The sequence below is a fragment of the Pseudomonas sp. IT-P294 genome (genome assembly GCF_949767865.1).
Taxonomy (GTDB): domain Bacteria; phylum Pseudomonadota; class Gammaproteobacteria; order Pseudomonadales; family Pseudomonadaceae; genus Aquipseudomonas.
In genome coordinates this window covers 513342-570207 of the sequence record NZ_CATKQW010000033.1, presented here as the reverse complement: position 1 = coordinate 570207, position 56866 = coordinate 513342, and the positions used below count along the sequence as shown (strand labels likewise).

General features: G+C 59.2%; 51 protein-coding genes and 5 tRNA genes (2 of these 56 only partly in view). 23 read left to right on the top strand and 33 right to left on the bottom strand.

Annotated elements, in window-relative coordinates; genetic code table 11:
• On the bottom strand, positions 1–194 hold the beginning of the coding sequence (gene truA, locus ACM6I0_RS21620) for a tRNA pseudouridine(38-40) synthase TruA (RefSeq protein WP_208672265.1). The gene continues 631 nt to the left of window position 1, outside the view; 194 of the gene's 825 nt are visible here — the first part of the coding sequence; the start codon lies at positions 192–194; its stop codon lies off the left edge, out of view.
• 188 nt (positions 195–382) lie between these two features.
• Between truA and ACM6I0_RS21615 the strand changes: the two genes are divergently transcribed.
• Positions 383–1042, top strand: coding sequence for a M24 family metallopeptidase (locus ACM6I0_RS21615; protein ID WP_414923337.1), 660 nt, complete (start codon positions 383–385; stop codon positions 1040–1042).
• Between the two features lie 72 nt (positions 1043–1114).
• Here ACM6I0_RS21615 and ACM6I0_RS21610 read toward each other — a convergent pair whose 3' ends face one another.
• The 7 genes from ACM6I0_RS21610 to leuC all read right to left on the bottom strand — a co-directional run bounded on the left by ACM6I0_RS21610 (position 1115) and on the right by leuC (position 10566).
• Positions 1115–3769, bottom strand: coding sequence for a FimV/HubP family polar landmark protein (locus ACM6I0_RS21610; protein ID WP_414923202.1), 2655 nt, complete (start codon positions 3767–3769; stop codon positions 1115–1117).
• Positions 3770–3976: 207 nt separating this feature from the next.
• The gene (locus tag ACM6I0_RS21605) at positions 3977–4987 is read right to left on the bottom strand and encodes an aspartate-semialdehyde dehydrogenase (protein ID WP_414923201.1); all 1011 of its coding nucleotides are present in this window, start codon (positions 4985–4987) and stop codon (positions 3977–3979) included.
• Between the two features lie 261 nt (positions 4988–5248).
• A complete protein-coding gene (gene asd / locus ACM6I0_RS21600; RefSeq protein ID WP_045057948.1) occupies positions 5249–6361 on the bottom strand; it encodes an aspartate-semialdehyde dehydrogenase in 1113 nt (370 codons plus the stop codon).
• A 69-nt stretch (positions 6362–6430) separates the two neighbouring features.
• Positions 6431–7513, bottom strand: coding sequence for a 3-isopropylmalate dehydrogenase (gene leuB, locus ACM6I0_RS21595; protein WP_285435639.1), 1083 nt, complete (start codon positions 7511–7513; stop codon positions 6431–6433).
• Positions 7514–7579: 66 nt separating this feature from the next.
• Positions 7580–8347, bottom strand: a complete 768-nt coding sequence (locus ACM6I0_RS21590; RefSeq protein WP_414923200.1) for a class I SAM-dependent methyltransferase — start codon at positions 8345–8347, stop codon at positions 7580–7582.
• Positions 8348–8491: 144 nt separating this feature from the next.
• On the bottom strand, positions 8492–9136 hold the full coding sequence (gene leuD / locus ACM6I0_RS21585) for a 3-isopropylmalate dehydratase small subunit (RefSeq protein WP_222585551.1): 645 nt from the start codon (positions 9134–9136) through the stop codon (positions 8492–8494).
• 11 nt (positions 9137–9147) lie between these two features.
• Positions 9148–10566, bottom strand: coding sequence for a 3-isopropylmalate dehydratase large subunit (leuC, locus tag ACM6I0_RS21580; protein WP_285435643.1), 1419 nt, complete (start codon positions 10564–10566; stop codon positions 9148–9150).
• Positions 10567–10714: 148 nt separating this feature from the next.
• Between leuC and ACM6I0_RS21575 the strand changes: the two genes are divergently transcribed.
• A complete protein-coding gene (locus ACM6I0_RS21575; protein ID WP_285435644.1) occupies positions 10715–11605 on the top strand; it encodes a LysR family transcriptional regulator in 891 nt (296 codons plus the stop codon).
• 69 nt (positions 11606–11674) lie between these two features.
• A complete protein-coding gene (locus tag ACM6I0_RS21570) occupies positions 11675–14953 on the top strand; it encodes a PAS domain S-box protein (protein ID WP_414923199.1) in 3279 nt (1092 codons plus the stop codon).
• A 45-nt stretch (positions 14954–14998) separates the two neighbouring features.
• On the opposite strand, the gene ACM6I0_RS21565 is transcribed toward ACM6I0_RS21570, so the two are convergent.
• The 10 genes from ACM6I0_RS21565 to gltX all read right to left on the bottom strand — a co-directional run bounded on the left by ACM6I0_RS21565 (position 14999) and on the right by gltX (position 20976).
• Positions 14999–15445 (bottom strand): Hsp20 family protein, encoded by a 447-nt coding sequence (locus ACM6I0_RS21565; RefSeq protein ID WP_285435647.1) that lies wholly within the window; start codon positions 15443–15445, stop codon positions 14999–15001.
• Positions 15446–15576: 131 nt separating this feature from the next.
• The gene (locus ACM6I0_RS21560; RefSeq protein WP_285435649.1) at positions 15577–16536 is read right to left on the bottom strand and encodes a tRNA dihydrouridine synthase; all 960 of its coding nucleotides are present in this window, start codon (positions 16534–16536) and stop codon (positions 15577–15579) included.
• A gap of 166 nt (positions 16537–16702) precedes the next feature.
• Positions 16703–17152: an acyl-CoA thioesterase gene (locus ACM6I0_RS21555; protein WP_285435651.1), complete on the bottom strand. Its 450-nt coding sequence runs from the start codon at positions 17150–17152 to the stop codon at positions 16703–16705.
• Positions 17153–17200: 48 nt separating this feature from the next.
• Positions 17201–18034 carry an alpha/beta fold hydrolase gene (locus ACM6I0_RS21550; RefSeq protein WP_285435652.1) on the bottom strand — a complete coding sequence of 278 codons (834 nt, stop codon included), beginning with the start codon at positions 18032–18034 and terminating at the stop codon, positions 17201–17203.
• Between the two features lie 30 nt (positions 18035–18064).
• Complete coding sequence (locus tag ACM6I0_RS21545) at positions 18065–18604, bottom strand: TetR/AcrR family transcriptional regulator (RefSeq protein WP_090182264.1); 540 nt, start codon at positions 18602–18604, stop codon at positions 18065–18067.
• A gap of 184 nt (positions 18605–18788) precedes the next feature.
• Positions 18789–18864, bottom strand: a tRNA-Glu gene (locus ACM6I0_RS21540).
• Positions 18865–18944: 80 nt separating this feature from the next.
• Positions 18945–19020: transfer RNA gene (locus ACM6I0_RS21535), tRNA-Ala, on the bottom strand.
• A 53-nt stretch (positions 19021–19073) separates the two neighbouring features.
• A tRNA-Glu gene (locus tag ACM6I0_RS21530) sits at positions 19074–19149 on the bottom strand.
• Between the two features lie 79 nt (positions 19150–19228).
• Positions 19229–19304 (bottom strand) — tRNA-Ala (locus ACM6I0_RS21525).
• Positions 19305–19494: 190 nt separating this feature from the next.
• Positions 19495–20976, bottom strand: coding sequence for a glutamate--tRNA ligase (gltX, locus tag ACM6I0_RS21520; RefSeq protein WP_285435653.1), 1482 nt, complete (start codon positions 20974–20976; stop codon positions 19495–19497).
• A 220-nt stretch (positions 20977–21196) separates the two neighbouring features.
• On the opposite strand from gltX, the gene ACM6I0_RS21515 reads away from it, so the two are divergent.
• Positions 21197–22246: an HlyD family secretion protein gene (locus ACM6I0_RS21515; protein WP_414923198.1), complete on the top strand. Its 1050-nt coding sequence runs from the start codon at positions 21197–21199 to the stop codon at positions 22244–22246.
• Between the two features lie 49 nt (positions 22247–22295).
• Positions 22296–23786 carry an MDR family MFS transporter gene (locus tag ACM6I0_RS21510; protein WP_285435805.1) on the top strand — a complete coding sequence of 497 codons (1491 nt, stop codon included), beginning with the start codon at positions 22296–22298 and terminating at the stop codon, positions 23784–23786.
• Between the two features lie 117 nt (positions 23787–23903).
• Here ACM6I0_RS21510 and uvrB read toward each other — a convergent pair whose 3' ends face one another.
• Positions 23904–25919 (bottom strand): excinuclease ABC subunit UvrB, encoded by a 2016-nt coding sequence (uvrB, locus tag ACM6I0_RS21505; protein ID WP_285435655.1) that lies wholly within the window; start codon positions 25917–25919, stop codon positions 23904–23906.
• Positions 25920–26256: 337 nt separating this feature from the next.
• On the opposite strand from uvrB, the gene ACM6I0_RS21500 reads away from it, so the two are divergent.
• Together ACM6I0_RS21500 and ACM6I0_RS21495 are read left to right on the top strand one after the other, a co-directional pair.
• Positions 26257–27453 carry an amino acid aminotransferase gene (locus ACM6I0_RS21500; protein WP_414923197.1) on the top strand — a complete coding sequence of 399 codons (1197 nt, stop codon included), beginning with the start codon at positions 26257–26259 and terminating at the stop codon, positions 27451–27453.
• A 237-nt stretch (positions 27454–27690) separates the two neighbouring features.
• The gene (locus ACM6I0_RS21495) at positions 27691–27891 is read left to right on the top strand and encodes a hypothetical protein (protein ID WP_090182254.1); all 201 of its coding nucleotides are present in this window, start codon (positions 27691–27693) and stop codon (positions 27889–27891) included.
• On the opposite strand, the gene ACM6I0_RS21490 is transcribed toward ACM6I0_RS21495, so the two are convergent.
• Positions 27888–28118 carry a hypothetical protein gene (locus ACM6I0_RS21490; protein ID WP_285435658.1) on the bottom strand — a complete coding sequence of 77 codons (231 nt, stop codon included), beginning with the start codon at positions 28116–28118 and terminating at the stop codon, positions 27888–27890. The two genes, ACM6I0_RS21495 and ACM6I0_RS21490, sit on opposite strands and share 4 nt — an antisense overlap.
• 227 nt (positions 28119–28345) lie before the next feature.
• Between ACM6I0_RS21490 and ACM6I0_RS21485 the strand changes: the two genes are divergently transcribed.
• Positions 28346–28421, top strand: a tRNA-Asn gene (locus tag ACM6I0_RS21485).
• A 438-nt stretch (positions 28422–28859) separates the two neighbouring features.
• Here the strand turns inward: ACM6I0_RS21485 and ACM6I0_RS21480 are convergent.
• A complete protein-coding gene (locus tag ACM6I0_RS21480) occupies positions 28860–30377 on the bottom strand; it encodes a nucleobase:cation symporter-2 family protein (RefSeq protein ID WP_414923196.1) in 1518 nt (505 codons plus the stop codon).
• A 257-nt stretch (positions 30378–30634) separates the two neighbouring features.
• Here ACM6I0_RS21480 and ACM6I0_RS21475 point away from each other — a divergent pair, with 257 nt between their 5' ends.
• Together ACM6I0_RS21475 and ACM6I0_RS21470 are read left to right on the top strand one after the other, a co-directional pair.
• Positions 30635–30916, top strand: a complete 282-nt coding sequence (locus tag ACM6I0_RS21475; RefSeq protein ID WP_414923195.1) for a BrnT family toxin — start codon at positions 30635–30637, stop codon at positions 30914–30916.
• Between the two features lie 3 nt (positions 30917–30919).
• Positions 30920–31252 carry a BrnA antitoxin family protein gene (locus ACM6I0_RS21470; RefSeq protein WP_285435662.1) on the top strand — a complete coding sequence of 111 codons (333 nt, stop codon included), beginning with the start codon at positions 30920–30922 and terminating at the stop codon, positions 31250–31252.
• 67 nt (positions 31253–31319) lie between these two features.
• Here ACM6I0_RS21470 and ACM6I0_RS21465 read toward each other — a convergent pair whose 3' ends face one another.
• From ACM6I0_RS21465 to ACM6I0_RS21455, 3 genes are all read right to left on the bottom strand, one after another.
• Positions 31320–32147, bottom strand: a complete 828-nt coding sequence (locus ACM6I0_RS21465) for an arylamine N-acetyltransferase family protein (protein WP_414923194.1) — start codon at positions 32145–32147, stop codon at positions 31320–31322.
• A gap of 112 nt (positions 32148–32259) precedes the next feature.
• On the bottom strand, positions 32260–33054 hold the full coding sequence (gene xth, locus ACM6I0_RS21460; protein ID WP_414923193.1) for an exodeoxyribonuclease III: 795 nt from the start codon (positions 33052–33054) through the stop codon (positions 32260–32262).
• An 83-nt stretch (positions 33055–33137) separates the two neighbouring features.
• Positions 33138–35723: an EAL domain-containing protein gene (locus ACM6I0_RS21455; RefSeq protein ID WP_414923192.1), complete on the bottom strand. Its 2586-nt coding sequence runs from the start codon at positions 35721–35723 to the stop codon at positions 33138–33140.
• A gap of 196 nt (positions 35724–35919) precedes the next feature.
• Here ACM6I0_RS21455 and ACM6I0_RS21450 point away from each other — a divergent pair, with 196 nt between their 5' ends.
• Entirely contained in the window at positions 35920–36231 is a 312-nt protein-coding gene (locus ACM6I0_RS21450; RefSeq protein WP_414923191.1) for a hypothetical protein, read from the top strand.
• A 34-nt stretch (positions 36232–36265) separates the two neighbouring features.
• On the opposite strand, the gene ACM6I0_RS21445 is transcribed toward ACM6I0_RS21450, so the two are convergent.
• Positions 36266–37672, bottom strand: coding sequence for a DUF1254 domain-containing protein (locus ACM6I0_RS21445; protein WP_285435671.1), 1407 nt, complete (start codon positions 37670–37672; stop codon positions 36266–36268).
• A 140-nt stretch (positions 37673–37812) separates the two neighbouring features.
• Complete coding sequence (locus ACM6I0_RS21440) at positions 37813–39384, bottom strand: GGDEF domain-containing protein (protein WP_285435673.1); 1572 nt, start codon at positions 39382–39384, stop codon at positions 37813–37815.
• A gap of 294 nt (positions 39385–39678) precedes the next feature.
• Here ACM6I0_RS21440 and ACM6I0_RS21435 point away from each other — a divergent pair, with 294 nt between their 5' ends.
• Complete coding sequence (locus tag ACM6I0_RS21435) at positions 39679–40146, top strand: hypothetical protein (RefSeq protein WP_285435675.1); 468 nt, start codon at positions 39679–39681, stop codon at positions 40144–40146.
• A gap of 31 nt (positions 40147–40177) precedes the next feature.
• On the opposite strand, the gene ACM6I0_RS21430 is transcribed toward ACM6I0_RS21435, so the two are convergent.
• A complete protein-coding gene (locus tag ACM6I0_RS21430; protein ID WP_414923190.1) occupies positions 40178–41920 on the bottom strand; it encodes a L,D-transpeptidase family protein in 1743 nt (580 codons plus the stop codon).
• Between the two features lie 82 nt (positions 41921–42002).
• Between ACM6I0_RS21430 and ACM6I0_RS21425 the strand changes: the two genes are divergently transcribed.
• The 8 genes from ACM6I0_RS21425 to ACM6I0_RS21390 all read left to right on the top strand — a co-directional run bounded on the left by ACM6I0_RS21425 (position 42003) and on the right by ACM6I0_RS21390 (position 49706).
• On the top strand, positions 42003–42707 hold the full coding sequence (locus ACM6I0_RS21425; protein ID WP_414923189.1) for a murein L,D-transpeptidase catalytic domain family protein: 705 nt from the start codon (positions 42003–42005) through the stop codon (positions 42705–42707).
• Positions 42708–42814: 107 nt separating this feature from the next.
• Positions 42815–44530 (top strand): copper resistance system multicopper oxidase, encoded by a 1716-nt coding sequence (locus tag ACM6I0_RS21420; RefSeq protein WP_414923188.1) that lies wholly within the window; start codon positions 42815–42817, stop codon positions 44528–44530.
• Positions 44531–44540: 10 nt separating this feature from the next.
• The gene (locus ACM6I0_RS21415; RefSeq protein WP_414923187.1) at positions 44541–45428 is read left to right on the top strand and encodes a copper resistance protein B; all 888 of its coding nucleotides are present in this window, start codon (positions 44541–44543) and stop codon (positions 45426–45428) included.
• A gap of 54 nt (positions 45429–45482) precedes the next feature.
• Complete coding sequence (copC, locus tag ACM6I0_RS21410) at positions 45483–45854, top strand: copper homeostasis periplasmic binding protein CopC (RefSeq protein WP_414923186.1); 372 nt, start codon at positions 45483–45485, stop codon at positions 45852–45854.
• 3 nt (positions 45855–45857) lie between these two features.
• A complete protein-coding gene (gene copD / locus ACM6I0_RS21405; protein ID WP_414923185.1) occupies positions 45858–46787 on the top strand; it encodes a copper homeostasis membrane protein CopD in 930 nt (309 codons plus the stop codon).
• Between the two features lie 98 nt (positions 46788–46885).
• Positions 46886–47701, top strand: a complete 816-nt coding sequence (locus ACM6I0_RS21400) for an alpha/beta fold hydrolase (protein ID WP_414923184.1) — start codon at positions 46886–46888, stop codon at positions 47699–47701.
• Positions 47691–48872, top strand: a complete 1182-nt coding sequence (locus ACM6I0_RS21395; protein WP_414923183.1) for an ATP-binding protein — start codon at positions 47691–47693, stop codon at positions 48870–48872. Before ACM6I0_RS21400 ends, ACM6I0_RS21395 begins: the two co-directional genes overlap by 11 nt.
• A 48-nt stretch (positions 48873–48920) precedes the next feature.
• Positions 48921–49706, top strand: a complete 786-nt coding sequence (locus ACM6I0_RS21390) for a transporter substrate-binding domain-containing protein (protein ID WP_414923182.1) — start codon at positions 48921–48923, stop codon at positions 49704–49706.
• 109 nt (positions 49707–49815) lie between these two features.
• On the opposite strand, the gene ACM6I0_RS21385 is transcribed toward ACM6I0_RS21390, so the two are convergent.
• From ACM6I0_RS21385 to ACM6I0_RS21375, 3 genes are all read right to left on the bottom strand, one after another.
• Positions 49816–50016: a hypothetical protein gene (locus ACM6I0_RS21385; protein ID WP_285435688.1), complete on the bottom strand. Its 201-nt coding sequence runs from the start codon at positions 50014–50016 to the stop codon at positions 49816–49818.
• A 129-nt stretch (positions 50017–50145) separates the two neighbouring features.
• A complete protein-coding gene (locus tag ACM6I0_RS21380) occupies positions 50146–51336 on the bottom strand; it encodes an MFS transporter (RefSeq protein WP_414923181.1) in 1191 nt (396 codons plus the stop codon).
• A 104-nt stretch (positions 51337–51440) separates the two neighbouring features.
• Positions 51441–52469, bottom strand: coding sequence for an alpha/beta hydrolase (locus ACM6I0_RS21375; RefSeq protein WP_414923180.1), 1029 nt, complete (start codon positions 52467–52469; stop codon positions 51441–51443).
• Positions 52470–52661: 192 nt separating this feature from the next.
• On the opposite strand from ACM6I0_RS21375, the gene ACM6I0_RS21370 reads away from it, so the two are divergent.
• The gene (locus ACM6I0_RS21370; protein WP_414923179.1) at positions 52662–53582 is read left to right on the top strand and encodes a LysR family transcriptional regulator; all 921 of its coding nucleotides are present in this window, start codon (positions 52662–52664) and stop codon (positions 53580–53582) included.
• A gap of 37 nt (positions 53583–53619) precedes the next feature.
• Here the strand turns inward: ACM6I0_RS21370 and ACM6I0_RS21365 are convergent, their stop codons facing one another.
• Together ACM6I0_RS21365 and ACM6I0_RS21360 are read right to left on the bottom strand one after the other, a co-directional pair.
• A complete protein-coding gene (locus ACM6I0_RS21365; protein ID WP_285435694.1) occupies positions 53620–54363 on the bottom strand; it encodes an SDR family NAD(P)-dependent oxidoreductase in 744 nt (247 codons plus the stop codon).
• An 11-nt stretch (positions 54364–54374) separates the two neighbouring features.
• On the bottom strand, positions 54375–54782 hold the full coding sequence (locus ACM6I0_RS21360; RefSeq protein WP_414923178.1) for a DoxX family protein: 408 nt from the start codon (positions 54780–54782) through the stop codon (positions 54375–54377).
• A 95-nt stretch (positions 54783–54877) separates the two neighbouring features.
• Here ACM6I0_RS21360 and ACM6I0_RS21355 point away from each other — a divergent pair, with 95 nt between their 5' ends.
• Together ACM6I0_RS21355 and dusA are read left to right on the top strand one after the other, a co-directional pair.
• Positions 54878–55255, top strand: a complete 378-nt coding sequence (locus ACM6I0_RS21355) for a winged helix-turn-helix transcriptional regulator (protein WP_285435698.1) — start codon at positions 54878–54880, stop codon at positions 55253–55255.
• A 146-nt stretch (positions 55256–55401) separates the two neighbouring features.
• Entirely contained in the window at positions 55402–56412 is a 1011-nt protein-coding gene (gene dusA, locus ACM6I0_RS21350; protein ID WP_222585501.1) for a tRNA dihydrouridine(20/20a) synthase DusA, read from the top strand.
• A gap of 51 nt (positions 56413–56463) precedes the next feature.
• Here dusA and ACM6I0_RS21345 read toward each other — a convergent pair whose 3' ends face one another.
• Positions 56464–56866: the 3' portion of an undecaprenyl-diphosphate phosphatase gene (locus ACM6I0_RS21345; RefSeq protein WP_285435699.1), read on the bottom strand. It continues 431 nt past the right edge of the window; only the last 403 of its 834 coding nucleotides appear in the window; its start codon lies beyond the right edge, outside the window; the stop codon is at positions 56464–56466.

The window sequence follows — 56866 nt, the reverse complement described above, 5'->3', positions numbered from 1 at the left end:
CCACAGGCATGCACGCCGGCATCCGTACGCCCGGCGCAGAGCAGCGACACCGGCGAATCGGCGACTTTGGACAAGGCTTTTTCGAGGGTTTCCTGCACCGTGAGCACGCCGGAGGCCTGACGCTGCCAGCCGCGATACCGCGAGCCTTTGTATTCAACGCCCAATGCGATCCGGAAAAAGCCCTCGGCCGCCATTTCGGCGACCGGGTTATCTAAATTTGCCAAGGAGTAACAGCCTGCTGATATGCGCAAAGGCGGGCATTATAAGGCCGTCGCACCGGGACGCCAGAGGCGTGTGGATTTTGTGTCATTGCATCGCCCGGACAGACTTCGCTATATAGATGGCTACACAACGAAAAAACAGACACCACCGAGACCTGATGATGACCGCCACCCTCAAAGAAGCCGTCGGACTGGCCTACAGCCTGGACGGCATGCTCCACGCCAAACGCAAAACCTGGGAAGCCATCGACGAAATGGCCCGACGCGTGAAACCAGGCATGCGCGAATCCGAAGCCCTGGCGATGAGCCTCGAGGTGCTGAACGAGCTGGGGATGGACCGTATCTGGCACCCCTCCAAGATCCGCTTCGGCGAGAACACCCTGAAAACCTTCAAGCAACCCTCCGATGGCGATCCGGTACTGGCTGACAACGATATTTTCTTCATCGACCTCGGCGTGGTCTGGGATCGCCATGAAGGCGACTCCGGCGCGACGTTTGTCGTCGGCGATGATCCTGAAATGACAGCCTGCGCGGCGGCAGCAAAGACACTGTTTGATCAGGTCCACGATTACTGGCGAACCCATCAGGTCGCCGGCCATGAGCTGTACCGCTATGCCGACGAACAGGCGACGGCCATGGGCTGGAGGTTGAACCTGGAGATTAAGGGGCACCGGGTCAGCGACTTCCCCCATGCGATTTATCGGGCCGGTGACCTGGGGAGTTTCGAGGCATGCCCGAATGTCGGGTTATGGATTCTGGAGATCCAGATCGCCCACCCTACCCGGCCGTTTGGCGCGTTTTATGAGGATCTGCTGTCCTGATCCGAAGAGCATCGCACAAACAAAAACGGCAGCCTCAAGGGGCTGCCGTTTCGTTTACTGCCTACCGATCATTCATGCCAGACGCGAAAGCATTTCCTTGGCTTCGCTCTTCTGACCGGCATCACCCTCGGTTACCACTTCATTGAGGATGTCCCGGGCGCCGTCGTTGTCGCCCATGTCGATGTAGGCCTGGGCCAGATCGAGCTTGGTGGCCACTTCATCGGTGCCGGAGAGGAAGTCGAAGTCCGGCTCGTCAGCCATCGAAGCCGCCGCGTCTTCTGCGGTGAACGTCGGCTCGCTGATGCTCTGGGACAAACGATCCAACTCGGCGTTGACGTCATCCAGTTCGGCCGCGAAGGCATCTGGCTCAGCCGGGGTGGCATCCATTTCATCGGACAGCGACAGATCGAAATCGGCCGGCAACTCCAGATCGTCCTGTGGAACCTCAGGTTTAGCGGGAGCAACAGGCTCGACTGGCAGGTCCTTCACGCCCTCGTCCAGATCCAGCAGGAAGTCGTCATCGGCGAGGATCGCCGGCGAAGGGTCGCCGCCCAGATCCATGTCAAGATCGAAGTCCGACAGGTCATCGAGGTTTTCCTTGATGTCGGTCTGCTGCTGCAATACCGATTCAAAGCTCAGGTCGTCGTCCAGCGGGAATTCGTCAAGATCAACGGCAGGTTCCGGCTCTGGCGCAACCACCGCAGGAGAAGCGGCTTCCAGATCATCCAGGCTCAAATCGAAGGCGCTGTCGAAGTCATCAGCAGCCGCTGCCGGTGCTTGCGGCTCGTCCAGCAGCAGGTCCTTGACGTATTGCGCGTCGAGTTCGGCGGCAAGGGCCGCAGCAGCCAGCCCACCGGCAACCGCAATGGCCATGGCCGGGAAGCGGGTTTTAAGCTTTTCGACCTGAGCGAAGTTGTCACCGTTGGCCACCAATTGGCGCTCCTGGGCAACAAACGCATCACGATCGCCCTGCTGACCGTAGACTTCCATCAGCTTGAGTCGCAGGTCGCTACGCTGCGGCTCCTGCTTGATGCCGTCTTCGAGCATGGCGGCAGCCTGATTCAAACGACCAGCGGTAATGTGCGACTGTGCCTTGCCCAGCACATCGTCATCGCGCTCAGCCGCAGGCGAAATCAGTGGCGCGGCAATGGGCTGGGTGACCACAACCGGCTCAATAACTGGCGCTGGAGCGGGAGCTGGTACGGGCGCAGGCGCAAATGCAGGTGCAAATGCCGGCGCGGTCGCGAGCTTCACGTTCGGCGGTGGCACTTCCAGACCTTCGAAGCTGCTTTCCGGCAGCTCCTGCTCGGTAGAGAATTCCTTCTCGTCCTCCAGGGCACGGGCCATGCGCAGGTGCTTCTCGGCTTCTTGCTGTGCTTTGCGTCGACGCGCCAGCAACAACAGCAAGAGCAGCAGAACCACCGCACCGCCACCGACCAGACCCAACAGAATCGGATTGGTCAGCAGTTCGTTGAATTTTTGATCATCAGCGGTCGCGGGTGTCGGCTCGACAGGCTTCTCGGCGGGTGCTGGAGCGACTTCAGCGACTGGCGTCTCAGGCTTTGGTGTTGCCGCCACGTCTGCCGGCGTTGCCGCAGGGCTTGGCGCCAGCTCGGCGGAGATCGCCGGCGTATTAGCGGGAGCAGCAGCGGGTGCAGCGGGTGCACCGGCTGCGCCTTCGGCTTGCAGTTTGGCCAGTTGATTGTTTTTCAGCTCGATCAGACGTTGCAGCTTATCCAGCTGGCTTTGCAGATCGGTCATGCGGCTCTTCAGTTCGGCGTTGTCACGACGAGTCGTGTCGAGGCTTTCCTGGGTGACCGCCAATTTATTGCTCAAGGCCTTGGCATCGCCCCCTTTGCCACGACCTTTAGCGGTGTCGGCCGATACCAGGCTCAGCTTGTCCTTGGCCGTCTGCGCTGAACCGGCATCAGCCCGCCCGCGCTTGGTCGCATCGAGCTGCTGTTGTCCGGTCCCGGGCTTGGCCACATAACGCCGCCCCTGACGCCATGCAGTGTTCTGCGCAGCGACTTCGGCGATGGCTTTAGGCTGTGGCAGGCTGGTGGTTTGGGTCTGATCCGGCATGCGCAGCACCTGGCCGGTTTTCAACCGGTTGATGTTGCCGTCGATAAAGGCATCCGGGTTCAACGCCTGGATGGCCAGCATGGTTTGCTGGACCGAGCCGCCATTACGCGCCTTCGCGGCAATTTCCCACAAGGTATCGCGCGGCGTGGTGGTGTATTGGGCAGACTTGGCGGCACCGGTGACGGGTGCTGTCACAGCTGGAGTCGGTGCAGGCTGCGCAGCCGCTTCAGCGGTCTGCGGCGAGAATTTGGATGGATCGAGCAGCACGCTGTAATCACGCATCAGTCGACCGCTTGGCCACATGACCTGAACCAGGAATTTCACCATCGGTTCGGACAGTGGTTTGCTGGAGGTCACGCGCAGGACACTTTTACCGCTGGCGTTGAGCACCGGGGTAAAGGTCAGATCGTTGAGGAATGCCTGGCGGTCGACGCCAGCCTTGGCGAAATCTTCGGGCGAGGCCAGGCTCGGCACCACTTCGGCAGCGGTGAGGTCCTTGACGTCGAGCAGCTCGATTTCCGCCACCAAAGGTTGGTTCAGCGTCGACTTCAGGGTCAATTCCCCGAGCCCGAGTGCCTGCGCCATACCGGAGGACAGCGCCGAGGCGGCCGCTATTGCTAACACCAGTTTGCGAACTTGAACCATAGCCTCATCCTTTGTTTGAACATTCCTCGGCCAGCGAGAAGGTATTGATGGTCGCTGCCGTAAGGCATTGCGCGCAGCGCCGAAGTGTCGTCGCACGCGATCATTTCATTCATGCCCGGAAAGCCCCGGAGGGTGACTCGCCATCAGCAATCCGCCCAAGCATAACGCTCGACCGGACTCATTCGAAAAATTGTTGCCAAGTATCTTTTACAGCAGGTCTTTTATCAACAATTCAGCCACCTGCACAGCATTGAGCGCGGCGCCTTTGCGTACGTTATCTGACGTCAGCCACAGATTTAGTTCCGACAGGTCGTCGACACCATGACGAACCCGACCGACGTACACCACGTCCTGCCCTACCGCGTCGCCGACTGGCGTCGGGTAATCGCCGGCCTCCACCAGCTCGATGCCAGGCGCATCTTCCAGCGCCGCGTTGACTTTCGCCAGGTCCACAGCGCTCGCGGATTGCAAGGTCACGCTAAAGCTATCGCCAAAAAACACCGGGGCTTGAATGCAAGTGACGGAAATCTTTAATGAAGGCAGCGCCATGACCTGACGCAGCTCACGCACCAGGCGTTTTTCCAGCAGGGTGTGCCCCTGCTCGTCAGGTTTGCCGACCTGAGCCAACAGGTTGAACGCCATCTGCCGATCGAAGAACGTCGGCTCCAGCGGACGCACGTTAAGCAGCTCGGCGGTCTGCCGGGCCAGCTCGGTCACGGCTTCGCGGCCTTGCGCGGAGACCGCCAGGCACGCGGTGACGTGAATGCGTTGCAGGTCTAGCAAACCGAGCAACGGTGCGAGCACCACCGCCAGGGTGGTGGCCGACGGGCTTGGGCTGCTGACCTGGAACGGTTTTTTCAGACTGGCCAGGATGTCGGCATTGGCTTCCGGCACCACTTGCGGCGCCTGATCGGCGGTCAAGGCGCCGGACAGGTCGATCAGCGAGCAACCGGCTGCGACGGCACGCGAGGCAAAACTCAGGGTCACCGCCGGTCCTGCGGCGAAAAACACTAGCTGGACTTTGCTGAAATCGAACTCGTCAACTTCCCGCACCCGCACGTTCTTGCCGCGGAACGGCACCGAATGACCGGCGGATTCGCTGCTGGCCAGCAGGTGCAGATCTCCCACCGGAAAATCGCGCTCTTCGAGTATCTGCACGAGCGTTTCGCCGACAGTACCGGTGGCGCCGATCACGGCAATATCAAAGGACTGGCTCATGGTTCTACCTCTGGCGAAACGGGGGGAGCGGCACTTTACCGGGTGGTTGGCGCGCAGGCAATTCACCCCCACCCCGATCGTTCCCACGCTCTGCGTGGGAATGCCGCCAAGGACGCTCCGCGTTCTGCTTGCGCAAGTGACGCGGAGCGTCACGGGATGCATTCCCACGCGGAGCGTGGGAACGATCGATAAGCGCAGGCTATCGGGATAAAAAAACCCGCGCCTTCTTCAAGGCGCGGGTTCTTTCATTGCTTCAATCAATCAACGCTCAAGCAGGATCCGCAGCATGCGACGCAGCGGTTCGGCCGCGCCCCACAGCAGTTGGTCGCCGACGGTGAACGCGCCGACGAACTGCGAACCCATGTTCAGTTTGCGCAGGCGGCCAACCGGGACGTTCAGGGTGCCAGTGACTTTCGTCGGGCTCAGTTCCTGAATGCTCGCCTCACGGTTGTTCGGCACCAGCTTGACCCAAGGGTTGTGCTGGCTGATCAGCCCTTCGATGTCGGCGATCGGCACGTCTTTGTTCAGCTTGATGGTCAGCGCCTGGCTGTGGCAACGCATGGCGCCGATGCGCACGCAGATACCGTCGACCGGGATCGGGCTCTTGAAACGACCAAGGATCTTGTTGGTCTCGGCCTGGGCCTTCCACTCTTCACGGCTCTGGCCGTTCGGCAGTTCCTTGTCGATCCACGGGATCAGGCTGCCGGCCAGCGGTACGCCGAAGTTCTCAGTCGGGTACGCGTCGCTGCGCATGGCTTCGGCCACACGGCGGTCGATGTCGAGGATCGCGCTGGCAGGATCTGCCAGTTGATCGGCAACAGCGGCGTGGGTCGCGCCCATTTGCTTGATCAGTTCACGCATGTTCTGCGCGCCGGCACCGGAGGCTGCCTGATAAGTCATGGCGCTCATCCACTCGACCAGACCGGCTTCGAACAGACCGCCCAAGCCCATCAGCATCAGGCTGACGGTGCAGTTGCCGCCGATGTAGTTCTTGGTGCCCGCGTCGAGTTGCTGGTCGATGACCTTGCGGTTCACCGGGTCCAGCACGATCACCGCATCATCCTGCATGCGCAGGCTGGAAGCGGCGTCGATCCAGTAACCCTGCCAGCCGGCTTCGCGCAGCTTGGGGAAGACTTCGCTGGTGTAGTCGCCACCCTGGCAGGTCAAAATCACGTCAAGGGTTTTCAGCTCTTCAATGCTGTAAGCGTCCTTGAGCGGAGCAATGTCCTTGCCCACGGACGGGCCTTGGCCACCGACATTCGAAGTGGTGAAAAACACCGGCTCGATGAGATCGAAATCCTGCTCTTCCAGCATCCGCTGCATGAGCACGGAACCGACCATACCGCGCCAACCGATCAGACCTACACGTTTCATCGCAACTACACCTTCTTTAAAAAGTGGGCCGCTGCTTTCGAAGTTGAAAGTGGCAGCGGGCCCGAGAGATTACAGATTCCGCAGCGCGGCGACTACTGCGTCACCCATTTCCTGCGTACCGACTTTAGTGCAACCGGCCGACCAGATGTCGCCGGTGCGCAAGCCCTGGTCCAATACCAGACTAACGGCCTTCTCGATCGCATCCGCCGCATCCTGCAGATTGAAGCTGTAACGCAACATCATGGAGACCGACAAAATGGTCGCCAACGGGTTGGCAATGCCTTTGCCTGCGATGTCCGGCGCCGAACCGTGGCACGGCTCGTACATGCCTTTGTTGTTGGTATCCAGGGATGCCGACGGCAGCATGCCAATGGAACCGGTGAGCATCGACGCCTGGTCGGACAGAATGTCGCCGAACATGTTGTCAGTGACGATCACGTCGAACTGCTTCGGTGCGCGCACCAGCTGCATCGCGGCGTTGTCGACGTACATGTGGCTCAGTTCGACCTCTGGGTAATCCTTGGCCACTTCTTCAACGATTTCACGCCACAGCTGGCTGGACGCCAATACGTTGGCCTTGTCCACCGAGCACAGCTTCTTGCCACGCACCATCGCCATGTCGAAACCGACACGGGCAATGCGGCGGATTTCGCTTTCGCTGTACGGCAGCGTGTCGTAGGACTGGCGCTCGCCGTTTTCCAGGGTGCGGGTGCCGCGTGGCGCGCCGAAGTAGATACCGCCGGTCAGCTCACGGACGATCAGGATGTCCAGGCCGGCAACGATTTCCGGCTTCAGGCTCGATGCTTCAGCCAGTTGCGGATAGAGGATCGCCGGACGCAGGTTGCCAAACAGGCCCAATTGCGCACGAATTTTCAGCAGGCCGCGCTCAGGGCGGATGTCACGTTCGATGGCGTCCCATTTCGGGCCGCCAACCGCGCCCAGCAGAACCGCATCGGCCGCGCGGGCACGGTCCAGGGTTTCATCGGCCAGTGGCACGCCGTGCTTGTCGATGGCCGCGCCGCCGATCACGTCATGGCTGAGTTCGAAGCCCAGGCTGTACTTGTCGTTGGCAAGTGTAAGTACCTTGACCGCTTCGGCCATGATTTCCGGACCAATACCATCACCCGGGAGAATCAGAATCTGCTTGCTCATGCTTTCCTCATGTCATCAGTCGGCGCGCCCATGGGCACGCCGTGGAAAAAGTCTATTGTCAGGCGCTTATCGTTCAGCCATCAGCACCAATACATCGGTACTGAATGAACCATCGGCCTCAATCTCAAAATATTCGCGTACTTCGCTGCCCATCGACTGCTGCAATTCGCGGATTGCCGCGCGCATCACCTCTGGCGTGCGCATGCGCTCGACCCACGAGGTGTATTCCAGACGCAGCCGCTGGCGCGTGGTGCTGCGGGTATGCAACCCCGCTTCGCTGACCTGGCGCAACCACTCGCCGGCGGAATAATCGCGCACATGGCTAGTGTCGCGCAGGACTTCGACGCTTTGCAGGTAAGTGTCGAACAATGGGCTGCCCGGAGACAACACGTCGATGAACGCCGCCACGCCGCCCGGCTTCAGTACCCGACGGACTTCACGCAAGGCCAGGCCGAGATCGCTCCAATGGTGCGCCGAATAACGGCTGAACACGAAATCGAACTCGCCATCGGCGAACGGCAGGCGCTCGGCAGCACCGTTGACGGTGGTTACGTTGCTCAAACCACGATCTTGAGCGGCAGCACTCACCACGTCGAGCATTTGCCGGGACAGGTCGTAAGCCACGACTTCCTTGACCAGCGACGCCACGTGAAAACTCACGTGACCGGCACCGCACCCCAAATCCAGCACCCGCGCATCGCCCTGCCCGGCCACTTCGGCCTGTAGCAGCGCGAATTCGGTGCCTTGAGCATGAACGGCGCTGCTCAAATAGGCCGAAGCCTGTTCACCGAATTGCTTTTGGACTACCTGGCTGTGCTGGGCGGTGCTGGTCATCTGGACTTCCTTTTGGGGTGAGTCTTGGAGTGTTTATTCTGGCCTCATCGCGAGCAGGCTCGCTCCCACAGGGTTTTGTGATCGCCGCAAATCCAATGTGGGAGCCAGCCTGCTCGCGATGGCGTCATCACGCCTTACACAAACTTACGCGTCGCGAAACAACCACGGCTGGCTCGCACGATGCTTGGCTTCAAACGTCGCAATCGCCTCGTGATCCTGCAAAGTCAGGCCGATATCGTCCAGACCGTTCAACAGGCAATGCTTGCGGAACGCATCAATCTCAAAGCGCAGCACCTTGCCGTCCGGACGGGTCACGGTCTGGGCTTGCAGATCGACCTGCAACTGATAACCCGGGGTCGCTTCCACTTGCTGGAACAGCTCGTCGACTTCAGCGTCACTCAAGATGATCGGCAGCAAGCCGTTCTTGAAGCTGTTGTTGAAGAAGATGTCGGCGTAGCTCGGCGCGATGATGCTGCGAAAACCGTATTCTTCCAGGGCCCACGGCGCGTGCTCGCGGCTGGAACCGCAACCGAAGTTCTCACGGGCCAGCAACACGCTGGCGCCTTGGTAACGTTCGGCGTTGAGGACGAAGTCCTTGTTCAGTGGACGCTTGGAGTTGTCCTGATACGGCTGCCCGACATCCAGATAGCGCCACTCATCGAACAGGTTCGGGCCGAAGCCCGTGCGCTTGATCGACTTCAAGAACTGCTTCGGGATGATCTGGTCGGTGTCGACGTTGGCACGATCCAAAGGCGCGACAAGACCAGTGTGCTGGGTAAAAGCTTTCATGCTGCGCTCCTTTAGATCAATTCACGGACGTCGACGAAACGACCGTTTACCGCGGCGGCGGCGGCCATGGCCGGGCTCACGAGGTGGGTACGACCACCGGCGCCCTGACGGCCTTCGAAGTTGCGGTTGGAGGTCGATGCGCAATGCTCGCCCGATTCCAAACGGTCCGGGTTCATCGCCAGGCACATCGAGCAGCCCGGTTCACGCCATTCGAAACCGGCGTCGAGGAAAATCTTGTCCAGGCCTTCCGATTCGGCCTGAGCTTTCACCAGGCCCGAGCCCGGCACCACGATGGCTTGCTTGATGGTCGACGCCACTTTACGACCCTTGGCGATCACCGCCGCAGCGCGCAAATCTTCGATCCGCGAGTTGGTGCAGGAACCGATGAACACACGGTCCAGTTGAATGTCGGTGATCGCCTGGTTGGCGGTCAAACCCATGTATTTCAGGGCGCGTTCAATGGAGCCACGTTTGACCAGGTCCATTTCCTTGGCCGGGTCCGGCACGTTCTGGTCCACAGCCAACACCATTTCAGGCGAGGTGCCCCAGCTGACTTGTGGCTTGATCTGGGTCGCATCGAGCTCGACGATGGTGTCGAACTTGGCGTCTTTATCCGTCACCAGGTCTTTCCAGGCTTCGACAGCCAAATCCCATTCCGCGCCTTTCGGGGCAAATGGACGGCCCTTCACATAGGCCACGGTTTTTTCGTCAGCGGCCACCAGGCCTACGCGAGCGCCAGCCTCGATGGACATGTTGCAGATGGTCATGCGGCCTTCGACCGACAGATCGCGAATCGCGCTACCGGCGAATTCGATGGCATGGCCGTTACCGCCGGCGGTGCCGATTTTGCCGATGACAGCGAGGACGATGTCTTTGGCGGTCACGCCGAACGGCAGTTTTCCTTCGACCGACACCAACATATTCTTCATTTTTTTGGCGACCAGGCACTGAGTGGCGAGCACATGCTCGACCTCGGACGTGCCGATACCGTGAGCCAAGGCGCCGAATGCACCGTGAGTCGAGGTGTGGGAGTCGCCGCAGACCACGGTCATGCCCGGCAAGGTGGCGCCCTGCTCAGGACCGATGACGTGGACGATGCCTTGACGCACATCATTCATCTTGAATTCGACGATGCCGTATTCATCGCAGTTGTCGTCGAGGGTCTGAACCTGCAAACGCGAGACCTCGTCGGCAATGGCTTCGATGCCGCCCTTGCGCTCCGGGGTGGTCGGTACGTTGTGGTCCGGGGTCGCGATGTTGGCATCGATGCGCCAAGGCTTGCGCCCGGCCAGACGCAGGCCTTCAAAGGCTTGCGGCGAGGTCACTTCGTGGATGATGTGACGATCGATGTAGATCAGCGCAGAGCCATCGTCGCGCTGCTTGACCAAATGCGAATCCCAGAGCTTGTCGTAGAGCGTTTTGCCGGCCATCAGACGGTTTCCTCATCAGCTTGTTTCTATGCCCCGGGCCTTGAACATTTCAATAACCCCTTGGCTTGTGAGGTCGATCCTAGGGGGTTACATTAAATAACTCAAATTCATATTTTTTATGCTTTGGATAACCAACTGGAATACTTCAATGGACCTCGCCAACCTCAATGCCTTTATCGCGATTGCCGAGACCGGGAGCTTCTCAGGCGCCGGCGAGCGCCTGCACCTGACGCAACCAGCGATCAGCAAGCGGATTGCCGGGCTGGAGCAGCAATTGAAGGTGCGGCTGTTCGATCGGCTGGGCCGTGAAGTCAGCCTGACCGAGGCCGGACGCGCCCTGCTACCGCGGGCTTACCAGATCCTCAATGTGCTGGATGACACTCGCCGCGCGCTGACCAACCTGACGGGCGAAGTCACCGGCCGCCTGACACTGGCCACCAGTCACCACATCGGCCTGCACCGTTTGCCGCCCTTATTAAGGGAGTTCACCCGCCGCTACCCGCAGGTGGCGCTGGACATTCAGTTCCTCGATTCGGAAGTGGCCTACGAAGAAATCCTCCATGGGCGCGCGGAACTGGCGGTCATCACCCTGGCGCCCGAGCCGCATTCCCTGGTCAAAGCCACGCCGGTATGGGACGACCCGCTGGATTTCGTGGTCGCCCCGGAGCACTCGCTGATCAGCAACGGCGCCGTCAGCCTTGCAGATATCGCCCTGCACCCGGCCGTATTTCCCGGTGGAAACACCTTTACTCATCACATTGTCCAGCGCCTGTTCGAGGCCCAGGGATTGACACCGAACATCGCCATGAGCACGAATTACCTCGAAACCATCAAAATGATGGTCTCGATCGGCTTGGCGTGGAGCGTTTTGCCGCGCACCATGCTCGACGATCAGGTTGCGCGAATACCTTTACCGGGCATACAACTGACTCGCCAGCTAGGCTATATCCTGCACACCGAACGGACGCTGTCGAATGCGGCACGGGCTTTCATGGCCCTGCTGGATGCACAAATCGATCTGCCAGGGACTCAAGGCTAACGTGTGTAACTGCCATGCAGCCGCGAATTCCTGTGCCTAACGCCCAATTCAGCCCAAGGCTTGCTGCCAATGCCCAAATCTGTTGACCGTATTCCGCCAATGCCGCGTATCCAGGCGCTAGACCCAAAACGATCCGAGCAGAGCTGGGAAAGTGCGCCGCAATTGCTGGCCGCCCTCAATGGTGCGCGTCTGGGCGCCTGGTATTGGGACATCGAGCGCGGGCAGATCAGTTGGTCGCGGGGCACTCAGGCGTTATTCGGCTTCGATCCGCGCCAACCGTTGCCGGCCGATCTGGAATACCTCGACTTGTTGCCGCCGGAGGATCGTGCGAAAACCGTCCGCGCCTTCCATGCGGTGATCGCCGGCGCCCCGCTGGAACAGGCGATGCATCACCGCATCCGCTGGCCCGATGGCAGCCTGCACTGGCTGGAAATTAATGGCAGTTTGCTGCCGGATAAACACGGACGACCGCGAATGATCGGCGTGATCCGCGAAATCACCCACCAACGCCAACGCGAACAGGCACTGAGCAGCTCGGAAAAACGCTTCGCCACGCTGTTCCACCTGTGCCCGAACATGGTGTTGTTGACCCGCCAGGAAGACGGCCTGATTACCGAAGCCAACCAGTATTTCGAAAGCCTGTTCGGCTGGCCGGTGCAAGATGCCATTGGCCGCACCACCGTCGAACTGGGTCTGTGGGTACACCCGGAGCAACGGGCCGCGCTGGTCACGGCGACCAAGGCCAAGGGCGAACTGACCAGCATGGAGGTGCAGTTTCGCGCCAGCAACGGCCAGATCCACGACGGCATCCTCAGCGCACAAAAGGTCGAACTCGAAGGCCAGCCGTACCTGCTGAGCACCTTTCTCGACACCACCGAACGCAAAGCCGCCGAGCACGCCCTGAAGGACAGCCAGGAACGCCTCGACCTGGCCCTGGATTCGGCGCAACTCGGCACGTGGGACTGGCACATTCCCAGCGGCATGCTCTACGGCTCGGCTCGAGCCGCCCAACTGCACGGGCTGGACCCCATACCTTTTCATGAATCCTTCGAGGCGTTTTTCGAAGGCGTGCCCGGCGAAGAACGCGACAGCATGCGCGACGCCTACCGCAGCCTGCGTGAAGGGCCGGCGGGCAATTATCAACTGACCTACCGTGTGCAACTGGACGATGGCAGCTCGCGCTACCTCGAAAGCCGCGCCCGGCTTTACCGCGACGAAAACGGCGCTCCGCTGCGCATGGCCGGCACCTTGCTGGACATCACCGACCAGGTGGAACGCGAACAACGGCTGGTGGCCTCCGAAGAGAAATTCGCCACGCTGTTCCAGGTCAGCCCGGACCCGATTTGCGTGACGCGCCAGGACACCGGCCAGTTCATCGAGATCAACTCCAGCTTCACTCAGACCTTCGGCTGGAGCGCCGTGGAAGTGATCGGGCGCAGCGCCGACGAAATCGGCCTGTGGGACGCTTCGGCAAAAAGCCTGCAACGAATCGAACAGGTCATCCGCGAACAGAGCCTGAACAACGTAGCCATCGTCGCCCAGCACAAGGACGGGCAATCCCTGACCTGCGTGATTTCCAGCCGACAGATCAGCGTCGGCGAACAGCCGTGCATCGTCACGACGCTGCGCGACATCACCCAGCAGCAGCGCTCCGAAGCGGCACTGAAGGCCAGCGAGGAGAAGTTTGCCAAGGCGTTCCATTCAAGCCCCGACGCCATCACCATCACCGAGCGTGACACCGGGCGCTACCTGGAGGTCAACGACGGCTTCTGTCGCCTGACGGGATATCGCGCCGATGAGGTGCTGGGCCGCACGGTGTATCAGGTCGGCATCTGGGCGCAAGAGAAGCAACGCTCGGCACTGCTTGCCGAGTTGCAGATCAAGGGCCGCGTGCACCACCAGGAAATGATCGGCCGCAACAAGCGCGGCGAACTGCTGACCGTCGAAGTCTCGGTGGAGCCCATCACCCTCAACGAAACCGCGTGCTTGCTGCTGACCGCCCGGGACGTCAGCCTGCTGAAAAATGCCGAAGCGCAAATCCGTCACCTGGCGTACCACGACCCGCTGACCAACCTGCCGAACCGCGCGTTGTTGATGGACCGCCTGAGCCAACAAATCGCCCTGCTCAAGCGGCATAACCTGCGTGGCGCGCTGCTGTTCCTTGACCTCGATCACTTCAAGCACATCAACGACTCACTCGGTCACCCGGTGGGCGATACCGTGCTGAAGATCATCACCGCGCGCCTTGAGGCCAGTGTGCGTATGGAGGACACCGTGGCTCGCCTGGGCGGCGATGAGTTTGTGGTGCTGCTCAGCGGCCTGGAAGGCTCGCGCAACGAGGTCAGCGCACAGGTCCGGGACTTGGCGGACACCCTGCGCGAATTGCTGTCGGAGCCGATGTTCCTCGACGGCCAACGCCTGCAGGTGACACCGAGCATCGGCATCGCGCTGATTCCCGACCACGGCTCGACACCGACTGACCTGCTCAAACGCGCCGACATCGCGCTTTACCGCGCCAAGGACTCGGGCCGCAATACCACGCAGATGTATCACAACACCATGCAGAAGGCCGCCAGCGAACGCCTGCGCATGGAAACCGACCTGCGTCAGGCCCTCTCCCGTGGCGAGTTTGACGTGCATTACCAACCCCAGGTCGACGCACGGGGCAACCGCATTGTCGGCGCCGAAGCCCTGGTGCGCTGGAACCACCCGGAACTGGGGCCGCAATCACCCACCGAGTTCATCAAGGTGCTGGAAGACAGCGGATTGATTCTGGAAGTCGGCACCTGGATCCTCGACGAAGCCTGCGCCGCGTTCAAACAGCTGGTTGCCAAAGGCCTGATCAACCCGCTCAGCTTCAGCCTGTGCGTCAACATCAGCCCGAGGCAGTTCCGCCAGAACGATTTTGTCGAACGCATCGAGCACAGCCTCGGCAGCCACGGCCTGCCCTGCTCGCTGCTGAAACTGGAAATCACCGAAGGCATCGTCATTCAGAATCTGGAAGACACCATCAACAAAATGCGCCGCCTGAAAAAACTCGGTGTGAGCTTTGCGATGGACGACTTTGGCACCGGTTACTCCTCGCTGACTTACCTAAAACGGCTGCCGGTCGACACACTGAAAATCGATCAGTCGTTCATCCGCGACGCCACCACCGACCCCAACGACGCCGAAATCATCCGCGCCATTGTCGCCATGGCGCGCAGCCTGGAATTGAAGGTAATCGCTGAAGGCGTGGAAACGGCGGAGCAACTGGAGTTTTTACAGGGGTTGGGCTGCCATTTTTACCAAGGGTATCTGCACAGTCGGCCGTTACCGGTGGAGGAGTTTCAGAAGCTGCTGAAATGAAGACACAAAAAAGGGCGCCAATGGCGCCCTTTTCATCGCTCCGACTCAGTGCTGCAGAGCCGGTTTTTCTGTCCCGTTGATCGGGATTCGTTTGGCTTTCGCCTCTTCCGGAATCACCCGCAACAGGTCGATACTCAACAAACCGTTGCTCAGGCCGGCAGCCTTGATTTCGATATGGTCCGCCAGACGGAAGGACAGTTTGAAGGCGCGCTGTGCGATGCCCTGGTACAGATAGGTGACGTCTTCGTTTGCGTCACGTTTGCCACCACTGATGGTCAGCACACCTTTTTCCACTTGCAGGTCCAGGTCTTCTTCCTGGAACCCCGCGGCTGCCACGACGATACGGTATTGGTCTTCGCCGTGTTTTTCCACGTTGTAGGGTGGGTAGGTGCTACCTGGCTCGTTGCGCAGGGCGGTTTCGAACAAGTCATTAAAACGGTCGAAGCCCACCGAGGAACGGAACAGAGGGGCCATCGAAAATGCAGTACTCATGATTCAAATCTCCTGAAAACAGATCAGCAAGTTTTTTTGTCTCCGCGACCCGGATTCGGCATCGCGTAATCCTTAAATAAGGATCGCCAATTGCTTTTCAAGAGATTTTTTCTGGTTTTTTTAAAAAAATTTTACGCCGCTTCAGACACCTGCAACCCCAGCAAACGCGAGACTTGATCGAGTTCGGTTTCACGGCGCAGGACGGTAAACAACTCGACCGCTTCAGGATAATTGCGGGTCAACATCGCCAGCCATTGCTTCAAGCGACCGGGCGATTGGCGTGGCGTCATCTGTGCCTTGGCTTGCAGCCAGAAGTCCTGGATCAGCGGCAGCAACTCGCTCCAGGTCATCTCAATGACCTCCTCGCCAGCCCTCGCCGCCGCGATTTGCCGGGCCAGGTCAGGACGTGAGACCAGGCCACGACCGAGCATGATGTCTTCGACACCGCTGATTTCGCGACAACGACGCCAGTCTTCGACGCTCCAGATATCGCCATTGGCGAAAACCGGCACCTTGACCACGTCCTGCACGCGGGGGATCCATTCCCAATGCGCAGGCGGCTTGTAGCCATCGGTTTTGGTCCGCGCATGAACCACGATGTGCGCCGCGCCGCCTTCGGCCAGGGCCGTGGCACAGACCAGCGAGCCGTCCGGGCTGTCGAAGCCCAGGCGCATCTTGGCGGTGACTGGAATGTGCGCCGGCACCGCGCGACGTACGTGTTCAACGATCTGGTTGAGCAATTCAGGCTCTTTGAGCAACACGGCGCCGCCGCGCGATTTGTTGACGGTCTTGGCCGGGCAGCCGAAGTTCAGGTCGATGACCTCGGATCCCAACTCACACGCCAACGCAGCGTTTTCCGCCAGACACACAGGGTCGGAGCCGAGCAACTGCACCCGCAACGGAACACCGGACGCGGTGCGTGCACCGGTCAGCAGTTCCGGACCGAACTTGTGGTAATAGGCAGGCGTCAGCAGTTGATCGTTGATCCGGATGAACTCGGTCACGCACCAATCGATACCGCCCACACGGGTCAGCACGTCCCGCAGGATGTTGTCGACCAACCCCTCCATGGGCGCCAAAGCAATTTGCATGAAAAACACACTCGACGAAAAACGTGCGGCAGTTTACTGGATTGCGCGGGAAATCTGCAGAACATCGCAGATTCCCCTGTGGGAGCGAGCCTGCTCGCGATAGCGGTGTGTCAGCCAACAGGAATGCGGCTGATGCACCGCTATCGCGAGCAGGCTCACTCCCACATTAGATTTTGGTTGCATCCAGAATCTGCAACGCCGGGCCATAACCCTCGATGAACTCGGCCGGCATGCGCTTGGGCTTGCCGGTGGACAATTCGATGCACACAAAGGTGGTTTGCGCCCGCAGCAGCGTGGTGTTGTCGCTGGGCCGCTTCAACTGGAAGTGTCGGGTCATTTTCAGGCGCTGATCCCAGTCGACGATCCAGGTCGCCAATTGCAACTCATCGCCCTCATAGGCTGCGGCCAGGTAGTCGATCTCATGCCGCACCACCGCCATCGCCCGGTCCAGTCGACGATATTCGACCAGGTCCAGGCCCAGCCGCTGCGAATGGCGCCAGGCGCAGCGTTCGAGCCAGGTCACGTAAACCGCGTTATTGGCGTGACCCAGCCCGTCGATGTCTTCGGCGCCGACTTCCAGATCAATGATAAATGGCGTTGCCCGATCCCAGCCCATGCCCCACTCCCGGTCAGATGATTTTGACCGGGGCAGTGTAACGGATGCTTACGCCGATTGGCGCGATTGCAGACTGCGACCGGCCAGCAGTGACAGCACGCCATCAATCACCCGGTGATCCGCCAGCACGCGCTGATGGCCGCCCTCTTCCAGGCGCAACAGTCGACTGTCGAACCAGGCCTCATTGATCAACTGGGCTTCCTTGACCGGGACAAACTTGTCATCTTCGGCATGGACGATCAGGCCTGGCATGTCGAGCTGGTAATGAGCGACGTCCAGCGCTGCAGCGCGCATACCGACGTCTCTCTCGACCTGACGAATGAACGCAGAGCGCGCCTTGGGTGGCAGTCGCACGTGGCGGGCGAAACCGCGCAGGACCCCGAGAATCCGCGCCGGCGCGGCAATCGTCACCAGGGTTTCGGTACGCAGGCCCAACTGAACGGCGAGCATGGCACTCGCCCCGCCCATGGAATGGCCGATGACTGCTTGCAGCGGCGGCAACTCGGCAGCCGCCTCAAGCATGGCCCTGGCAAACAGCACCACATTGGCCTCACGACCAGGGGAGCGGCCATGCGCCGGACCGTCCAGCGCAACCACGGAGTAACCGGCATCGACCAGCGCAGTAATAAGGCTCGCAAACTGCGTCGGCCGGCCTTCCCAGCCGTGCATCAGCAATACCGCCGGCCCTTGCCCCCAGCGCAACGCCGAGAGGCCAAAGCGCAGAGTGATTCGTTCGGATCTTGCCAGTAGCGGCAGTTCCCAATCACGTGGTGGCAGGTCTCGTGGCGTCATGAACGCCAGTCGCATCTTGCTCGCGACCAATGTCGGAGCAAACCAGCCCAAGGTGCCATTAACGCCACGAACCCACTTCAACGTGTTCATCGCTCTCACTCCCAAGGCCTTGCCTTCAGGTCATAGCACCGCTGATTTGGCGGCGCGCAGCAATCGATCGGACAACTCTCCTGGCCCCAGCGCCCGCGCCAGAGCCAGACCACCGACCATCAAGGCCATGTCGGCCAAGGCTTTGTCGGTGTCTTCCGGGCTGGCCGCCAACTGCGCGACCATCATTTCAACGTGTTCATTCAACGCCACACGAAACTCGTCCGGCAGACGCCCCAACTCGCCGACAGATGCCGGGATCGGGCAAGCTGACTCGGAGGAATCACGGTGCTTACGCGACAGATAGAACGCCGCCACCAACGCGCGGCGCTCTTCGCCGGTCAGTTGCGAGTCCATCTCTGCGATCAAGCCACGGCGATGACCGAGCAGTTGCTTGAACGCTTCCAGCATCATCGCGTCCTTGCTTTCGAAGTGTGCGTAGAAGCCGCCAACCGTCAGGCCGGCTGCGCCCATCACTTCGCCCACACTCGGTTCGGCCGGGCCGCGCTGAATCAGCGCTGCGCTGGCGGCCTTGAGGATGCGTTCGCGGGTTTGAGCTTTTTTATCGTTCATCGTTGCCTCCGAATATTACGACTAGAATATTATTCTCATAATAATTTTCCGCAAGTCGTGGATGTGACCGCTGGTCTGAAGAACAGTTTGAAAGAAACGGGGGGATTTGGCCAAACGCCAGACAAACAAAAGGGCCATTCAATAATTGAATGACCCTTATAAAATCCCGCAGAGCGGGTAATCGTGGCGTCCCCTAGGGGACTCGAACCCCTGTTACCGCCGTGAAAGGGCGGTGTCCTAGGCCACTAGACGAAGGGGACGCAAAACCTTCTATACAACTGATCAGTGCTGAGTGCTGATCGATTCAAGGCCGGTGTGGCCAGACCTTGAACTGTAAAATTGGTGGAGCTAAACGGGATCGAACCGTTGACCTCTTGCATGCCATGCAAGCGCTCTCCCAGCTGAGCTATAGCCCCGGATTTTTCGCCTCGCGGCGGAGCGACATCTTGCAACATCGCTTCTGTAAAACTGGCGTCCCCTAGGGGACTCGAACCCCTGTTACCGCCGTGAAAGGGCGGTGTCCTAGGCCACTAGACGAAGGGGACGCAAACCCTTCTATACAACAGATCAACGCTGAGTGTTGATCGCTTCAAGGCCGGTGTGGCCAGACCTTGAAGTGTAAATTGGTGGAGCTAGACGGGATCGAACCGTCGACCTCTTGCATGCCATGCAAGCGCTCTCCCAGCTGAGCTATAGCCCCTCATCGCTGAGGACGGGGCGAATCTTAATGGCGCATCGGAAACGTGTCAAATTTATTTTTAACAATTTCCAAAGTTTTTTGCCGACATAACAATCACTTACCGCCCTCCCCCCGAAAAACCGGGGGTGACGCCGAAGGCAGGATCAAAAGATCACGGCCTCCGGCAGCGCCTGCACGGGATCAAATGCCCTTAGGCGATGTTGCCCAAGAGTTTTTCCCACTCCTTGTTTTCCTTTTTCGACACGCCGCCCAGCAGGTCAATCGCCTGGCGCAGACGGAAACGGGTCAGGTCCGGACCGAGGATCTCCATCGCATCAAGCACCGACACCGAGCTGGCCTGGCCGGTGATCGCGGCGAACATCAGCGGCATGGCGTCACGCAGCTTCAGCTCCAGGGATTCGACCACCGCCTGAATCGTCGCAGTGATGTTGTCCTTCTCCCACTGACGCAGGCTTTCCAGCTTCCACAGGATCAACTGCATCAACTGACGCACCTGATCGCCCGACAGCTTCTTGGACTCGAACAGCTTGGCATCCGGGTTCACGCCACCGGCGAAGAAGAAACCGGCCAGCGGTGCAACCTGGCTGAAAGTTTCTACACGGCCCTGCACGTGCGGTGCGATTTTCATCATGTATTCGGGGTTCAGCGCCCAGGTTTGCAAGCGACTGGCGAACTCTTCCACCGGCAAGTCACGCAGCCACTGCCCGTTGAGCCACGACAGTTTTTCGATGTCGAAAATCGGCCCACCGAGGGACACACGGCTCAGGTCGAAGTGGTCGACCATTTCCTGCAGCGAGAACTTCTCACGCTCGTCCGGCATCGACCAGCCCATGCGGCCCAGGTAATTGAGCATCGCTTCGGGCATGAAGCCCATGCGCTCGTAGAACGTCACCGACGTCGGATTCTTGCGCTTGGACAGCTTACTCTTGTCCGGGTTACGCAGCAGCGGCATGTAGCACAGCTGCGGTTGTTCCCAGCCGAAGTATTCGTACAGCAGGATCAGTTTCGGCGCAGACGGCAACCATTCTTCGCCGCGCAGGACGTGGGTGATGCCCATCAGATGGTCGTCGACCACGTTGGCCAGGAAGTACGTCGGCAGGCCGTCGGTCTTCATCAACACTTGCATGTCCATGCGATCCCACGGGATCTCGACGTCGCCACGCAACATGTCCGGGACCACGCACACGCCTTCGCTCGGCACCTTCATGCGGATCACGTGCGGCTCGCCAGCGGCCAGGCGGCGCGCGACCTCTTCTTTGGACAGCAGCAGCGCACGGCCGTCGTAACGCGGGGTTTCGCCACGTGCCATTTGCTCGGCACGCATCTGGTCCAGCTCTTCGGCGGTGCAGAAGCACGGGAAGGCATGGCCCATGTCGACCAGTTGCTGGCAGTACTTTTGATAGATGTCGCCGCGTTCGCTCTGACGATACGGACCGTGCGGGCCGCCGACATCCGGGCCTTCGCTCCAGTCGATACCCAGCCAGCGCAGGGCGTCGAAAATCTGTTGTTCGGACTCGCGGGTCGAACGCAATTGGTCAGTGTCTTCGATCCGCAGGATGAACTCACCGCCGTGCTGCTTGGCAAAGCAGTAGTTGAACAAAGCGATGTAAGCGGTACCTACGTGGGGGTCCCCGGTAGGCGATGGCGCGATGCGAGTGCGGACGGTGGTCATGGCAAGTCTCGAAATGAAGATAAAACAAAGGGCGAATGGTAACAGGCGATACCCGCCCGGCTCCAGTCAGCAGGGCATTTAAGCCAACGTTGCGTCTACAACGGGCCTTAGCCGCGATGAATGATGGATTATCAGCCGATGGCATTTACCCACTATCGCCTGTATGCCAAATTCGCCTGCTGATAACTTCCCTTACACTTTCTCGACTACAGTCTGCCCCATGCCTGCCCAACTCAAGCGTCGCCTGTTTATTTTCCTGTTGATCGTCCTGCTGATTGCCGGGGGCTTTTTCGCCCAGTGGTTCTTCAAGGGACGGTTTTACGAAAGCACCGACAATGCCTATGTCCAGGGCGAGATCACCCGTGTCTCGAGCCAACTGGGCGCGCGCATCGAGCAGGTGCTGGTGCAGGACAACCAGCACGTAGAGAAAGGCCAACTGCTGATCAAGCTCGAAGGCGATGATTTTCACCTCGCCGTCGACCGCGCCAACGCGACCCTCGCCACCCGCCAGGCCGAACGCCTGCAAGCCCAGAGCAAACTGACCCAGCAAGCCAGCCTGATCGCCGCCAGCGAAGCGCAAGTGGCTTCCAGCCAGGCGAGCCTGGGCCGCTCGCAGATCGATTTGTCCAGGGCGCAAACCTTGCGCAAACCCGGCTACGTGTCGGAAGAACGGGTCACCACGCTCTCCGCCGATACTCACATCGCCCGCTCGCAAGTGACCAAGGCTCAGGCGGATGCGCAAAGTCAGCGCCAGCAAGTCAACTCTCTGAGCGCCGAGATCAAGCGTCTCGACGCCATGATCGCCAACGCCAGGACCGACCTCGCCCAGGCCGAACTGAACCTGACCCGCAGCGAAATCCACGCACCCATCAGCGGCCTGATCGGCCAGCGCGCGGCTCGCGAAGGCCAGTACGTGCAGGCTGGCGCGTATCTATTGTCGATCGTCCCGGATCAGGACATCTGGATTCAGGCCAATTTCAAGGAAACCCAGATTGGCCACATGCAGCCCGGGCAGAAAGCCAGGCTGACCTTCGACGCCTACAGCGACACGCCGATCGAGGCGCGAGTCGACAGTCTGTTCGCCGCCTCGGGCGCGCAGTTCAGCCTGTTGCCGCCCGACAATGCCACGGGCAACTTCACCAAAGTCGTACAACGAATTCCGGTCAAACTGACGTTCGCTGCGGACAATCCGCTGCGCGGCAAGATTCGCCCGGGGATGTCAGTCACCGCCAAAGTGAACATCAAAGACGCCCCTGACGATGGCCGGTGATCAACTGATCCGTCCGGTCGGCGAACCGACCCGGCGGGACTGGATCGCGGTGATGAGCGTGATGCTCGGCGCCTTCATGGCCGTGCTCGACATCCAGATCACCAACTCGTCGCTCAAGGACATTCAGGGCGCGTTGTCGGCGACACTGGAAGAAGGCTCGTGGATTTCCACTTCGTACCTTGTCGCGGAAATCATCATGATCCCGCTGACTGCGTGGCTGGTGCAGCTGCTCTCGGCGCGACGCCTGGCGGTCTGGGTCTCGCTCGGATTTCTCGCTGCCTCCCTGCTCTGCTCCATGGCCTGGAGCCTGGAGAGCATGATCATCTTCCGCGCCTTGCAGGGGTTCACCGGTGGCGCGCTGATTCCGCTGGCGTTCACCCTTACGCTGATCAAACTCCCGGAGCACCACCGCGCCAAAGGCATGGCGATGTTTGCCATGACCGCGACGTTCGCCCCCTCTATCGGCCCGACACTGGGTGGCTGGCTGACCGAGAACTGGGGCTGGGAATACATCTTCTATATCAACATACCGCCGGGCCTGATCATGATCGCGGGCCTGATGTATGGCCTGGAGAAGAAAGAAGCGCATTGGGAATTGCTCAAAAGCACTGACTACATGGGCATCCTTACGCTCGGTGTCGGCCTCGGCTGTTTGCAGGTGTTTCTGGAGGAAGGCCATCGCAAGGACTGGCTGGAGTCGAACCTGATCGTGACCCTTGGCAGCATTGCGCTGGTCAGCTTGATCACGTTTGTAATCGTGCAATTTTCCAAACCCAATCCGCTGATCAACCTCGGCATCCTGGGCAATCGCAACTTTGGTTTGTCGAGTATTTCCAGTGTCGGTATGGGCGTCGGGTTGTACGGCTCGATCTATTTGTTGCCGCTGTACCTGGCGCAGATCCAGAATTACAACGCCCTGCAAATCGGCGAAGTAATCATGTGGATGGGCGTGCCGCAGCTGTTTCTGATTCCGATGGTGCCGAAGCTGATGAAGATCATATCGCCGAAATGGCTGTGCACCCTGGGCTTCGGACTGTTCGGGCTGGCGAGTTTTTCATCTGGGGTGCTGAACCCGGACTTTGCCGGGCCGCAGTTCAATCAGATCCAGATCATCCGGGCGCTGGGTCAGCCGCTGATCATGGTGACCATCTCGCTGATCGCCACGGCATACATCCTGCCGCAGGACGCGGGGTCGGCGTCGAGCCTGTTCAACATCCTGCGCAACCTCGGCGGCGCCATCGGCATCGCCCTCCTCGCGACCTTGCTGGATGCGCGAACCAAGACCTATTTTGATTATCTGCGTGAATCGATCGTCCCGAGCAACCCGCAAGTGGCGGAGCGGATGGCGTCGATGACGGACCGGTTTGGCAGTGAAACGGCAGCGTTGGGCAAGCTGAGTGAGATCGCCCATCAGCAGGCGTCAATCATGGCGTACAACGATGCGTTTCATTTTGTCGGGATTGCGTTGGGGATCAGCATGATTGCGGTGTTGTTGACCAAGAAGTTGCCAGCGGGGCTCAAGGCTGGCGAGGCGCACTAGTCACCGCCGATCGTTCCCATGCTCCGCGTGGGAATGAATCCAGTGACGCTCCGCGTCACAGTGGACGCAGAGCGTCCGGGGCTGCATTCCCACGCAGAGCGTGGGAACGATCACCTCTCAAACCTCGATCAACCGCTCCCGCAACTTGCCAATTTCATCACGCATCTGCGCCGCCGCTTCGAATTCCAGATCCCGCGCCAAGGCGTACATCTTCTCTTCCAAACCTTTGATGCGCTTGGCGATTTCCCCCGGTGAACGCAATTCCGCTTCGTACTTGGCGCTCTCCTCGGCAGCCTTGGCCATGCCTTTGCGCTTCTTGCTGCGCGAACCCGGCACGGTGGCGCCTTCCATGATGTCGGCGACGTCCTTGAACACGCCTTTGGGGGTGATGCCGTTGGCCAGGTTAAAGGCGATCTGTTTGTCGCGACGACGTTCGGTCTCGCCAATCGCCCGCTCCATGGAACCGGTGATGCGATCCGCGTAAAGAATCGCCCGGCCATTGAGGTTGCGCGCCGCACGGCCGATGGTCTGGATCAGCGAACGCTCGGAACGCAGGAAGCCTTCCTTGTCCGCATCGAGAATGGCCACCAGCGACACTTCCGGCATGTCCAGGCCTTCACGCAGCAGGTTGATCCCCACCAGCACGTCGAAGGTGCCCAAGCGCAGATCACGGATGATTTCGACCCGTTCCACGGTGTCGATGTCCGAGTGCAGGTAGCGCACGCGCACGCCGTGGTCAGCCAGATAGTCCGTCAAATCCTCGGACATGCGCTTGGTCAGCGTGGTGACCAGCACCCGCTCCTCCAGCGCCACACGCTTGCCAATTTCAGAGAGTAGATCGTCGACTTGGGTCAGTGCCGGGCGGATTTCGATTTGCGGGTCCACCAGTCCGGTCGGACGGACCAGTTGCTCGACCACGCGACCGGCATGTTCCGCCTCGTAGTTGCCCGGCGTTGCCGAAACAAAAATGGTTTGCGGGCTGATGTTTTCGAACTCGTCGAAACGCATTGGCCGATTATCCAGCGCGGATGGCAAGCGGAAGCCATACTCGACCAGGGTTTCTTTACGCGAACGGTCACCCTTATACATGGCGCCGACCTGCGGCACGCTGACGTGGGATTCGTCGATCACCAGCAAGGCGTCGGCCGGCAGGTAGTCGAACAAGGTGGGTGGCGCCTGGCCGGATTCACGGCCCGACAGGTAGCGCGAATAGTTTTCGATGCCGTTGCAGTAACCCAGCTCGAGGATCATTTCCAGGTCGAAACGGGTGCGCTGTTCCAGACGCTGGGCTTCCACCAGTTTGTTGTTGGAACGCAGGTAGTCCAGACGTTCCTGCAGCTCGACCTTGATCCCTTCGACTGCGCCGAGCAAGGTTTCTCGCGGCGTCACGTAGTGGCTTTTCGGGTAGAAGGTGAAACGCGGCAGCTTGCGGATGACCTCGCCGGTCAGCGGATCGAAAGCAGACAAGCTCTCGACTTCGTCATCGAACAGCTCGATGCGGATCGCTTCGAAATCGGATTCGGCCGGGTGAATGTCGATCACATCGCCGCGCACCCGGAAGGTCGCCCGGGCAAATTCCATGTCGTTGCGGGTGTATTGCAGGTCCGCCAGGCGTCGTAGCAAGGCGCGCTGATCGAGCTTGTCGCCGCGATCCACGTGCAAAACCATTTTCAAATAGGTTTCCGGGCTGCCCAAGCCGTAGATGCACGACACCGTGGTGACGATGATCGCGTCTTTACGCTCCAGCAAGGCTTTGGTCGCCGACAACCGCATCTGCTCGATGTGGTCGTTGATCGACGCATCTTTCTCGATAAAGGTGTCCGAGGACGGCACATACGCTTCAGGCTGGTAGTAGTCGTAATAGGAAACGAAATACTCGACGGCGTTGTTCGGGAAGAACGCCTTGAACTCGCCATACAGCTGCGCGGCCAGGGTCTTGTTTGGCGCCAGCACCAGGGTCGGACGCTGAACTTGCGCGATCACATTGGCGATGCTGAACGTCTTGCCTGAGCCGGTTACACCGAGCAACGTCTGGTGCGCCAGCCCGGCTTCAATGCCCTCGACCATCAGGCGAATGGCTTCCGGCTGGTCGCCGGCGGGCTCGAAGCGGGTGACTAGCTGGAATTCAGACATGAAATACCTCTGATATCGCGCCAGCGCGGTCAAACCGGCAGCAACGAGAAAGGCCGCAAACGACTGACGTCGCTCGAGGAAAAAACTGGATTGTGCTCAATGTGGAGCCGAATGCCTTCGCTTTCAAGGCAAACGTCCTACATCGCGTAAAGACTTTGACGATACCGATCGACTAACGGTCGAAAAATAATCGGAAAAACTTAACTTAAAAGCCCAATCGTCTGTCGCCTTCAATCACGGATGACCTCTATACTAGCTCCCCGTTTGTGCACCGCTCTAGTGCATTCGGCTGGAGCGCGACACGTCCCTCCACTCTCCATTCAGAGCCGCCGCAAAAATGAGCCTGTTCTCCGCTGTCGAAATGGCACCACGCGATCCAATCCTGGGCCTCAACGAAGCATTCAACGCCGATACACGCACCACCAAGGTCAACCTGGGGGTCGGTGTTTACTGCAACGAGGAGGGGCGAATTCCACTCCTGCGCGCCGTTGTCGAAGCCGAGACGATTCGCGTCGCTCAGCACGCTTCCCGTGGCTACTTGCCCATCGACGGCATTGCCGCCTATGACCAAGCGGTTCAAAAACTGCTGTTTGGCAATGACTCGCAGCTGATCGCTGCTGGCCGCGTCATCACCACCCAGGCCGTTGGCGGTACGGGCGCCCTGAAAATCGGCGCCGATTTCCTCAAGCAACTGCTGCCGAACGCCGTCGTGGCCATCAGCGACCCAAGCTGGGAAAACCACCGCGCCCTGTTCGAAACCGCCGGTTTCCCGGTGCAGAACTATCGCTACTACGACGCCGCGACCCATGACGTTAATCGCACCGGTCTGCTGGAAGACCTGAACGCCCTGCCGTCCGGTTCGATCGTTGTGCTGCACGCGTGCTGCCACAACCCGACTGGCGTGGACTTGAGCCCGGCAGACTGGAACAACGTTCTGGACGTGGTGAAAGCCAAAGGTCACGTGCCGTTCCTCGACATGGCCTACCAGGGCTTTGGCGACGGCATCGACGAAGACGCGGCGGCTGTGCGCCTGTTCGCTGAATCGGGCCTGACCTTCTTCGTCTCCAGCTCGTTCTCCAAATCCTTCTCGCTGTACGGCGAGCGCGTTGGCGCCCTGTCGATCGTCAGCGAATCGAAAGAAGAAAGCGCGCGCGTGCTGTCGCAAGTCAAACGCGTGATCCGCACCAACTACTCCAACCCACCGACCCACGGTGCAAGCATCGTCGCCGCCGTGCTCAACAGCCCGGTACTGCGCGCACAGTGGGAAGAAGAACTGGCCGAAATGCGTCTGCGGATTCGCGGCATGCGTACCCAGATGGTCGACCTGCTGGCGAAAAACGCGCCACAGCGTGATTTCAGCTTCGTCGGTCGTCAGCGCGGCATGTTCTCCTACTCAGGCCTGACCGTTGAGCAAGTCACTCGCTTGCGCACCGAGTTCGGCATCTACGCCCTGGACACCGGCCGCATCTGCGTGGCCGCGTTGAACCAGAGCAACATTGATGCGGTGACCAAGGCCATCGTTGCGGTGATCTGAGTGGTTGCGTGATATGAAAAACGGGAAGCACTGGGGCTTCCCGTTTTTTATTGCAGGCAGATAATTCTCAATCCAGCGACTGAGCACTCTAGACTGCACGCAGATCAAATGTGGGAGCAGGCTTGCCTGCGATAGCGGTCGGCCAGCCAACATCAATGTTGAATGTTATGGCCTCATCGCGGGCAAGCCCGCTCCCACAGGCTCTATGTCCACCCGAGAATTCTTCAGAGACCTCACATGAAAAACGATGACCTACGCGCCGACCGTGACGAGCTGGACGATTTCGTCCCTCGCACGCCGGCCAAACGCGGTAACAACCTGGTGCTGCAAGTGGCCGCTGGCGTATTTCTCGGCGGCCTGGCGCTGTGGCTGGTGCAACTGGGCGCCACGATGCTGTACGCCAAATTGATGCTCGCCACGGTAACGTTCGGCGGTTAAGCCAGTTCGCTGGCACGCTGCGTGGCGGCGTCGTCATAGGCGACGTAGAGCGATTCGGCAACCTGACTCTTGATCGCCTTGGCGCTTTCCAGACCGAGGACAAAACCTTCAGCCTTGCCGCCCGCACGATTCAAATCGTCTGCGGTGCTGGCTTGGGTGATTGCGTCGAACAGTTTCTCGGCGTGCGGGCCGACACCTTTGGGCAGGCTGATCTGAGCGATGCTCATGGGAACACCCCGTTGATTTGAGGGGTGGAGATTGGGTGATTCATGGCGCGTACCTTTTCGGCGAATGGCCGGCAGCGCGTGTAACCACTTCCGGGCGGCCATGGTAGACCTCTGAGGCGATTCTGGTAACCGCCCACGGTCGATAAACCACCGCCCGTCCCCATGAACCGCTCATGTTCTACACAAGCGCTTGACTTCTCTTTTTGAATCAGTAACATACACGCCATTCCGCGATAGCTCAGTTGGTAGAGCAAGTGACTGTTAATCACTGGGTCCCTGGTTCGAGTCCAGGTCGTGGAGCCAGACAGCAATATCGAAAAGCCTCTGAATCGAAAGATTCAGGGGCTTTTTTGTGCGTAATGAAAAAGCAGGGTCGTTTGAATGTGTCGTGCCGAGAGTAGGACCAGAAGGCACTTTGGTAGGCACCATCGCCAAACCGGACTCGATAAAATAAAAACCAAGGCAATAAAAAAGGCGCCCTTGAAGGACGCCTTTTGAATATTTCGAGGAGTAGTCGCAGCGATTCTTTAGCTCCTGGCCACGAATGACCTTGGGTTCAGAATCCGACCGGCATGCCAGTCGTCACTACTTCAGAGGGAGCCAGCTTCTCTGCTGCCAACAAGATGGGGGGCCGATACTGGAGGCCGAGCCCAAGGATGCGCAATTGCAGACCTCGAATCAGATTTTCAGCCATGAGCGGAGCGAGTGTCAACCTGTCACTCGAACCGCCCTTAATTGCTGTCAGACATGCTCACTACTTTTGGCATGAACCGCTCGATGCTCACCCGACTCATGCCCTGCCTCCACCACCGGGATCTCATTCCCGTCGCAGTCACGCAGTTTGCCTTCGCTGAAGTAATCCCCTTCACGCAACGCCGCCAGGTCCTGGTAACGCAGAACGCGTTCAGTGCCGGCCGCAAACACCGACTGCTGGTCCGAGTTACCGGCGGTGAGGTGGTTGAAGGTCAGGTTCAGCACGATGGCCATGATGGCCGAGGAGCTGATGCCCGAATGGAAGATGGTCGCGAACCAGCTTGGGAAGTGGTCGTAGAAGTTCGGTGCGGCGATCGGGATCATGCCGAAACCGATGGAGGTGGCGACGATGATCAGGTTGACGTTGTTGCGGTAATCGACCTTGGACAGCGTACGGATACCGCTGGCCGCCACGGTGCCGAAGAGCACGATGCCAGCACCGCCGAGGACAGACGTCGGTACGGCGGCGATGACCCGGCCCATGAACGGCAGCAATCCGAGGATCACCAGGAACAAACCGCCGGTGGCGACCACGAAGCGGCTCTTGATGCCAGTCACTGCCACCAGCCCGACGTTCTGGGCGAAGGCGCTTTGGGTGAAGGAGCCAAAGATCGGCGCGATCATGCTCGACAGCATGTCGGCGCGCAGACCGTTGCCCAGCCGCTTGGAGTCGACCTTGGTGCCGATGATTTCACCGACCGCGAGAATGTCCGCCGAGGTTTCCACCAGAGTCACCATGACCACGATGCACATCGACAGGATCGCGGCGAAGTGGAACGTCGGAATGCCGAAGTGGAACGGCGTCGGGAAGCCGAACATTGGGCCTTGGGTGACCGACGAGAAGTCCGCCATGCCGAGGAACACCGCGATGACGGTGCCGATCACCATTGCCAGCAGGATCGACAAACGGGAGATGGTCGAGCTGCCGATCTTGCTCAGCAACAGCACCAGCACCAGCGTCACCGCCGCCAGACCGATGTTGGCCATGCTGCCAAAGTCCGGGGCATGGCTGTTGCCGCCCATGGCCCAGCGAGCGGCTACTGGCATCAACGTCAGGCCGATGGTGGTGATCACAATGCCCGTGACCAGCGGCGGGAAGAACTTGGTGATTCGCGAGAACACCGGCGTGATCAGCAACCCGATCAGCGACGCGGCAATGACCGCCCCGAGAATCGACTGAAACCCACCCTCCCCGCCACTGCTGACGATTGCCACCATCGTCGCGACGCCCGAGAAAGACACGCCTTGAACCAGCGGCAACTGACAACCAAAAAACGGTAAACCGAGGGTTTGCAGCAATGTCGCCAAGCCCCCCGCAAACAATGAAGCAGCAATCAACAAACCGATGTCCGCCGGCGAAAGCCCGGCTGCCTGACCAATGATCAATGGCACCGCGACGATGCCGCCATACATGGTCAGAACGTGTTGCAGGCCGTAAGCCATATTCGCGCCGACCCCGAGGTTTTCGTCCTCGGGCCGTGGGTGTGAAACATGGGGCGTTTTCATGGTTGGGGGGTTCCCTGGTTTTTTGTTATGCGCACACTGTATGCAAGACTCAGGACAAATGTCTATAGAGTTGTATACAACTCACCAGTCAGATTATGGACATGTGTCCACACGGCCCTCTGTCTGCGCGGCCTCCCCCCACGTAAAAATTTTTGAAATACATCCTTCCTCTGTCTGATCCCCTGCCCGCTAGTCTTCAGAATTCAAAGCGACCGCCGGCACGGACGCCTCTCGCTTATACATATAAAGTATGCATAATGAAGTCATTCGAGATTCAGTATCACAAGGCAAAAAACGCAGCCAACAAACTCAAGCACTACGGCATCAGCCTCGCCGAAACAGAACCCGTGTTTCATGATGATCGAGCGCTGACATTTCAGGACAACCATCATGATGAACCACGATGGATCACCATGGGGCTGGACGCTAAAGCTCGCTTGTTGGTCGTTGCGTATACCTATCGCGATCCGAATTTCGTTCGAATCATTTCCGCGCGCCTCGCCACCAAAAACGAATGCCGCCGCTACAGGGAACACTGACCGATGAAAGACGAATACGACTTCAGCAACGCCAAGCGTGGAGCGGTTGCCTCCAGCAAAGGCAAAACCCGAATTACTATCATGCTCGATGACGTCGTCATTGAAGCGGCGCGCGCCATGGCTGAGGATGAGGGGTATGGCTACCAGACCGTGATCAATAACACCTTGCGCCAGGCGTTACTCAGCAGCACGGGCAAAACTGCGACGCCCGACCCGGGCCTCGCTATTGCCAATGCCGGACATTTCAAAGAAGGAATAACGGCTTCCGAACTGCAAAGCCTGGAGAAAAAACTGGCAGAGGCACTCAGCGAGATCCATCGCGTGATGAAGCCTTGAATTCGACCCGACGAAAAGAGCAGATCGATCACGCCTGCTCTTTTTCTCGTTCCCTGCAATCGAACGCCTATGCCGAGGCAATCAATCGTTCAAGCACCTGTTTCAAGCCCGCATGTTCCGGCAGCAGAATGCCGAACTCACACTCCAGCACCTCACTCAACTCCCCGACATCTGTCACCTGCCGTCGCTCGCTCTCGGCCCCCACCCGATGAATAGCAAAACTGCCGTTGTTCAACGTGCGCCTCCAGCCCTCCCCTGTGCGCGCGACCATCAGTTGTTTGGCAAACGATGAGTCGGGATGGGTCGAGACGTACCAGTTGCCGAGGGCGTAATCGATGTCTTCCTGGCGTTGCAGGTCGAAAATGTACATCGCTCGCCATTCGCCGCCGACGTTGGCGCGCAAGGTGTAACCGTCCTCATGGCGTTCGATGCGATACGGTTCGTGTGGCGTGCGTTGTTCGGCATTGGTGTCGAGCACCAGTGGTGCGGTCGGCACCATGCCGCCGAAACCGACATCGGTGATGTAGCGCACGCCGTCCAGCGTGACCAGGCTCAAGCGATGTGTGCGGGCGGTCCAGGCGCCTTCGGGCTGCCCCATGACCACGCGACCGGTAATACCGCGCGCCTCGAAACCCAGCTCCTGAAGCAAGGCCAGGAACGCATTGTTGAGTTCGTAGCAATAACCACCGCGCCCCGCGTGCAGAATTTTCTGCTCGATGGATGGCAGATCGATGAGTACCGGCTCGCCTGACAGCGTGGTGAGGTTTTCGAACGGGAAGGCGCCAGTGTGGCGCAGCTGAAGTTGACGCAGGGTCTCCAGGGTTGGCGCCGGGGGCGCGTCGAAACCCAGGCGTTGCAGGTATAACGCACTGTTCGTCAGGCGTGGCTCGCTCATTGCTCGGTCCTTATGCATGGGGCCGCGGATCTCTCCGCCGATGGGCGCCATGTATAAGGGATAAAGCGGCCCGACTGACAATTGATTTAGCCAATCGCCTGGCTCATCAAAATCAACGTTGCTTGCGCGAACCCAGTTGAATCCACGTCGGTGCATGATCGCTTGCGTGCGGCTCGTTGCGCACCCACGCATCGACTCCGCCCTCTTGCAGATAAGGACTCAATGCAGGGTTAAGCAGCAGGTGATCGATGCGCAGCCCGGAGTTTTTCTGCCAGTGCTGCCTGAAATAATCCCAGAAGGTGTAAAGCCGATCCTCTGGATACAGATGTCGCAGGGAATCGGTCCAGCCCTGATCCAGCAAGCGTTGGTAACACTCGCGACTTTCCGGTTGCAGCAAGGCGTCCTTGAGCCATGAGCGCGGGTTGTAGATGTCCAGGTCGGAGGGCACGACGTTGTAGTCGCCGGCCAGCACCACCGGATGGTCGCTGCCCTGGAGGTCCTTGGCATAGGCGATCAGCCGCTCGAACCACGCCAGCTTGTAATCGAACTTGGGCCCCGGCTGTGGATTGCCGTTGGGCAAATACAAGCAACCCACCAAAATCCCATGCACCGCGGCTTCCAGGTAGCGGCTATGGGTATCGGTGTCATCACCCGGCAGACCACGCCGGCTCTCCAGAGGCTGGGCATCACGCGCCAGTATCGCCACCCCGTTCCACGACGACTGGCCTTGCCAGATAGCACCGTAACCCGCTGCTTCAAGTTCGGCGGCGGGGAATGCGCTGTCGACCGACTTGAGTTCCTGCAAACAGGCAATGTCCGGTTTTTCTCGCTCAAGCCAGGCCAGCACATTCGGCAAGCGGGCACGCATGCCGTTGACGTTGAAGGTGGCGATTTTCAGGTTCTTCATGGTCCCGGGCTCGTAACGGATTGACGGTATCCAGTGTGACCGGGGCGCGCCGTGTCAGTTGCCACGACACACCCAACAGGCGACTAAAGGTGTGGGCCCTGCGTCGGATAATCGTCTTGCGAAGCCTTGAGCAACGGCAACAACGCCTGTTTTTCCATCGGCCGACTGAGGTAGAAACCTTGCACCTCGTGGCACTCGTCAGAGATCAGGAAGTCCAGTTGCTCCAGTGTTTCGACCCCTTCTGCAGTCACCGTCAGGCCCATCGCCTTGCCCAGGTTGATGATCGCCTGCACCACGGCGCGGTCATTACCCGCGCCGCCCATGGAGGAGATGAAACGCTTGTCGATCTTGATCCCGTCGAACGGGTACGTGCGCAGGTAACCCAGAGACGAATACCCGGTGCCGAAGTCGTCCATGTTCAGCCGCACACCCAACTCCTTCAGTGCGTTCATGGTCGCCAAAGCACCATCGACATCGTTGAGCATCACGTTTTCGGTGATCTCCAGCTCCAGCCGACTGGCCGGCAACCGGCTATGGATCAACGCCTCCCTGACATCTTCCACTACGTCACTGCGAACAAACTGCACGGGGGACAGATTGACCGACACCATCAGCTCGCCCGGCCAGCTCAGTGCCGTCTCGCAAGCTTCGCGCAGCACCCAGCGACCCAACGGCACGATCAGGTCGGTTTGTTCGGCCAATGGAATGAACGTATCGGGCGCCAGCAAGCCCTGCACCGGATGCTGCCAGCGCAACAACGCTTCGACCGAGACAATCTGCTTGCCATCAACGTGATAACGCGGCTGATAGTGCATCACGAACTCGTTGTTCTTGATCGCCTGACGCAAGTCGTTTTCCAGTTTGCGTCGATGCTGGATCTGATCGTTCATGTGCGGCGCAAAGTAGCACCAGGTTTTCTTGCCGTCGGATTTGGCCTGATACAGGGCAATGTCGGCGCAGCGGATCAGCTCTTCCGGCATATGCCCCTGGCGCCTGCTCAAGGCGATCCCGATGCTCGCGCCGATGTGCAGCGTGTGATGGTCATAGTGGATCGGCTGTTGCAGGCTCTCGAGAACACGCTCGCAGATCCGGTCGATTTCCGTGTGGCTGTCCATGCCATTGAGCACCAGCACAAACTCGTCGCCGCCCAGTCGGGCGACCAGATCGATATCCCGGGTGCACTCACGCAAGCGCGCGGCAACCTCCAGCAATACTGCATCGCCGGCCGGGTGGCCGAGGGAGTCATTGATCGGCTTGAAGTTGTCCAGGTCGATCATCAACAGCGTCAGCGCCGCCGAATGCTCCCTGAGCACCAAGGCCTCTTCGAGGTAGCGCGCCAGCTTGTTGCGATTGGGCAGGCCGGTCAGGGCGTCGTGCAACGACAGGTGCTGGATTTGCGCGTGGGCAGCCACTTCATCAGTGATGTCACTGGCCGTTCCGCGATAACCCACCACGGTGCCTTTGTTATGGATCGGGCGGGCAGACACCCGGCAAATGCGCTGCTGTCCGGATTGATCACGATAGGAACAACGCAGATGACTGACGCTGTGTTCTTCATTGAGCCTGTTCAGCCACAGTGACAAGGACGTGGTATCACAGAACAGCAGTTGCTCGATGTCCTGCCCCAGCCACTGCTGCTCGGAATACCCGGTGACGGCGCCGAAGCGCCCGGACAGGTACGTGATGTGATGCCTGTCGTCGATCTCCCAGATCCAGTCGGAAGCCGCCTCGGCCACCGCGCGAAAACGTTCTTCACTGGCCTCCAGCGCCTGGTTCGACAGGTCGAGGTTGATGTAACTGGCATCCACGTGGCCGGACGCGCGCAACACATAGCGGAAGAAATAGACCGTCAACAACGCAAGGATCAGCAAGGCGCCACCCAATGGAGGCAACAGCGACCAGAGCAGTTGATGCCCTGGCTGTTCGAGCCGGGACATCAGGCTAAAACCGGTGCCCGTGAGTGCCACGGCAGGCTGACCGGGAGCGAGGGTGTTGTCAGCGGCAAGGCTCAAGTCATGCAAACCGTAATCGGCGCTTAAGTCATTGAGTTTTTGCGGGCTCAGTTGATCGACGAACACCAGCACCGAAGTGCTGAGGGGATCGACCGCTGGCCGCTCGTCATTGGGGATGATTGCGGCCGCCGTCAATAACGCAGGCTGACCTTCGAACAACGTGAACTGGCTGACCGGAACGATCAGGCTTTCCTGCGCCTGCACAACCTTGATCAGCTGCGCCATCGATGTCGACAGTAAGGCCGCAGCGTCATTGTGCAATTGAACGCCGCGCACCACGGCGTATTTGGTCCGCTGATGATCGACCACCAGGACGGCGTCGTAATGGTCCGTGGTGAACAAGGTTTTACCCATGTTCTGCTCGATATACGCCCACTGCACATCGACCTCACCGTTCAGGTGATCGTAGGCGGTTGTCCAGTTGGCATAACTGGCGACGTAGTTTTTCGAGGCGGAGATGCGGTTTTCCAACGCGCGCTGGGTGTAAAAAGTGGTCTTGGCCAAGTCCTGGGCATCGAGCCGGCCAGCAATGTTGAACAGTGCAACCAGGGCAATCAGCACCCCAAGGACAAAAAACAGCCCGACGGCCCAAATCAGGTTGCGTGTGATCGGCGTATGGCGCGCAGGGGCGGCAGTGGTAACGGCAGTCATTTCCATGCACAAATCCTGTCAATCGATTGCCTGATCCGGTGCATGACAGGCAAGCGTCCATTGACCATAGCAGTCCTGTCTGGTCACTGCCGTTCAGGTATCAGTGATAGCTGTTTTCGACCACTCGTCATCCAGCCAACATCGATCGCCCTCCCCGGCACACCATCATCAGATAACGATTCACCCTCGGAGGCGTGCCCCGATGAACATCAAAATCACCTCGCTGCTATTGATCGGTTTGCTGTGCGCGGCAACCGGAGCTGCTTATGCTGCCTCCGCCAACGGCGCTGACGCGACGGGAACCCAGTCCGGCGCAACTCGCGGCTCGTCCGTGCCGCCCGATAACACCCCAGGCTCACCGGCATCCGGCAGCAGCGCAGGCAATGGCACTGGCACCTCTGGCGGAGCCAGCGGTTCAGGGTCCGGCGCGGGCGGCGGCACGGGTGCTGCCGGCGGCGGAACCGGAGGAGCCGGAGGTGGCACTGGCAGCTGGACGCATAAAAGCAGCCCATGATGAACATCGTGGGCTGCTTTTTTATGCGCGGTCTTTACAAGCGCTTGATGGGGGGCGGGTCCCATTTGCCGTTCAGCGCTTCAGGCTTTGGCCCATAGAGACGCATGGTCAGGTTGAACGGGCCTTTGGGCGCGGGAAGCCAATTGGCTTCAAGTTCCTTTCCGGGGTTTTCGTTCTGGAAGTAGATATCCAGCGATCCATCCGCGTTCGCCTTGAACGGCATCCAGCTACTGACCGCAAATCGGTTGAGCTCATTGCCGACCTGAAAACCTTCAGGATCGTACAAGGTGATTGACCAGAACGCATTGACCGGCGGCGCTTCACCTTTATCGAAATGCAGCACGTACCGGTTGGCCCCCTCGAGCGGCTTGCCGGTGTCGTCGCCCAAGTTCAACGGATAAATCGCATCCTCGGGCAAGTTCGCGCCCAGCCCCATTTGCGCAACGATTGCGCGCTTGAGGTAGTAGTTGCCATAAACCCCCATCGTGTCGGTGTTCATCGACCAACCGTTGACCACCCGTGCGAGGCTTGTGACCTTCCACTTCATCAACGCCTGGGCTTCCTCGGGCACCGTTTGCAGCGCTGCTTTAACGTCGGGATCGAGCGCATCGATATCGAACGGCTTGCCGGCTTCGATGCCGATGCGCTGCATTTGCGCCAGGATCGGCTGATCGGTGACGTGAGGCGGATGGACCTTGAGCAACGCGGCGGCGTAGGTGAAGTAATTGGCTGCCGACATCGTATCGACCTGAATCTTCGGCGGCGTTTTCATGTCCACCGTCGGGTCGATGACCACGTTGACCGGCTCGGCTTTTTTGCCCATTTTCGACAACGGGGTCACGGTGTAGCCCGCCTGGATTTTATGCACCGCGTCGTAGTCCGCCGCCCCGTCAGTCTTGGTGCGACCAATAACCCAGACGAAGGGCGTGGGCGCCGGCAACTGATTCAATCCGGGCGGCACCGTTCCGGTCCATCCCGGCGGTGTCACCAGAAACTGACTGGCCTCGGTGCCCGTCGTGCGCCAACCCGGCGAGGCGAACACATCGCTCCACATGTCGAGCATCGGCAACAGGTAAAAACGCCCGGCGGTGTCCGGTGCGCTGATCACCAGCGGCTCCTTGGTCAAGTCGAGCCACGCGATGGAATACAGCGTGTCGAAGTTCGACCGCACCACGCCCTTGAAATTGGCGGGTGGATACTGCGGCACACTCACAAACATGTTCATCGGGCCTTTACCGAACTCCTTGCCGGGTTCGATATTGGTGAACTGCTTGCGGGTGATGTCCATGGTCAACAGCGGGTAAAAATACAGATAGGCATCGACACCAATGGCGTGAGCTTCTGCAGGTGTGATTTTCGATTGAGCCTGGCTGGCCAATGGGAAGACGGCGCAGGCGGCAAGGCTTAGAGCAACAGCTGTCAATGCTTGAGTGATCAACATGTTGGCAATCGTCCGTGCTGTGGAAGCTCCGGCGGATTCGGCGGAGCTAACGCAACTCTAGACGATCAAAACAGACGGATATGACAGGGAGACAAACGGGCAAAATCTGTTGCAGAGCTGAAACAACCGCACGAATTTTATCAACGATCCGAGCGCATCAACGCCTCCACCCCGCCTTCCATCGACAACACGGCCGCACGGTTTCGCCCCGAATGCTTGGCCTGATACAACGCCGCATCGGCACGTTCGATGAACACTTCGATGGCGTCGAGCGCGGTCGGCACAAACGCGTAGCAGCCCAGACTGACCGTCAGGTAGCCCGTTGGTGAACCACTGTGGGTGATGTTCTTGCCCATGACGCTGTGGCGGATCTGTTCGGCAATGACCAGCGCGCCATGAATGTTGGTGTCGGGCAGCAAGACGGCAAACTCCTCCCCGCCATAACGCACCGCCAGATCGGCTTTTCGATGACAGCAACTCTTGACCGCTCGCGCCACCTCAGCCAGGCAATGATCCCCCGCCACGTGACCGTAAGCATCGTTGTAACGCTTGAAATAATCGATATCGAGCATGATCAGGCTCAACGAACTCGACTGCCGGGCACCCCGGCCGAACTCGATGTCCAATGCCTGCTCGAACAGCCGGCGATTGGCCAGCCCCGTCAGGCTATCGTGAGTAGCGATCAGCTTCAGCGCGTCCTTGGCCTTGCGCAAATCCGCCTCGACCCGTTCGCCGAGGCGCACCTGACGCACGAACACCCATCCGAACAGGCCGATGCCCATCACCACCAGGGCCACGATCACACTGGATTGAAACGCCGTGCCATACCAATCCTTGAGAATCGCATCCCTGGACGACGCCGCCGACACCACCAGCGGATAAGCATCGAGTTGACGGTAGCCATACAAGCGCACGGTGCCATCCACGACCGAGTTGATCATCGCGTTGCCCGCGGGCGCATTGGGCAAGTGTTTCTGGAAGATGTCCCCCTTGGCCAACGAAGTGCCGATCTGCGACTCCACAAACGGCCGGCGCGCCAGTAACGTGCCGTCGGTCAATGCCAAAAACATCGAGCCGTTGTCATCGATGCTGAAGCTTTTGAAGAACTGATCGAAGTAGGCCATTTTTATCCCGGCCAACAAAACGCCCTGGAAGTTGCCGTTCTTGTCGTTCACCCGTCTGGAGACCGGAATGATCCACTCGCCATTCTCCCGACTGCGAATCGCCGGCCCAATATGGGCGATCGTGGAGGCGTTCTGCTGGTGGAATTTGAAGTATTCCCGATCTGCGACGCCCGGGCCCCGGGGCATATCCTCGAACGAGGTGACAATCCACTGTCCCTGCTTGTCGAACAGGAAAATCCCGTGCAACTGCCCAAGCGCCTGCACCCGCCGGGCTAAGGTTTTCTGTAAGCGAGACCGTTGCGCGGTGCCGTAGCCATCGGTCTGGATCCAGTCCACCAGGCTGGTCAACACCAGATCGGCTTTCATGAAAGCGTCTTCGGCCTGCTGCGCCATTGCCCGGGTCAGGTTCGACGACGCCACTCGCGCCAGCTCCAGATCGTGGCGGCGCGATTGCTCCAGCTGCAAATACAGAAGCGCACAGAGACAGAGACACACCGTCACGATAAACAGCACCGCCGCCTTGAGCAGCGGCAACCGTTTCAACGCACCGCCCGGGGCTTGATCAGGGTCTTGAATGGGGATAGGCAAAAGCTCGTCCTGTAAGGGCAAGGCATGGGCAACGGCCCAAAGCCCTTATTTTTTGTGAGCTTAGTCTACGCAAGTTTTAGGGGCAATTGTCCTTTGGATAGCCGGCGCATCGCGCTGTGCAAATGCGCCCGCGCGCTCTGGTGGAGTTTTTGCGCAGAGAACTAGCGGTGTCGCGGAACTGAGCATTTGCCAAGACATGATTTGTCACGCATGTGTGGCTGACATGACGCAGGGCAAAACCAGAGTTACGTTGAAGCGGCTACGATTACTCATAGACCCCCACAAGGAATTGAAATGAGTAAGGCAGACGAACTCGCCGCGAGGTTGAAACAAACCCGGCAACCCAGCGCTGATCAGGTGATCGACTGTTGGCCAAGCCAGGTCTACGAGCTGTACCGTCAGATCGAGGTGTGGCTGGTGCCAGTAACCGAAATGGGCCTGGTCCTGCGGCGCAATCCCACTCACGTCTTCGAGTGCGATTCAGACGGTGAGACGTTCGACTACGCGATCGATCAATTGCAGATCGAGGGCAATAACCATCGCATCACTTTCGATCCCGTTGCACGCTTCACCGAAGATGGTGCGGGCCGCATCGAGATTCACGCTAAAAACAGAGAGCTTGCTTTACTGCGCACCGTAGGCGAACACGGCGAAACGCATTGGTGGTTGCAGGCGATCGAGCAATCCGGGCAACAACCGGATGCGGTGGCGTTGACCGAGCATAACCTGCTGGCGGTGGTGCAAGAGGGGCTGGAGCTCTGAGACCTGCGGGCGACCTCAAGGTCGCCCGCTACTACTGCCGCGTCGACGCCACCGAACCCACTGCCGAGTGCAAATCCAGCACAGGCAGCGGCGAAGGCCGGTTCAGTGCCCGCAATACCGGCTCATCGTACCCATACACATCAGGTTTGAATGCCACTCGCCCGTCACTTCCCAGATCAACGGTCCAGTAGGCCAGCAACACCGGCACTTTGACCGGAAGCCGGATGTTCTCGGTCTTGCCGTTGGCCAACTGTTTTTGAATGCCTTCGCGATTCCATTTAACCGGGTCGTTGAACAACAGCTCCACCAGTTGCAGCGGATTCTCTACCCGAATGCAGCCGGAACTGGTGGCGCGCACGGTTTTGGCAAAGAGCTCGCGGTGCGGTGTGTCGTGAAGGTAAATCGAATACTCGTTGGGAAAACGGATCACCACCTGACCCAGCGAGCTGTCCGGTCCTGCGTCCTGGCGCAGAGTCAGCCCGCGCGGGTTGCTCCAGTCGACGGTCGAGGGATCAAGCACATTGCCTTCTCGGTCCAGCACGCGAATACGGTTGGCGGCCAGGTAGCCGGGATTGCTCTGGATCTTGGGCAGCACGTCCTCCTTGAGGATCGTGGGCGGCACGGTCCAGGTCGGGTTGAACGTGATGTAGGTGATCTGCGCCTGGAAGATCGGCGTGTTGCGAGCCGTTTTACCGACCTGCACCCGGGACCGCCAGATCGGTTGACCATCGCGGTACATCGCCACTTTATAGCCGGCGATATCGACAATGACGAAGGTGCCCTGGAGCTTGTAGAGCAGCCAGCGCGCCCGCTCCATGTTCACCCGCACCTGATCGATTCGCGCCTGCACGGGTACGTTCAGGGCGGCCAGTGTTGTCCCCCCCGCCATGCCGTCCGCCCCCAGGTATTGCTCGTTTTGATACTTTTTCACCGCGGCGGTGACGGCGCCGTCGTATTTCGTGCCGTGGATCAATCGCGGATCGAGAAAACCGGCTGCGACCATCCTCGCCCGCAACTGTGCGACAGCCGGTTCGTCCATGCCTGGCTTGAGTGAATGGTCCACCGCCACTTTCGGCCAACCGCCCCGGTCCCGAATACCACGCAATTGCGCCAGGGCCTGGCGCAAGCCGACGTACACCGCTTCTTGCGGCGGCGCTTGAGCAAACGCCTTCGCCACGTCGTGATGGTCGAGCGCGGCGAAGAAGGCGTTGACGTCGTCACGGGGATCGACGCCGTTGGAATCAAAATTCCAGTGAATATCGAGCCGCGAAGGATCGACCTTGCCCCGGCGCAGTTGCAACAGCGCGGTGATAAACGTATGCGTGGTCGCCACATCGAACGCCGCGCGCTGCGCGGGCGTTGCCGGGGTCGTCTGCATCGCGGTGTGGGAGCGGATCAATTCATCGACATGAAAATCCGCCGGGATCAAGCCATCGGCCTCGGTCGCGTTCAGGCTGGCGATCAATTGCGCGACATCGCTGTCATTGGTCCACGCGGCGCGATAAGCACGGTGCGTATAAAAATCCATGACCAGACGACTGACGTCCACCCGCCGATAGCGTGGCGCCGTGAGCAGCGGTGGAAACGCGCTTTTCAAGGGCTCGAGCGAGGCCTGAATCGATTGAGCGACGTTATCGTCCGCTGCCGCCTCGATAATGGAGATAGGCGCATCTACAGGCTCAATCGGCGAAGTTTCCGCAACAGCCGTGCCGCTGATCAGAAAGCCCATAAAAAATATGCGGCTTATGAAGAATAACCTTGTTAAAAGCACCATGAATAATCCTTAATCTCCCGCATTCAACGTCCAGCTTTTAATGCCCCTGCTAGACTCGAACTTAACATGATGAGACATCTATATGGCGCCACTAAGTTTTGGCTATCTACTTGCGGGCCTGCTATTGACTGCAATGTCCGTACCGTCAGCCTACGCCGATTCGCTCTCGGCCGCCCTCATCAAAGCGGCGCCGAACGCTAACGCCAACGTCATCAACCTCGCCGTCCGCGCTTCACAATGCAGCATCGCTCAAGGCGCTGCCCCTGTGCAAAGACTGGCGATCATCGATTACTCGCTGCCTTCGACCGAACAACGCCTGTGGGTGTTCGATTTAAAGAAGCGCAAGTTACTGTTTCATGAACTGGTCGCCCATGGACGCAACAGCGGCGAAAACATGGCCGTCAACTTCTCCAATCAAAACGAGAGTTTTGCCACCAGTCTCGGCTTGTATCGTACGCAACAGAGCTATGTCGGACAGAACGGCTACTCGTTGCGCATGGAAGGCCTGGAACCCGGTTTCAACGACAACGCGCTTGACCGCGCAATCGTCATTCATGGCGCACCTTACGTCAGTCCGGTACTTGCCCGCATCAACGGGCGGATCGGCAGGAGCCTCGGCTGCCCCGCGGTCCGACCGGCGGTAGCTCGTCGGCTGATCGATTCGATGAAAGATGGGCAGCTTCTGTTTTCCTATTATCCGGATCAGCGCTGGCTGAAGTCCTCTTCGTACATCAATTGTGGCAGCGGCACGATGGCATCAGCCGGCAAAAACACTGTACGCAAGTAAACCCGGCGTGAACCTGTCAAAACTGTAATCCCCGCCTCAGACTTCTGAAAGGCAGCGCTCGTTAGCCTCTCCGTCAACTTCCCACGTTGACGGACCGGGTAAACGGCATGCACTCCAGCACCACAAGACGCACTTTCGTTAAAGGCCTGGCCGCGAGCGGATTGCTCGCGGGCCTAGGTTTATGGCGCACGCCTGTCTGGGCGGTCACCAGCCCCGGCGAACCTCAAGTGCTGGCGGGCACCGAGTTCGATCTGTCGATCGGCGAAACTGCGGTCAACATTACCGGCAATCCACGCACCGCCATGACCATCAACGGCGGCCTTCCAGGTCCTCTGCTGCGCTGGCGTGAAGGCGACACCGTCACATTGCGCGTGAAAAACGCACTCAAAGTCGACACCTCCATTCACTGGCACGGCATCCTGCTGCCGGCCAACATGGACGGCGTGCCTGGCCTGAGCTTTCACGGAATCGAGCCGGGCGGCGTGTACGTCTACCAATTCAAGATCAGGCAGAACGGCACTTATTGGTATCACAGCCATTCGGGCTTTCAGGAACAGTCCGGCGTTTATGGCCCGCTGGTCATCGATGCCAAGGAACCAGAGCCGTTCCAGTACGACCGCGATTACGTAGTGATGCTGACCGACTGGACCGACGAAGACGCCGTCGGCCTGATGAAGACCCTGAAAAAGCAGTCCGATTACTACAACGAGCACAAGCGCACCGTGGGCGACTTCATCCACGACGTCAGCGAGAAAGGTTGGGGGTCCACGGTCGCCGACCGAACGATGTGGGCCGAGATGAAAATGAACCCCACCGACCTGGCAGACGTCAGCGGCGCAACTTACACCTACTTGATGAACGGTCAGGCGCCGGCCATGAACTGGACGGGGGTATTCCGGCCCGGCGAGAAACTGCGCCTGCGGTTTATCAACGGCTCCGCCATGACCTACTTCGACGTGCGCATTCCCGGCCTGAAAATGACCGTGGTTGCAGCGGATGGCTTGCACGTCAAACCGGTGAGCGTCGATGAATTTCGCATCGCGGTGGCCGAGACGTTTGATGTGATCGTCGAGCCGACCGAAGCGGCTTACACACTCTTCGCGCAATCAATGGATCGCAGCGGTTATGCACGAGGCACGCTGGCGGTTAAAGACGGTACGAGCGCGCCGATTCCGGCACTGGACCCTCGACCGCTGGTGACCATGGAGGACATGGGCATGGGCGGCATGGACATGGCCGGCATGGACCACGCCAGCATGGGCGATATGGCGGGCATGGACCACAGCGCCATGGCCGGCATGCAGTCTCACCCGGACACCGAAAAAGACAACCCGCTGGTGGACATGCAAGCCATGAGCCCCACGCCAAAGCTCGACGACCCTGGCCTGGGCCTGCGCAACAATGGCCGCCGCGTCCTGACCTATTCAGACCTGCGCAGCACCTTCGAAGATCCGGATGGCCGCGAGCCCGGTCGCACAATCGAACTGCACCTCACCGGCCACATGGAGAAGTTCGCCTGGTCATTCAACGGCGTGAAGTTCTCCGACGCCGAGCCGCTGCGCCTCAAGTACGGCGAGCGGGTGCGGGTGGTGCTGGTCAACGACACGATGATGACTCACCCCATCCACCTGCACGGCATGTGGAGCGACCTCGAAGATGAGAATGGCCGGTTCATGGTGCGCAAACACACCATCGACATGCCGCCGGGCACCCGACGTAGCTACCGGGTCACCGCCGATGCGCTTGGCCGCTGGGCCTACCACTGCCACCTCCTGTACCACATGGAAATGGGCATGTTCCGTGAAGTTCGCGTGGAAGAATGAGGTGGATACCATGACCAGACTGACGCTGATTTTTTGCGCACTCGCGACCGCGAGCCTGACGCTCTCGCCGGCGATGGCCGCCACCGATGACATGCAGGGCATGGACCATAGCCAGATGAGCGGCATGGACGACAGCCAGCTGCAAAGCATGGACGACGGTCAAATGCAGCCCGCCGCGCCGACTGAAAGTCGCACGCCGATACCGGTATTGACCGAGGCCGACCGCGCCGCCGTATTCACCAGCCCGGCCGGCCACGGCGTGCATGACACCGCCCTCAACTATTACTTCCTCGCCGACAAACTCGAATGGCAGGACGCGGACAACGGCAGTGCCCTGGCCTGGGATTTCTCTGGCTGGGTCGGCGGCGACATTGATCGGCTATGGCTGCGCTCCGAAGGCGAACGCCTCAACGGCAAGACCGAAGACGCCGAAATACAAGCCCTTTGGGGTCATGCGATTTCCCCGTGGTGGGACGTGGTGAGTGGCGTGCGCCAGGACTTCAAACCCGGTGCCCCGCAAACCTGGGCCGCCCTCGGCTTGCAAGGCATGGCGCTCTACAACTTTGAGACCGAAGCCACGGCGTTCATCGGCGAAGGTGGCCAAACCGCCATACGACTGGAAGGCGACTACGACATCCTGCTCACCAACCGGCTGATTCTGCAGCCGACAGCCGAGCTGAACGTCTATGGCCAAAACGACCCGCAACGGGGTATCGGTTCCGGGCTATCCAGCACCGAAGCCGGCCTGCGGCTGCGCTATGAAATCCGCCGGGAGTTCGCGCCCTATCTCGGCGTGACCTGGAATCGCACCTACGGCAAAACCGCCGACTACGCCAACGCCGACGGTGAGGATCGCAGCGAAGCGCGCCTGGTCCTCGGCGTTCGGCTGTGGTTTTAAACGCATTAATCCAACTCCAAAAACACAACCGCTCCGAGCGGTAAGAGGCCTTGCATGCGCATGATCAAAACCACCGTTGTTACCCTTGGGTTGCTGATGAGCGCACTCGCTCAAGCGCACCCCAAGCTGCTCTCCTCCAACCCGGCCGAAGCGGCAGAAGGTGCAGCGCCGAGCGCCATCGAACTGCACTTCTCCGAAAACCTGGTGACTCAATTCTCCGGGGCAAAACTGGTCATGACTGAAATGCCCGGCATGGCGCATTCCCCGATGCCGATGAAGGCCAAGGTCTCGGGCGGCAGCGACCCGAAAACCATGGTCATCACCCCGCTCGCGCCACTGCCTGCCGGGAGCTACAAAGTCGACTGGCGCGCGGTCTCTTCAGACACTCATCCGATCACCGGCAACGTCACGTTCAAAGTGAAGTGATCGATGAACGAAGCGCTCGGGATTGCACTGCGGTTTGGGCTGTATGTGGATTTGATGCTGTTGTTCGGGTTGGCGCTGTTTGCGCTGTACAGCCTTGAAGGTCAGGAGCGGCGGTCGGGGACCGTGTTGCCGTTGCGCTCGATGTTGGCGGGCACGGCAGCGTTGGGCGCCCTGCTGTCGGTCGCCAGCCTGGTGGTGATGGCGAGCGCCATGAGCGGTGAATCGGACATTGCCGAGCTGCGTCCGCACATCGAGATGATGATTGTGGAAACGGACGTCGGATTCGCCTGGATCGTGCGTCTGGTTGCCTTGGTCGTGGTCGGCCTTGCGATGCTGTTCCACCCTCGTGCGCCAGGTGTCAGCGTGCTGGTTGCGTCGATGGCAGGCGCGATCGCCCTCGCCTCGCTGGCCTGGAGCGGTCATGGGGCGATGGATGAAGGTGACCGCCGTGTCTGGCATTTCACGATCGATATTCTGCACTTGCTGGCGGCAGGCGTGTGGCTGGGGGCTTTGGTGGCGTTTGCGTTGATGGCGAAAATCAATGCCCTGCAAAGCGAAGCACGCATTCGGTTACTGGCTCGAACGGTAACAAGATTTGAAACGGTCGGTGCATGGGTTGTGCTCTTCCTCACGGTAACAGGCGTCGTGAACTACCTGTTCATTGTGGGGCCGACGCTCGATGAGGTGTTTCTGAGCACTTACGGGGTGTTGCTGTTCATTAAAGTCGCCCTGTTCGCCGGGATGCTGGTGCTCGCCGCGTTGAACCGCTTCCACCTTGGGCCGCTTTTGCAGCAGTCGTTGCGGGACGGGCAGTACCGGGTGGCGGCGAATGCATTACGGCGCAGCGTGATCGTGGAACTGGCGGCGGCGGTGTTGATTGTAGGGTTGGTCGCCTGGTTGGGGACGTTGAGCCCGGAAAGGGTCGACCCGTAGGGGCGCCTCTTTCCAAGGCAATGCGTGACCTGATGCCTACGACTATCTAAACTCCCCCGGTGGCCAACAATACTTTTGGCCCGACCAGGGAAATTCACATGGACCTTCAACATCGCAACAACGTACGCGTGATGGGCGACGGTCCGGCGACGCTGGTCTTCTCCCATGGCTTTGGCTGCGATCAAACCATGTGGCGCTACCTCGTCGATCATTTCACGGGGCGTTGCAAAGTCGTGTTGTTTGACCTGGTCGGCGCGGGGCAGTCGGACCTCGGTGCTTACGACAAAGAAAAATACAATTCACTGGCCGGGTATGCCGAGGACTTGGGCGAACTCATCGATGAGTTCGCCACCGGCCCGGTGATTCTGGTGGGGCATTCCGTCAGCGCCATGATCGGCGCCCTGGTGGATCGTCAGCGCCCCGGCGCTATCGCCGCCCACGTCATGATTGGTCCTTCGCCTTGCTATATAGATGTCGACGACTACGTGGGCGGGTTCAAGCTCGAAGACATCCATTCACTGCTCGACACCCTCGACAGCAACTACCTCGGCTGGTCCAGCACGATGGCTCCGGTGATCATGGGCGCACCCGGGCAGCCGGCGCTGGGCGAAGAACTCACCAACAGTTTTTGCCGCACGGAACCCGAGATCGCCAAGCAATTTGCGCGCGTCACGTTCATGTCCGACAACCGTAAAGACATCGCGGGCCTGACCACGCCAACCCTGATCCTGCAATCCACCGACGACCTCATCGCCCCCTTTGCCGTTGGCGAATACCTGCATGGCGTACTTCCCAACAGCACTCTTTGCCTGGTCGCCAACGTCGGCCATTGCCCCCACATGAGCGCACCCTGCGCCTGTTCCGAGGCCATGGACAGCTTCCTGTCGCCGTGGATCAGCCCGCATGTCGACTGACGAACCGCCACTGCCCGACCCGCAGACGCTGTTCGAATATGCGCCCTGCGGCCTGGTGGTGACAAAAGAGGACGGCACGATCCTGCGTGCCAACCAAACCTTCAGCCACTGGATCGGCTTCGATTCCCAAGCGTTGGTTGGCCGGCGCTTTCAGGACCTGCTGACCATGGGCGGGCGCATTTTCCATCAGACGCACTGGGCGCCCCTGATGCAGATGCAAGGCTCCGTGGCCGAGGTCAAACTCGATCTGGTTCACCACGACAAACACACGGTCACCATGTTGCTCAACGGGGTGAGGCGCGAGCACGCCAACGGCGCGTTTAATGAACTGGCGCTGTTCGGCACCATTGACCGCGACAAGTACGAACGTGAACTGCTCAACGCCCGCAAACTCGCGGAAGGCCTGTTGTCCGAGAAGATGGCGGCCGATGCCGCCCTGCTCGACGCGCAGACCCTGCTGAACCGGTCCTACGAAAAGGCCAAGCGGCGCGCCTCGTTCGCCGAACAAATGGTCGCCATCGTCAGCCACGACCTGAAAAACCCGCTGACCGCCATCAAAATGGCCTCGGACATCCTCGCTCAAGGCGAGCGCACTGCCAGGGAAACCAAACTGCTCGGCCACATCAGCCAATCGGCAGAGCGCGCGCAGCGCATGATCGCCGACCTCCTGGACTTCGCACAGGCGCGAGTCGGGCGTGGAATCGGGGTTTCTCCGACTTCGCAGGACTTGCACACGCTCGTCAGACAGAGCGTTGATGAGCTGCGCGTGACGTTTCCCGAGGCGGCGTTGCTGCACCAGTCCATTGGCTCCGGCAACGCAAACCTGGATGCCGATCGGGTGCAGCAGATCATTGGCAATCTGGTTGCCAACAGCGTGGCCTACGGCGATTTGGCGCAGCCGATTACCATTACCTCGCGACTGGAAGAGAATCAGGCCGTGGTGTCGGTGCAAAACCACGGGTCGGTCATTCCAGCGTCGTTGATTGCAGTTCTGTTTGAACCGATGACTCGCGGCACAGACACCGACAGTGATGTGCGCAGTGTCGGGCTCGGGTTGTTTATCGTCCGGGAAATCGCCATGGCGCATGGCGGTGATGTTTCGGTGAGTTCGACCCCGGAGGATGGGACCGTATTTAGTGTGTATTTTCCGTCAGGCGCCGTAGCGCCGTAAGCGCCAAGCCGAGAATTTGATCAAATCCATCACGGAAGCCGGATAACAATGAAAACCATAAAAAGCACACTCATCATCGGCGGCCTGCTCGCGCTATCGCTTGCTGCTCAGGCGGAGCCAACGCATCTGGACAGCGTCATCCAGCAAGGCCAACTGCGGGTTTGCACCACGGGCGACTACAAACCCTATACCTACAAAGCCGAAGACGGCGAATATTCGGGAATCGACATCGCCATGGCCCACACGCTGGCCGACAGCCTTGGCGTCAAGGTCGAGTGGGTGCAGACCACCTGGAAAACCTTGATGCCTGACATGCTGGCGGGCAAGTGCGACATCGGTGTCGGCGGCATCTCGGTCACGTTGGAGCGTCAGAAAAAAGCCTTCTTCAGCACCACGCTGGACGTCGACGGCAAAATCCCGCTGGTGCGTTGCGAAGATCAGGCGTTGTACCAGACGGTCGAGCAAATCAACCAACCAGCGGTTCGCCTGGTTGAACCGGCCGGCGGCACCAACGAAGCGTTTGTTCACGCCTTTCTTCCCAAGGCGCAGTTGAGCCTTCACGACAACGTGACAATCTTCCAGGAGCTGCTGGACAAGAAGGCTGACGTGATGATTACCGATGCGTCGGAAGCGCTCTACCAGCAAAAACTAAAACCCGGTTTGTGCGCGGTGAACCCGAGCCAATTCATGCAGTACGGCGAGAAAGCCTACTTGCTACCCCGAGATGACATTACCTGGAAGTTGTACGTCGATCAGTGGCTGCACCTGGCCAAGGTCACTGGCAACTACCAGAAAGTTCTCGGTCAATGGATAGCAACGCCCGCCTCGAAATAGCCGCAACACGCACGATCCCCGCAGCCTGCGTCCGGCTGCGCGGTGGTCGACGGGGCGTCAGGCATTGACGTGAGCCGGCACAGGTTTCCCCCCGCCGTCGCGTCACACCTCAGTCATCGTGCAACAAACCCGAACTGTACTCACTGAAACTGTTGCCGATCGCACTTCCGCCGAACTTCAACTGGTTGGCACCATGGCCGTCGAAAGATTGGCAACCTTGTGAAAAACACGTGCTGGTACTCACGCCCGAGCAAGCGCTCAACAGCAATGCACCGGCGATCATCACGACTTTGACGAGGTTCGGGATCATTTTTCAGTTTCCTGTGGGTTCGACGCGTGGCCATACGAATGTGCGCCCTTCATCCTAGGCCGCAAATACGTCAGACATAATGAAATCTGACGGGTCGACAGGATCTGTTCAGCTACTGCGGTATTGTCATCACAATGAGGGCAAATCCGATCGCGAGACAAACAGCGCGAGCACTGCAGCCAGTAAAAGAAAAACTCCACTTGCGATAAACGTTGCCTGGTAGCCAACGCCGTCATAGAGCAACCCGCCCACGGTCGCACCGAGTGTGATCGCCAGCTGAATCACCGCCACCATCAGACCACCTCCGGTTTCGGCATCGTCTGGAAGTGTGCGCGATAACCATGTGAACCAACCGACAGGTGCGCACGTAGCGATCAGGCCCCACACGCCCAGCAGAACGGCTGTCGCCCACATTGAGCTGCCAAATACGAGCAGAGCCGCCGCAATCCCCGACATCAACAACGGGATGATCATCAGCACTCGATGAAGACCTCTGTGCAACACCGGGCCGATCACCATAATACCCACCAATCCGGCCATTCCTATGATCAACAACAGCAGGGAGAGTCCAGACACATCAACGCGGGTCACCAACTCCAGAAACGGACGCAGATAGGTGAACAACGCGAATTGCCCCATAAACAAAAATGCCACGGCTGCCATGCCCAGCGAGACTTTCGCGTTGGCTAATAGCCGAAACACATCCGTTACAGAGCCAGTCTCATTTTGGCCAGGCATTTTCGGCAACGTGAGTGCTTGCCAAAAGAGCGCCAACGCGGCGAGCGGAACCACGCAGAAAAATGCACCTCGCCAGCCGATCAGCCCACCCATGTAACTGCCAATGGGAGCTGCGACTGCAGTGGCGAGTGCCGTGCCGCCCTGGATCAAAGCGATTGCCTTGGGCACGAAATGCTCAGGTGCAATTCGCATCATGACGGCAGTCGACATCGACCAACTGCCACCAATAGCGATTCCCAAAATGGCGCGGCCCACCATCAGTGTCGAGTAGTTCGGGGCAAAGGCGACGAGCGTGCCCGAGGCAATCATCAAGCCGGTCAGGAAAAGCAAAACGGGCCTTCGGTCGAGTCGACGGATGACCGAAGAAATGAAGAGACTGGTGACGACCGCGAAGAGGCCTGAAATGGAAATCGCTTGTCCGGCCTGCCCCTCGGTCAGCGCGAGATCCGACGCAATCGGCGTGAGCAAGCTCACCGGCAGAAACTCCGAAGTCACCAGGGCAAAGGCGCACAGTGACATCGCGAGGACAGCTCCCCATACCTGTCGATTCGCGGCCTGGATAGGAAAGGTGGTGCTGCTCATCTGATGTTCTCCAACACGAAAAGCTCCAACGCCAGCAACGTGCGCGTGGCGTCGGAATCGTTTTTTGGGCACGTAGAGTGATGAAAGATCCGCGGCTCAGCGCGTCACTTAAGATGGGTTTGGAAGTACGAAGTCAGCTTGGCAAACGGAATAAGATCGACTCGGTCATAGAGGTCCACGTGGCCCGCACCTGGAATGATGACAAGCTCTTTGGGTTGTCCGGCCAGTCGATAGGCCTCTTCACTGAACTCTCGCGAGTGAGCATTTTCACCGGCAATGAACAGCATCGGGCGCGGCGAGATCGTCTCGATATCGTTGAACGGATAGAAGTTCATGAACTTGGCGTTGCTGGTGAGCGTCGGGTGAGTGGTCAGCAACGGTGACTGACCTTTGGGCGTGAACTCTCCGCGTGGTGTGCGGTAGAAATCGTAGAACTCGCGCTCGATGGGATTGGATGTGTCTGTCAGTTCATGGACGCTTCCGCTGGTGTACTGGGTTTCGCCACCGGTGAACTCAACGTATCGCTGCTCGGCAGCGGCGGCGATAGCTTGCTTCCTTTGCTCGACAGTGACGGAGTGCTTCAAGCCGTTTCGGTTGGCTGCGCCCATGTCATACATGCTGACCGTGGCAATGGCCTTCATCCGAGGGTCGATCTTGGCCGCGCTAATGACGAAGCTGCCGCTACCACAAATGCCCAGGACGCCTATCCGGTTCCGATCAACAAATGCTTGGGTGCCCAGGTAATCCACAGCGGCACTGAAGTCTTCGGCATAGATTTCTGGTGAAACCGCGTTGCGCGGTTGACCCTCACTTTCACCCCAGAACGACAGATCGATCGCAAGTGTCACGAAGCCCTGCTCCGCCAGTTTCTGGGCATACAGGTTCGAACTCTGCTCTTTGACCGCCCCCATGGGATGGCCCACGATGATTGCCGCGCTTTTGCTACCGGGCTTCAGATCTTTAGGGACAAACAGATTGCCCACCGTGCTCATCCGGTACTGATTTTTGAAGGTCACCTTTTGCATCGTGACCTTCTCGCTTTTGTAAAAATTATCGGCTCCGTTGGACATGTCTGCTCCCAGTGCGGAGAGCGACGCCATCAGAAGGCCGAGCAACAAAACCAGTTTTCTCATGAGGTGCTCCCATCAGTGAATAGGTGCTGACCGACCTGCTTTCCAGGGTCCGAATCAGCGAGTGGTATGAGCAATACCTACGACGACAGGTGCGGCTTGCCCTATTCTCTGGGAATACGTCATGCTTGATAATCTAATGAAAGCTTGTTGAAGTTATAAGTACAGCTAATCAATCTGGATAGGCGGGCTTCGATGTCACGGCATAACCTGAACGACCTTCTGGCCTTTGTGACGGTCGCCCGAGAAGGCAGCTTTACCCGAGCGGCCGCCCACCTGGGTGTCACACAGTCCGCCCTGAGCCAGACCATTTCCGGACTTGAAAAACGGCTGAAAATTCGTCTGCTTACGCGCACCACTCGCAGCGTTTCGCCGACCAGCGCCGGCGAACGCCTGATGCAAGCTATCGGTCATCGTTTCGACGAAATCGAGTCAGAGCTGGATGCTTTGACTGAGCTTCGCGACAAGCCTGCAGGTACGGTGCGCATCACCTGCGGTGATTTTGTCCTGAAGACCATCCTCCTTCCGCGACTCACTCCACTGCTCCTGGAATACCCTGACATCAAGGTTGAGTTCGATATCAACTATGGCTTCCGGGACATCGTCGCTGACCGCTTCGATGCGGGCATCCGATTTGGTGACACCGTCGATAAAGATATGATCGCCGCTCCCATCGGACCTCAGGTCCGGATGGCTGCCGTGGCATCGCCTGCGTATTTCGCACTCAATGGCGTGCCCAGGAAACCGCAGGATCTGGTGAATCACCACTGCATCGACATACGCTTTCCAACCCTTGGCGGAGTCGACGCCTGGGAATTCGAAAAGCGTGGTCGAAAGATCAACGTGCGTGTCACGGGCCAGGTCATTGTGAACACCAGCGCACATGTCCCGGCGGCGGCAATCAGCGGCTTGGGTATCGCCTATTTGCCGGAAGAGGAATTTGCACCGCATATCGAGGATGGCCGTCTGGTACGCGTCCTGGAAGACTGGTGCCCTTTGTTCTCGGGTTATCACCTGTACTACCCAAGCCGTCGCTTGCCAACACCCGCCTTTTCGCTGGTGCTGAACGCTCTACGCAGTGAGTCTTTGGAAGACATGCCAAGGCATGTCTCCTGATTTCAGTTGAGTCGACGTTGGGTGCCTGGAGCGATAGTTAACGGGCGCTGTCGATGATTTGGCCGCCGTCAGGCGTGAGGCTGTATCCGGTCAGGAACTGCCCATCCTTGCTGGCGAGGAACAGCACCACCGGCGCAATATCGTCTTCCGGTGATCCATAACGACCAAGGACGTTAGTGGGCGCAGGCACATCGACCGCTGTCCCCCAAGTATCAGCGACCGGCATGACATTGTTGACCGTGATCTTGTCAGCGCCCCACTCCCTGGCAGCCGAGCGAGTCAAGGCCCGTACCGCCTCCTTGGCCATGTTGTAAGGCGCGTAGCCCTGCATGCCGATAACACCGGCCAGGGAAGCGAAGTTGATCACCCTGCCCGCTCCGCTAGCTTTGAGATGGGGATAGCACGCCTGCATCGTTCGCAGATAAGCGATCGGGCCCATTTCAAAATTACGCTGCAACTGCTCGGCAGACAGCTCGAGCACCGATGAAAAAACCACCGAGGGATCGAACGCATTGTTTACCAGAATGTCGATCCGTCCATAAGCATCCATCACCTTGTCGACAGCGGCGTTAATCTGATCCGGATCAGCGATATCGCAAACGATTCCGAGCGCGACGCCGCCTGCGGACTGAATATCAGCAACGACCTGATCGACATTTTCAGCCGTACGCGAAACGACCACGACTTTCGCGCCCTGCACCGCGAAAAGCTTGGCCGTGGCTCGGCCGATACCACGACCGGCGCCGGTAACAATGGCAACTTTTCCACTGAGTCGAGTCATAGCATTCCCCATTATTCAAGAGTCGATTGGATAATTGCCGCCGGTACGTTAGGCGACGGAAATTCGCGAACGGCGTTTTGTGCCATGAAGGACGCAATCAGGAGAATGAGCCCCACGGCTGCCGGGATAGCACCTTTGGGCTTGTGAACACCCAGGTGTGCAGAAGCTGAAAGCAGCAGGTGATAAAACATGCCGGCATAAGCGAGATCACTGAGTGCAACATTGAAGCGCCACAAAATCGCGGCGGGCCCTAGTAACTTGACCACGATCATCAAAGGCACCAGATGGGAGGCTGAATAGCCCAACTCCGCCTGTGCGTTTCGAACATAGTCGCCTTTGGCAAGGTACATCGCGGCAGAGGCGAAATAGAGCAGCGAAAGCAGCACCGTGCTGACCCAGTAAATATTATTTTCGATCATGAAGTTTTCCCAAGCAGGTATTGTTACGTCGACTGGGCGCAACGATGTCGCCTAACATGAAAACCCACAAGTAGGATGAAAAACTGGCACTTAGTATGGAAAACCAGACCAATGATGATCAGATCAACATGCACGAGGAAATGCGGCGTGCGTTTTCGCTGCTTTCAGGCAAGTGGAAGCTGGAAATCATGTGGCTGCTGAATCAGCGCATCTATCGCTTTGGGGAACTGCGCAAGGCGATCACCGGCATCACGCAACACATGTTGACAGCGCAACTTCGGGAACTTGAAAGCGATGGTCTAATCTCGCGAACGGTCTTCGCCGAGGTGCCCCCGCGTGTTGAATATGAAATGACCGCAAAAGCACGCGCACTCGGACCGACAATGGAAGCGCTCTCGACATGGTGGAGCGAGTACGGGAAAAGCGTGCCGGTGAAGCCCGCCTCACGTGGCCGTAAAGCAAAGAGCACCTGAGCGACTGACGCACTTTCAGCTGTACGTTCCTGTACCGAGGCGGCCTGTTTCCGGGCGAATGTCCGGCACTCTTGGTAAACTGGTGACCCTTTGTTTTCAAGGCTGACTAAACACGCCTGAAAACGGCCCAGAATGCGCAGAGAAAAATGCTAGCTCAAACAGTGACAAACCCACAAAACACAAGCCCTGCGCTGTCTCGGCGGTTTAGTGTTGCGCCGATGATGGACTGGACCGACCGCCACTGCCGGTTCTTCCTGCGCCTGCTCTCAAAACACGCGCTCCTCTACACCGAAATGGTCACCACTGGCGCGTTGCTCAATGGCGATCACGAGCGTTTCCTGCGTCACAACGAAGCCGAGCACCCGCTGGCGCTGCAACTCGGCGGTAGCGTTCCGCTGGACCTGGCCGCGTGCGCGCGCATGGCTCAGGAACACGGTTACGACGAGGTCAATCTGAATGTCGGCTGCCCGAGTGATCGGGTGCAGAACAACATGATTGGTGCGTGCCTGATGGGGCATCCGCAGTTGGTGGCCGATTGTGTGAAGGCGATGCGCGATGCGGTGTCGATTCCGGTGACGGTGAAGCATCGGATCGGGATTAACGGACGGGACAGTTACGAGCAGTTGTGTGATTTCGTCGGCACGGTTCGGGATGCCGGGTGCACGAGTTTTACCGTGCATGCGCGGATTGCGATTCTGGAGGGGCTGTCACCGAAGGAGAACCGTGACATTCCGCCGTTGCGTTATGACGTGGCAGCGCGGCTGAAAGCGGACTTTCCGGAGTTGGAGATTATTCTCAACGGCGGCATCAAGACACTGGAGGCGTGTCACGCGCATTTGCAGACGTTTGACGGCGTGATGCTGGGTCGTGAGGCTTATCACAATCCTTATGTGATGGCTGAAGTGGACCAGCAATTGTTCGGCAGCACAGCCCCGGTGATCAGCCGGGCCGAAGCGCTGGCACAGTTGCGCCCTTACATAGCCGCGCATATTGATGCCGGTGGCTCGATGCACCACATCACCCGACATGTACTGGGATTGGGCACCGGGTTTCCTGGGGCGCGCAAGTTCCGGCAGTTGTTGTCGGTGGATATTCACAAGGCGAAAGAGCCTTTGGCGTTGCTGGATCAGGCAGCGGCGTTGCTTGAAGGGCGTTAATGACTATCCGCGTTGCCACCAGGCTGTCGATCGACAGCCTGGCGGTTAGTGTCAGAGCGCTGCAGCTTCAGTCCAGTTAATCCAACCGAACAGCCATGTCGCCAGGATCAACAACCCAAAGACGATCCGGTACCAGGCGAAGGCGGCGTAACTGTGGTTGGCGATGAACTTGAGCAAGCCGCGCACGGCGATCATGGCGAAAAAGAACGCGGTCACGAAACCCAAGGCAAAGACAGGCAAGTCGGCGGCCTGGAACAGATCCCGATACTTGTAGCCTGAGTAAACCGCCGCACCGACCATGGTTGGCATTGCCAGGAAGAATGAGAACTCGGTGGCGGCCTTGCGTGACAGGCCGAACAGCAGCCCGCCGATAATGGTCGAACCAGAACGCGAGGTGCCCGGTATCATCGCCAGGCATTGGGCGAAACCGACTTTAAGCGCGTCGGTCCAGCGC

Bases quoted from the DNA above. Each gene is read 5' to 3' on its own strand.
- ACM6I0_RS21355 (WP_285435698.1), top strand. From the start codon at position 54,878: ATGGAAAACCAGACCAATGATGATCAGATCAACATGCACGAGGAAATG.
- ACM6I0_RS21605 (WP_414923201.1), bottom strand. From the start codon at position 4,987: ATGAGCCAGTCCTTTGATATTGCCGTGATCGGCGCCACCGGTACTGTC.
- ACM6I0_RS21365 (WP_285435694.1), bottom strand. From the start codon at position 54,363: ATGACTCGACTCAGTGGAAAAGTTGCCATTGTTACCGGCGCCGGTCGT.
- ACM6I0_RS21435 (WP_285435675.1), top strand. From the start codon at position 39,679: ATGAGTAAGGCAGACGAACTCGCCGCGAGGTTGAAACAAACCCGGCAA.
- ACM6I0_RS21415 (WP_414923187.1), top strand. From the start codon at position 44,541: ATGACCAGACTGACGCTGATTTTTTGCGCACTCGCGACCGCGAGCCTG.
- leuD (WP_222585551.1), bottom strand. From the start codon at position 9,136: ATGAAAGCTTTTACCCAGCACACTGGTCTTGTCGCGCCTTTGGATCGT.
- ACM6I0_RS21590 (WP_414923200.1), bottom strand. From the start codon at position 8,347: ATGACCAGCACCGCCCAGCACAGCCAGGTAGTCCAAAAGCAATTCGGT.
- ACM6I0_RS21615 (WP_414923337.1), top strand. From the start codon at position 383: ATGACCGCCACCCTCAAAGAAGCCGTCGGACTGGCCTACAGCCTGGAC.
- ACM6I0_RS21385 (WP_285435688.1), bottom strand. From the start codon at position 50,016: ATGATCCCGAACCTCGTCAAAGTCGTGATGATCGCCGGTGCATTGCTG.
- ACM6I0_RS21610 (WP_414923202.1), bottom strand. From the start codon at position 3,769: ATGGTTCAAGTTCGCAAACTGGTGTTAGCAATAGCGGCCGCCTCGGCG.
- uvrB (WP_285435655.1), bottom strand. From the start codon at position 25,919: ATGTCTGAATTCCAGCTAGTCACCCGCTTCGAGCCCGCCGGCGACCAG.
- ACM6I0_RS21570 (WP_414923199.1), top strand. From the start codon at position 11,675: ATGCCCAAATCTGTTGACCGTATTCCGCCAATGCCGCGTATCCAGGCG.
- ACM6I0_RS21375 (WP_414923180.1), bottom strand. From the start codon at position 52,469: ATGAGAAAACTGGTTTTGTTGCTCGGCCTTCTGATGGCGTCGCTCTCC.
- ACM6I0_RS21400 (WP_414923184.1), top strand. From the start codon at position 46,886: ATGGACCTTCAACATCGCAACAACGTACGCGTGATGGGCGACGGTCCG.
- ACM6I0_RS21470 (WP_285435662.1), top strand. From the start codon at position 30,920: ATGAAAGACGAATACGACTTCAGCAACGCCAAGCGTGGAGCGGTTGCC.
- ACM6I0_RS21420 (WP_414923188.1), top strand. From the start codon at position 42,815: ATGCACTCCAGCACCACAAGACGCACTTTCGTTAAAGGCCTGGCCGCG.
- ACM6I0_RS21465 (WP_414923194.1), bottom strand. From the start codon at position 32,147: ATGAGCGAGCCACGCCTGACGAACAGTGCGTTATACCTGCAACGCCTG.
- leuC (WP_285435643.1), bottom strand. From the start codon at position 10,566: ATGGCCGGCAAAACGCTCTACGACAAGCTCTGGGATTCGCATTTGGTC.
- ACM6I0_RS21545 (WP_090182264.1), bottom strand. From the start codon at position 18,604: ATGAACGATAAAAAAGCTCAAACCCGCGAACGCATCCTCAAGGCCGCC.
- ACM6I0_RS21475 (WP_414923195.1), top strand. From the start codon at position 30,635: ATGAAGTCATTCGAGATTCAGTATCACAAGGCAAAAAACGCAGCCAAC.
- ACM6I0_RS21480 (WP_414923196.1), bottom strand. From the start codon at position 30,377: ATGAAAACGCCCCATGTTTCACACCCACGGCCCGAGGACGAAAACCTC.
- ACM6I0_RS21490 (WP_285435658.1), bottom strand. From the start codon at position 28,118: ATGAGCATCGCTCAGATCAGCCTGCCCAAAGGTGTCGGCCCGCACGCC.
- ACM6I0_RS21390 (WP_414923182.1), top strand. From the start codon at position 48,921: ATGAAAACCATAAAAAGCACACTCATCATCGGCGGCCTGCTCGCGCTA.
- ACM6I0_RS21370 (WP_414923179.1), top strand. From the start codon at position 52,662: ATGTCACGGCATAACCTGAACGACCTTCTGGCCTTTGTGACGGTCGCC.
- ACM6I0_RS21515 (WP_414923198.1), top strand. From the start codon at position 21,197: ATGCCTGCCCAACTCAAGCGTCGCCTGTTTATTTTCCTGTTGATCGTC.
- ACM6I0_RS21500 (WP_414923197.1), top strand. From the start codon at position 26,257: ATGAGCCTGTTCTCCGCTGTCGAAATGGCACCACGCGATCCAATCCTG.
- ACM6I0_RS21445 (WP_285435671.1), bottom strand. From the start codon at position 37,672: ATGTTGATCACTCAAGCATTGACAGCTGTTGCTCTAAGCCTTGCCGCC.
- copC (WP_414923186.1), top strand. From the start codon at position 45,483: ATGCGCATGATCAAAACCACCGTTGTTACCCTTGGGTTGCTGATGAGC.
- ACM6I0_RS21450 (WP_414923191.1), top strand. From the start codon at position 35,920: ATGAACATCAAAATCACCTCGCTGCTATTGATCGGTTTGCTGTGCGCG.
- ACM6I0_RS21550 (WP_285435652.1), bottom strand. From the start codon at position 18,034: ATGAACACGTTGAAGTGGGTTCGTGGCGTTAATGGCACCTTGGGCTGG.
- ACM6I0_RS21360 (WP_414923178.1), bottom strand. From the start codon at position 54,782: ATGATCGAAAATAATATTTACTGGGTCAGCACGGTGCTGCTTTCGCTG.
- ACM6I0_RS21455 (WP_414923192.1), bottom strand. From the start codon at position 35,723: ATGGAAATGACTGCCGTTACCACTGCCGCCCCTGCGCGCCATACGCCG.
- ACM6I0_RS21495 (WP_090182254.1), top strand. From the start codon at position 27,691: ATGAAAAACGATGACCTACGCGCCGACCGTGACGAGCTGGACGATTTC.
- ACM6I0_RS21575 (WP_285435644.1), top strand. From the start codon at position 10,715: ATGGACCTCGCCAACCTCAATGCCTTTATCGCGATTGCCGAGACCGGG.
- asd (WP_045057948.1), bottom strand. From the start codon at position 6,361: ATGAAACGTGTAGGTCTGATCGGTTGGCGCGGTATGGTCGGTTCCGTG.
- ACM6I0_RS21565 (WP_285435647.1), bottom strand. From the start codon at position 15,445: ATGAGTACTGCATTTTCGATGGCCCCTCTGTTCCGTTCCTCGGTGGGC.
- ACM6I0_RS21555 (WP_285435651.1), bottom strand. From the start codon at position 17,152: ATGGGCTGGGATCGGGCAACGCCATTTATCATTGATCTGGAAGTCGGC.
- ACM6I0_RS21560 (WP_285435649.1), bottom strand. From the start codon at position 16,536: ATGCAAATTGCTTTGGCGCCCATGGAGGGGTTGGTCGACAACATCCTG.
- ACM6I0_RS21430 (WP_414923190.1), bottom strand. From the start codon at position 41,920: ATGGTGCTTTTAACAAGGTTATTCTTCATAAGCCGCATATTTTTTATG.
- leuB (WP_285435639.1), bottom strand. From the start codon at position 7,513: ATGAGCAAGCAGATTCTGATTCTCCCGGGTGATGGTATTGGTCCGGAA.
- ACM6I0_RS21395 (WP_414923183.1), top strand. From the start codon at position 47,691: ATGTCGACTGACGAACCGCCACTGCCCGACCCGCAGACGCTGTTCGAA.
- copD (WP_414923185.1), top strand. From the start codon at position 45,858: ATGAACGAAGCGCTCGGGATTGCACTGCGGTTTGGGCTGTATGTGGAT.
- dusA (WP_222585501.1), top strand. From the start codon at position 55,402: ATGCTAGCTCAAACAGTGACAAACCCACAAAACACAAGCCCTGCGCTG.
- ACM6I0_RS21425 (WP_414923189.1), top strand. From the start codon at position 42,003: ATGGCGCCACTAAGTTTTGGCTATCTACTTGCGGGCCTGCTATTGACT.
- ACM6I0_RS21380 (WP_414923181.1), bottom strand. From the start codon at position 51,336: ATGAGCAGCACCACCTTTCCTATCCAGGCCGCGAATCGACAGGTATGG.
- xth (WP_414923193.1), bottom strand. From the start codon at position 33,054: ATGAAGAACCTGAAAATCGCCACCTTCAACGTCAACGGCATGCGTGCC.
- gltX (WP_285435653.1), bottom strand. From the start codon at position 20,976: ATGACCACCGTCCGCACTCGCATCGCGCCATCGCCTACCGGGGACCCC.